54 protein-coding genes are annotated in these 55,841 nt (G+C 73.7%); 14 read left to right on the forward strand and 40 right to left on the reverse strand.

Translation table 11 applies throughout. The features are described from left to right. Positions 1-71: 71 nt before the first annotated feature. Complete coding sequence (gene fdhD / locus ACH4T9_RS27120) at positions 72-926, reverse strand: formate dehydrogenase accessory sulfurtransferase FdhD (protein WP_396671903.1); 855 nt, start codon at positions 924-926, stop codon at positions 72-74. A 156-nt stretch (positions 927-1,082) separates the two neighbouring features. Continuing rightward, positions 1,083-1,670 (reverse strand): flavoprotein, encoded by a 588-nt coding sequence (locus ACH4T9_RS27125; RefSeq protein ID WP_396671904.1) that lies wholly within the window; start codon positions 1,668-1,670, stop codon positions 1,083-1,085. Between the two features lie 323 nt (positions 1,671-1,993). Here ACH4T9_RS27125 and ACH4T9_RS27130 point away from each other — a divergent pair, with 323 nt between their 5' ends. From ACH4T9_RS27130 to ACH4T9_RS27140, 3 genes are all read left to right on the forward strand, one after another. Then, the gene (locus ACH4T9_RS27130) at positions 1,994-3,184 is read left to right on the forward strand and encodes a hypothetical protein (RefSeq protein WP_396671905.1); all 1,191 of its coding nucleotides are present in this window, start codon (positions 1,994-1,996) and stop codon (positions 3,182-3,184) included. A 108-nt stretch (positions 3,185-3,292) separates the two neighbouring features. Further along, positions 3,293-5,413 (forward strand): tetratricopeptide repeat protein, encoded by a 2,121-nt coding sequence (locus tag ACH4T9_RS27135; RefSeq protein ID WP_396671906.1) that lies wholly within the window; start codon positions 3,293-3,295, stop codon positions 5,411-5,413. Next, entirely contained in the window at positions 5,410-6,060 is a 651-nt protein-coding gene (locus tag ACH4T9_RS27140) for a flavin reductase family protein (RefSeq protein WP_396671907.1), read from the forward strand. The genes ACH4T9_RS27135 and ACH4T9_RS27140 overlap by 4 nt, the downstream gene beginning before the upstream one ends. Here the strand turns inward: ACH4T9_RS27140 and ACH4T9_RS27145 are convergent. Further along, a complete protein-coding gene (locus ACH4T9_RS27145) occupies positions 6,047-8,974 on the reverse strand; it encodes an AAA family ATPase (protein ID WP_396671908.1) in 2,928 nt (975 codons plus the stop codon). The two genes, ACH4T9_RS27140 and ACH4T9_RS27145, sit on opposite strands and share 14 nt — an antisense overlap. Positions 8,975-9,153: 179 nt before the next feature. Between ACH4T9_RS27145 and ACH4T9_RS27150 the strand changes: the two genes are divergently transcribed. The 3 genes from ACH4T9_RS27150 (at position 9,154) to ACH4T9_RS27160 (ending at position 11,300) form a co-directional block, all read left to right on the forward strand. Further along, positions 9,154-9,795 (forward strand): molybdenum cofactor guanylyltransferase, encoded by a 642-nt coding sequence (locus ACH4T9_RS27150; protein ID WP_396671909.1) that lies wholly within the window; start codon positions 9,154-9,156, stop codon positions 9,793-9,795. Next, positions 9,792-10,046 (forward strand): DUF6457 domain-containing protein, encoded by a 255-nt coding sequence (locus ACH4T9_RS27155; protein WP_350880136.1) that lies wholly within the window; start codon positions 9,792-9,794, stop codon positions 10,044-10,046. The genes ACH4T9_RS27150 and ACH4T9_RS27155 overlap by 4 nt, the downstream gene beginning before the upstream one ends. A gap of 150 nt (positions 10,047-10,196) precedes the next feature. Next, positions 10,197-11,300, forward strand: a complete 1,104-nt coding sequence (locus ACH4T9_RS27160; RefSeq protein ID WP_396671910.1) for a T3SS (YopN, CesT) and YbjN peptide-binding chaperone 1 — start codon at positions 10,197-10,199, stop codon at positions 11,298-11,300. Between the two features lie 95 nt (positions 11,301-11,395). Here the strand turns inward: ACH4T9_RS27160 and ACH4T9_RS27165 are convergent, their stop codons facing one another. Then, the gene (locus ACH4T9_RS27165) at positions 11,396-13,297 is read right to left on the reverse strand and encodes a beta-propeller domain-containing protein (RefSeq protein ID WP_396671911.1); all 1,902 of its coding nucleotides are present in this window, start codon (positions 13,295-13,297) and stop codon (positions 11,396-11,398) included. A gap of 76 nt (positions 13,298-13,373) precedes the next feature. After that, the gene (locus ACH4T9_RS27170; protein ID WP_350880130.1) at positions 13,374-13,829 is read right to left on the reverse strand and encodes an Lrp/AsnC family transcriptional regulator; all 456 of its coding nucleotides are present in this window, start codon (positions 13,827-13,829) and stop codon (positions 13,374-13,376) included. A 59-nt stretch (positions 13,830-13,888) separates the two neighbouring features. On the opposite strand from ACH4T9_RS27170, the gene ddaH reads away from it, so the two are divergent. After that, complete coding sequence (gene ddaH / locus ACH4T9_RS27175; protein ID WP_396671912.1) at positions 13,889-14,722, forward strand: dimethylargininase; 834 nt, start codon at positions 13,889-13,891, stop codon at positions 14,720-14,722. Positions 14,723-14,870: 148 nt separating this feature from the next. Here ddaH and ACH4T9_RS27180 read toward each other — a convergent pair whose 3' ends face one another. Both ACH4T9_RS27180 and ACH4T9_RS27185 read right to left on the reverse strand, forming a co-directional pair. Continuing rightward, positions 14,871-16,073: an ABC transporter substrate-binding protein gene (locus ACH4T9_RS27180; protein ID WP_396671913.1), complete on the reverse strand. Its 1,203-nt coding sequence runs from the start codon at positions 16,071-16,073 to the stop codon at positions 14,871-14,873. A gap of 78 nt (positions 16,074-16,151) precedes the next feature. Further along, positions 16,152-16,949, reverse strand: coding sequence for an alpha/beta hydrolase family protein (locus tag ACH4T9_RS27185; protein WP_396671914.1), 798 nt, complete (start codon positions 16,947-16,949; stop codon positions 16,152-16,154). Positions 16,950-17,023: 74 nt separating this feature from the next. Here ACH4T9_RS27185 and ACH4T9_RS27190 point away from each other — a divergent pair, with 74 nt between their 5' ends. Then, complete coding sequence (locus ACH4T9_RS27190) at positions 17,024-17,635, forward strand: bacterial proteasome activator family protein (RefSeq protein WP_396671915.1); 612 nt, start codon at positions 17,024-17,026, stop codon at positions 17,633-17,635. A 36-nt stretch (positions 17,636-17,671) separates the two neighbouring features. Here the strand turns inward: ACH4T9_RS27190 and ACH4T9_RS27195 are convergent, their stop codons facing one another. The 3 genes from ACH4T9_RS27195 to ACH4T9_RS27205 form a co-directional block, all read right to left on the reverse strand. After that, entirely contained in the window at positions 17,672-18,484 is an 813-nt protein-coding gene (locus ACH4T9_RS27195) for an HAD family hydrolase (RefSeq protein WP_396671916.1), read from the reverse strand. Next, positions 18,484-19,305: an HAD family hydrolase gene (locus ACH4T9_RS27200; RefSeq protein WP_396671917.1), complete on the reverse strand. Its 822-nt coding sequence runs from the start codon at positions 19,303-19,305 to the stop codon at positions 18,484-18,486. Before ACH4T9_RS27200 ends, ACH4T9_RS27195 begins: the two co-directional genes overlap by 1 nt. Positions 19,306-19,545: 240 nt before the next feature. After that, positions 19,546-20,316 (reverse strand): hypothetical protein, encoded by a 771-nt coding sequence (locus ACH4T9_RS27205; protein WP_396671918.1) that lies wholly within the window; start codon positions 20,314-20,316, stop codon positions 19,546-19,548. A 150-nt stretch (positions 20,317-20,466) separates the two neighbouring features. On the opposite strand from ACH4T9_RS27205, the gene ACH4T9_RS27210 reads away from it, so the two are divergent. The 3 genes from ACH4T9_RS27210 (at position 20,467) to ACH4T9_RS27220 (ending at position 22,213) form a co-directional block, all read left to right on the forward strand. Then, positions 20,467-20,898 carry an OsmC family protein gene (locus ACH4T9_RS27210; RefSeq protein ID WP_396671919.1) on the forward strand — a complete coding sequence of 144 codons (432 nt, stop codon included), beginning with the start codon at positions 20,467-20,469 and terminating at the stop codon, positions 20,896-20,898. A 127-nt stretch (positions 20,899-21,025) separates the two neighbouring features. Next, on the forward strand, positions 21,026-21,373 hold the full coding sequence (locus ACH4T9_RS27215; protein ID WP_396672076.1) for a metallopeptidase family protein: 348 nt from the start codon (positions 21,026-21,028) through the stop codon (positions 21,371-21,373). A gap of 117 nt (positions 21,374-21,490) precedes the next feature. Beyond that, the gene (locus ACH4T9_RS27220) at positions 21,491-22,213 is read left to right on the forward strand and encodes an AIM24 family protein (protein WP_387022512.1); all 723 of its coding nucleotides are present in this window, start codon (positions 21,491-21,493) and stop codon (positions 22,211-22,213) included. Positions 22,214-22,251: 38 nt separating this feature from the next. On the opposite strand, the gene pheA is transcribed toward ACH4T9_RS27220, so the two are convergent. From pheA to ACH4T9_RS27245, 5 genes are all read right to left on the reverse strand, one after another. Continuing rightward, positions 22,252-23,208, reverse strand: coding sequence for a prephenate dehydratase (pheA, locus tag ACH4T9_RS27225; protein ID WP_396671920.1), 957 nt, complete (start codon positions 23,206-23,208; stop codon positions 22,252-22,254). A gap of 10 nt (positions 23,209-23,218) precedes the next feature. After that, complete coding sequence (locus ACH4T9_RS27230) at positions 23,219-23,785, reverse strand: hypothetical protein (protein ID WP_396671921.1); 567 nt, start codon at positions 23,783-23,785, stop codon at positions 23,219-23,221. 97 nt (positions 23,786-23,882) lie between these two features. Then, complete coding sequence (locus ACH4T9_RS27235; protein ID WP_396671922.1) at positions 23,883-24,266, reverse strand: ACT domain-containing protein; 384 nt, start codon at positions 24,264-24,266, stop codon at positions 23,883-23,885. A gap of 93 nt (positions 24,267-24,359) precedes the next feature. Further along, positions 24,360-24,818: a PAS domain-containing protein gene (locus tag ACH4T9_RS27240; RefSeq protein ID WP_396671923.1), complete on the reverse strand. Its 459-nt coding sequence runs from the start codon at positions 24,816-24,818 to the stop codon at positions 24,360-24,362. Positions 24,819-24,987: 169 nt separating this feature from the next. Continuing rightward, the gene (locus tag ACH4T9_RS27245) at positions 24,988-25,728 is read right to left on the reverse strand and encodes a hypothetical protein (protein ID WP_396671924.1); all 741 of its coding nucleotides are present in this window, start codon (positions 25,726-25,728) and stop codon (positions 24,988-24,990) included. A gap of 164 nt (positions 25,729-25,892) precedes the next feature. Between ACH4T9_RS27245 and ACH4T9_RS27250 the strand changes: the two genes are divergently transcribed. Further along, positions 25,893-27,101: an arginine deiminase gene (locus ACH4T9_RS27250; RefSeq protein ID WP_396671925.1), complete on the forward strand. Its 1,209-nt coding sequence runs from the start codon at positions 25,893-25,895 to the stop codon at positions 27,099-27,101. 64 nt (positions 27,102-27,165) lie between these two features. Here the strand turns inward: ACH4T9_RS27250 and ACH4T9_RS27255 are convergent, their stop codons facing one another. The 12 genes from ACH4T9_RS27255 to ACH4T9_RS27310 all read right to left on the reverse strand — a co-directional run bounded on the left by ACH4T9_RS27255 (position 27,166) and on the right by ACH4T9_RS27310 (position 39,198). After that, positions 27,166-28,050: a DUF5926 family protein gene (locus tag ACH4T9_RS27255; RefSeq protein WP_396671926.1), complete on the reverse strand. Its 885-nt coding sequence runs from the start codon at positions 28,048-28,050 to the stop codon at positions 27,166-27,168. Between the two features lie 67 nt (positions 28,051-28,117). Beyond that, complete coding sequence (locus ACH4T9_RS27260) at positions 28,118-28,537, reverse strand: ATP-binding protein (RefSeq protein ID WP_396672077.1); 420 nt, start codon at positions 28,535-28,537, stop codon at positions 28,118-28,120. 29 nt (positions 28,538-28,566) lie between these two features. After that, positions 28,567-30,063, reverse strand: a complete 1,497-nt coding sequence (locus ACH4T9_RS27265) for an ATP-binding protein (RefSeq protein ID WP_396671927.1) — start codon at positions 30,061-30,063, stop codon at positions 28,567-28,569. A 98-nt stretch (positions 30,064-30,161) separates the two neighbouring features. After that, entirely contained in the window at positions 30,162-30,950 is a 789-nt protein-coding gene (locus tag ACH4T9_RS27270) for a glycerophosphodiester phosphodiesterase (protein ID WP_396671928.1), read from the reverse strand. Positions 30,951-30,961: 11 nt separating this feature from the next. Then, positions 30,962-31,297, reverse strand: a complete 336-nt coding sequence (locus ACH4T9_RS27275) for a rhodanese-like domain-containing protein (protein WP_396671929.1) — start codon at positions 31,295-31,297, stop codon at positions 30,962-30,964. A 78-nt stretch (positions 31,298-31,375) separates the two neighbouring features. Beyond that, positions 31,376-32,314, reverse strand: coding sequence for an LCP family protein (locus ACH4T9_RS27280; RefSeq protein ID WP_396672078.1), 939 nt, complete (start codon positions 32,312-32,314; stop codon positions 31,376-31,378). A gap of 230 nt (positions 32,315-32,544) precedes the next feature. Next, positions 32,545-33,735, reverse strand: a complete 1,191-nt coding sequence (locus ACH4T9_RS27285) for an LCP family protein (protein WP_396671930.1) — start codon at positions 33,733-33,735, stop codon at positions 32,545-32,547. Between the two features lie 224 nt (positions 33,736-33,959). Next, entirely contained in the window at positions 33,960-35,204 is a 1,245-nt protein-coding gene (locus ACH4T9_RS27290) for an LCP family protein (RefSeq protein WP_396671931.1), read from the reverse strand. Positions 35,205-35,282: 78 nt separating this feature from the next. Beyond that, positions 35,283-36,260 (reverse strand): NAD-dependent epimerase/dehydratase family protein, encoded by a 978-nt coding sequence (locus ACH4T9_RS27295; protein ID WP_396671932.1) that lies wholly within the window; start codon positions 36,258-36,260, stop codon positions 35,283-35,285. Between the two features lie 102 nt (positions 36,261-36,362). After that, a complete protein-coding gene (locus ACH4T9_RS27300; protein ID WP_396671933.1) occupies positions 36,363-38,036 on the reverse strand; it encodes a cation acetate symporter in 1,674 nt (557 codons plus the stop codon). After that, positions 38,014-38,418 (reverse strand): DUF485 domain-containing protein, encoded by a 405-nt coding sequence (locus ACH4T9_RS27305; protein WP_396671934.1) that lies wholly within the window; start codon positions 38,416-38,418, stop codon positions 38,014-38,016. The genes ACH4T9_RS27300 and ACH4T9_RS27305 overlap by 23 nt, the downstream gene beginning before the upstream one ends. A 165-nt stretch (positions 38,419-38,583) precedes the next feature. Beyond that, a complete protein-coding gene (locus ACH4T9_RS27310) occupies positions 38,584-39,198 on the reverse strand; it encodes a flavin reductase family protein (protein WP_396671935.1) in 615 nt (204 codons plus the stop codon). Between ACH4T9_RS27310 and ACH4T9_RS27315 the strand changes: the two genes are divergently transcribed. Continuing rightward, on the forward strand, positions 39,185-39,280 hold the full coding sequence (locus ACH4T9_RS27315; protein WP_396671936.1) for a DUF397 domain-containing protein: 96 nt from the start codon (positions 39,185-39,187) through the stop codon (positions 39,278-39,280). The two genes, ACH4T9_RS27310 and ACH4T9_RS27315, sit on opposite strands and share 14 nt — an antisense overlap. Positions 39,281-39,346: 66 nt before the next feature. On the opposite strand, the gene ACH4T9_RS27320 is transcribed toward ACH4T9_RS27315, so the two are convergent. Next, positions 39,347-39,841, reverse strand: a complete 495-nt coding sequence (locus ACH4T9_RS27320) for an SRPBCC family protein (protein WP_396671937.1) — start codon at positions 39,839-39,841, stop codon at positions 39,347-39,349. An 80-nt stretch (positions 39,842-39,921) separates the two neighbouring features. Here ACH4T9_RS27320 and ACH4T9_RS27325 point away from each other — a divergent pair, with 80 nt between their 5' ends. After that, positions 39,922-40,179 (forward strand): hypothetical protein, encoded by a 258-nt coding sequence (locus tag ACH4T9_RS27325; protein WP_350880077.1) that lies wholly within the window; start codon positions 39,922-39,924, stop codon positions 40,177-40,179. Between the two features lie 48 nt (positions 40,180-40,227). Here the strand turns inward: ACH4T9_RS27325 and ACH4T9_RS27330 are convergent, their stop codons facing one another. The 12 genes from ACH4T9_RS27330 to ACH4T9_RS27385 form a co-directional block, all read right to left on the reverse strand. Beyond that, positions 40,228-41,916 (reverse strand): ABC transporter permease, encoded by a 1,689-nt coding sequence (locus tag ACH4T9_RS27330; protein ID WP_396671938.1) that lies wholly within the window; start codon positions 41,914-41,916, stop codon positions 40,228-40,230. Next, the gene (locus ACH4T9_RS27335) at positions 41,901-42,665 is read right to left on the reverse strand and encodes an ABC transporter ATP-binding protein (protein WP_396671939.1); all 765 of its coding nucleotides are present in this window, start codon (positions 42,663-42,665) and stop codon (positions 41,901-41,903) included. The genes ACH4T9_RS27330 and ACH4T9_RS27335 overlap by 16 nt, the downstream gene beginning before the upstream one ends. A 130-nt stretch (positions 42,666-42,795) precedes the next feature. Next, on the reverse strand, positions 42,796-44,463 hold the full coding sequence (locus ACH4T9_RS27340) for a cation acetate symporter (protein WP_396671940.1): 1,668 nt from the start codon (positions 44,461-44,463) through the stop codon (positions 42,796-42,798). 1 nt (position 44,464) lies between these two features. Then, entirely contained in the window at positions 44,465-44,836 is a 372-nt protein-coding gene (locus tag ACH4T9_RS27345) for a hypothetical protein (RefSeq protein WP_396672079.1), read from the reverse strand. A 240-nt stretch (positions 44,837-45,076) separates the two neighbouring features. Continuing rightward, on the reverse strand, positions 45,077-46,915 hold the full coding sequence (locus ACH4T9_RS27350) for a DUF4153 domain-containing protein (protein WP_396671941.1): 1,839 nt from the start codon (positions 46,913-46,915) through the stop codon (positions 45,077-45,079). 99 nt (positions 46,916-47,014) lie between these two features. Further along, complete coding sequence (locus tag ACH4T9_RS27355) at positions 47,015-48,073, reverse strand: sensor histidine kinase (protein WP_396671942.1); 1,059 nt, start codon at positions 48,071-48,073, stop codon at positions 47,015-47,017. Then, entirely contained in the window at positions 48,070-48,747 is a 678-nt protein-coding gene (locus ACH4T9_RS27360) for a response regulator transcription factor (protein WP_396671943.1), read from the reverse strand. The genes ACH4T9_RS27355 and ACH4T9_RS27360 overlap by 4 nt, the downstream gene beginning before the upstream one ends. Before the next feature lie 171 nt (positions 48,748-48,918). Next, entirely contained in the window at positions 48,919-51,009 is a 2,091-nt protein-coding gene (locus ACH4T9_RS27365) for a carboxypeptidase regulatory-like domain-containing protein (protein WP_396671944.1), read from the reverse strand. Between the two features lie 183 nt (positions 51,010-51,192). Continuing rightward, entirely contained in the window at positions 51,193-51,927 is a 735-nt protein-coding gene (locus tag ACH4T9_RS27370; RefSeq protein WP_396672080.1) for a DUF5701 family protein, read from the reverse strand. 73 nt (positions 51,928-52,000) lie between these two features. Beyond that, positions 52,001-52,762: a LytR/AlgR family response regulator transcription factor gene (locus ACH4T9_RS27375; protein WP_396672081.1), complete on the reverse strand. Its 762-nt coding sequence runs from the start codon at positions 52,760-52,762 to the stop codon at positions 52,001-52,003. 23 nt (positions 52,763-52,785) lie between these two features. Beyond that, positions 52,786-54,009, reverse strand: coding sequence for a sensor histidine kinase (locus tag ACH4T9_RS27380; protein ID WP_396671945.1), 1,224 nt, complete (start codon positions 54,007-54,009; stop codon positions 52,786-52,788). Positions 54,010-54,049: 40 nt separating this feature from the next. Beyond that, entirely contained in the window at positions 54,050-55,621 is a 1,572-nt protein-coding gene (locus tag ACH4T9_RS27385; protein ID WP_396672082.1) for a sugar transferase, read from the reverse strand. Positions 55,622-55,841: the final 220 nt, after the last annotated feature.

The following is a 55,841-nucleotide window of genomic DNA, read 5'->3' on the forward strand; positions in this document are numbered from 1 at the left end:
GACCGCCCCGTGCGGGGGGGGGGGGGGGGCAGAGCGGCTTGGCTGGGTCCTCGCCCCGATCCCGAGCGGGGTCAGTGGCCGATCCGGTGCGCCCCCGCGTACACGTTCATGGTCCGGCCGCGGAGGAAGCCGACCAGGGTCATCCCTGCCTCCTCGGCCAGCTCCGCGGCCAGGGTGCTCGGGGCGGAGACCGCCGCGAGCAGCGGCACCCCGGCCATCCACGCCTTCTGGGTCAGCTCGAAGCTCGCCCGGCCGGAGACCAGCAGCAGGTGCCCGGCCAGCGGCAGCCGCTCCTGCCGGACCGCCCAGCCGATCACCTTGTCGACGGCGTTGTGCCGGCCGACGTCCTCGCGCAGCACCACCAGATCCCCGCCGCCGGTGAACAGCCCGGCCGCGTGCAGGCCGCCGGTGCGGTCGAAGTTGCGTTGCGCCGCCCGCAGCCGGTCCGGCAGCTCGGCCAGCAGCCCGGCCGGCACGGTGAGCGGGTCGTCCGCGACGGCGAACTGGGAGCGGGTGCGTACGGCGTCGATGCTGGCCTTCCCGCACACCCCGCAGGAGCTGGTGGTGTAGAAGTTCCGCGCCGGGTCGGTGGTCGGCTCCGGCACGCCGGGGGCGAGCACCACGTCCACCACGTTGTACGTGTTCGGCGTGTCCGCGCCCGCGCAGAGCTGGGCGGTGTGCACGTCGGCGGCGGACCGGATCAGCCCCTCGGTCAGCAGGAACCCGATCGCCAGGTCCAGGTCGTCGCCGGGGGTGCGCATGGTCACCGCCAGCGGCCGTCGCCGGCCCGGCCCGCCCGGGCCGACCCGGATCTCCAGCGGTTCCTCCACGGAGACGCTGTCCGGCCGGCGCACCGCGACGCGGTCCGGGTCGGCCGCGTCGAGGTCGATCCGGAGCACGCTCCGCCGATCAGTGGCCCGTCCCATCCCGCCATCCTGCCCGAACGGCCCGGCCGGGGCGAAGCGTCCGGCCGGGAGAGCGGTAAGGCGAGTGTCGTGAGCCGAGCACGGTAAGCCGGCGGGAGCGCCGAGAGCCGAGAGCCGGGGACGCCGAGCGATGCCCGCCGACAGCCGACAGCCGGTTCAGGAGGCGGCGGCCGGGCCGGCGGGCTCCTCGGCCTCGCCGGACAGGCTGCTCTCCAGCCAGCTCGCCACGAGTTCGGCGACCGCGTCGGGCGGGGGCATGGCGATGCCGACGACGTTCTCGCGCTGCCACAGCTCGAAGATCACCCGCTCCTGCGGCTCGACGACGGTGTGGCCCTCGTCGCGCAGCGTCTCCACGTGGCGTTGGGTGGTCCGCTTCGCCCACATCGACTTGTTCATGCTCGGGAAGAAGATCGCCGGCCGGTCGCTGGCCAGCAGGGCGGTCTGCGCGGGGGTGCCGGCCAGGCCGAGTGCCGCCGCGGCGATCGTGCCGGCGGTCGCCGGCAGCACGACGATGCCGAGCGAGCGCTTGGCGAACTCGGTGGGGTTCAGCGCGGGGTCGCCGCTGGCGAACACCTCGTCCGCGTACCAGGCGGCCACCTGGGGCTGCACGAACCGCTCGGCGCTGGCGGTGAGCAGCACCCGCAGCGGCAGGTCGATCTCCTGGCGCAGCCAGGACAGGTAACCGGAGGCAGCCATCGCGGCGCTGGAGCCGCAGATGATGACCGAAAGCGCGTCGTCTCGCATGCGGACAGCGTCCCGGCGCGGGAACGCCGTGGACATGGGGGAACGGCCCCATCTTCGCCGCCGGATCGGCGCGGGAGTTTGGGGGCCGCTCCCCATGCCGCCAGGGGCTTCCGGCTGGCAGGTTCGTCCTCAGCCGGCCGCCCCCACGACCCGCCGGCCTAGGAGGTGAACGGCATGAAGAAGATCACGATCCGCAAGACGGGCTCCATCAAGCTCACCACGTCGGCGCCGCTGTACTGCACGGACTGCTGCTGACCGGTCGGCCGTCCCGGCGCGTCGGCGCGCCGGGACGGCCTTCGCCGGGCTTACGCCCTGGAGGAGCCATGTCAACCACCCGCCTGGAGTTCCATCCGCTCACGTACGTGCCGGAGCGGGACGGCGTCACTGTCGGTCGGATCGATGCCGCGTCCTTCGCCGTGCTGCCCGAGGACGGGGTCGCGCTGCTGCGCCGCCTCGCCGACGGGATGCCGGTCGGCGAGGCGGAGCAGTGGTACCGGAGCACCTTCGGGGAGCCCGTGGACATGGCCGACTTCGTCGACACGCTGCGCGAACTCGGTTTCATCCGGGCCGACGGGGAACCACCGGCCCGGGCGCCCGAGGTCCGCTTCCGGCGGCTCGGCCGCGCCGCCTTCTCCCCGCTGGCCTGGGCGGCGTACGCGCTGATCGTGATCGCCGCCGCCGTGGCCATGGTGAGCCGGCCGGAGCTGCGGCCGCACGCCCAGAACGTCTTCTTCGTCCCGTCACTGCTCGCCGTGCAGCTCGGTCTGGCCCTGTGCCAGTCACCGGGCATCCTGTGGCACGAGTGGTACCACCTGCTCGCCGCCCGACGGCTCGGCCTGCCCACCCGGATGCGGGTCGGCCGCCGGCTCTACTACGCGGTGGTGGAGACCGAGCTGGACGCCCTGCTCACCGTGCCCGCCCGGCAGCGCTACCTGCCGATGCTGGCCGGGCTGCTGGCCGACGCGGTGCTCTTCGGCGCGTTGGTGCTCGTCGCCTGGGTCGGCCTGTCCGACGGGCTGTCCTGGCCGGGACGGCTGGCGCTGGCGGTGGCGTACACCGTCCTGCTGCGGATGTCCTGGCAGTTCTACGTCTTCCTGCGCACCGACCTGTACTACGTGGCGACCACGGCGCTGGGCTGCACCAACCTGCACGAGGTGAGCCGGGCCTGGCTGCGCGACCGGTTCGCGTGGCTGCCCTGGGTGCGCCCGTCCGAAGAGCCCCAGGACGACTGGTCCCCGCGCGACCGGCAGCTCGCACCCTGGTTCGCGCTGATCACCTGCGGCGGGGTCGTGGCGCTGCTGGTGACCGTCACGCTGTGGACCGCGCCGCTGGTGCTGGAGTTCGCCTCCCGGGTCGTCTCCGCCCTGGTGAACGGCTCCCCCACCGGCCCCGGCTTCTGGGACTCGATCGGGTCGCTGCTGCTGGTCACCTTCGAGATCGTGCTGCTGCCGCTGCTCGCCGGCCGTACCCGGCGGCGGGCCGCCCCCGCACCGGACCCGGCGACGGCGGGCTGACGGCGCCCCGCCCGGCCACCCCGACCGGCCACCCCCACCCGGCCACCCCGCCCGGCCGCCCCGACACCCACCGCGACGCAAGGTCCATCCCAACGGAGGAGCAACGGCATGACTGCACACCAATGGCGGATCGGGCCGGCGCCGGTCGACGGCGAGCAGGTCGATATCGCGGTCGACTGTCACCGGGGGCTGCGTGGTCCCTACACCGGCCTGGGTAGCCTGCTGCGGCTGGTCGTACCCGAGGCGTACGGACGCTGGCCGGACCTCGTCCAGCGGCACCTGACCGAGATCCTGTCCGCCGCCCCGGAGCTGCGCGGGGCGATCGACGCGGCACCCGAGACGCTCACCTCCCTGGCGGTGCCCGAGGAGCGGACCCGGATCTACCCCGCCAACCGCACCCGCCGCCTGGCGCACGGCGCGACGGAGTTCCTCGCCGGGTACGCCGCCCGCTCCGGCCGCCGCCCGCTGCGGCTCGCGTTCGACCGGGTGGACCAGGCGGACCCCACCGATCAGGAGTTCCTCTCCATCTTCCTGCGCCGGGTGCGGCCGGACGTGGTGCGGGTGCTGATCGGCACCGGCGGCGGGGAACTGGAGCCCGAGCTGACCGCCGCCCTCGACCGGTACGCGGGGCGGCTGCCGGAGCTGACCCGGGTCGCCGGCCGGCCCGGACGTGACCCGGAGGAACTGCTCCGGGCGTACGTCGACGCGGACGGCACCTCCGCGGACCCGGCCGAACTGGCCGCGTACCGGCAGGCCGACCCGCAGGCGCGGGTGGCGCTGCACGACGCCCGCGCCGCGTTGCTGCGCGGGCGGGGCGACTGGAGCCTGGAGCTCGGCGCGATCCCCTGGCACCTGGAGCGCGGCAGCGACCCCGCCGGGGCCGGCGCGGAGGCGCTGTACGAGGCGGCGCGGCACTGCGGTGCGCTGGGCTACTACCACGCGGTGATCGATTACGGGACCCGTGGCCGGGCGATCGTCGACCCCGACACGCAGATGGAGCGGTTCTGGCTGCTCAGCACGCGGGCGAGTTCGGCGATGGTGGTGCTCGGCCGCACCGTCGAGGCGGAGCCGACCTACCTCGACCTGCGCAGTCGGTACGCGGAGCCGGAGCTGCAGATGTCCACCGGGTACGCGCTGGCCATGCTCTACACCCGCTTCCACCCGGAGGAGCGCAGGGACCACCACCTGGCCCGGGGCTACATCAACAACTCCATCGCGATCGCCTCGCTGCTGCCCGACCCGCAGAAACGTGCCTTCCACTCCGTGTTCCAGAACAACGGGCTGGCGCTGATCGAGATGCGGCTGGGCCGGCTGCCGGCGGCGCTGCGCCTGGTCGACGAGGGGCTCAACCGGCTCGACCGGGAGCTGCCCGGCGACAAGCACCGGCTGCACCGCTCGGTGCTGGTGCACAACCGGGGCAAGGCGTACCTCGCCCTGGGCCGGCTGGACGAGGCGCTGACAGACCTGACCAACGTGATCGAGCTGGACCCGAACTACGCCGACTACTACTTCGACCGGGCCGATGTGCGGCGGCGACTGGGCGACCTCACCGGCGCGGTCGCGGACTGCGACACGGCGATCAGCCTGTCGCCGCCCTTCTTCGAGCTGTACTACAACCGGGCCGACCTCAAGGCCGAGCTGGGCGACCTGGCGGGGGCGATCGCCGACTTCGGCTACGTGGTCGAGCTGGAACCCGACCAGCTCGACGCCCGGGTGAACCTGATCAGCCTGCTGCTCGACGAGGGATCGGTCGACGCCGCCCGGCGGCACGTCGAGGAGGGGCTGCTCCGCCACCCCGGCGAGGCCCGGCTGCTGCACCTGCGCGGCGTGCTGGCGGTGACGGACGGGGCGGAGGCGGACGCCCGGCGGTACTTCGACGACGCGTTGGCAACCGACCCGGCGCTGGTGGCCGCGCTGGCCAGCCGGGCCGCCCTGGCCTTCGACGGCGGGGACCATGAGCGGGCCACGGCCGACCTGACGGCAGCCCTCGCGGTGGACGCGGACAACCCGGACCTGCTGTACAACCGCGGGTTCGTCCACGAGGCGGCGGGCCGGTGGGCCGAGGCGGTCGCGGACTACAGCCGGGCGCTGGACGTGCCCGGTGCGGACCGGGAGGAACTGCTCAGCCGGCGCGCCCGCTGCCATGCCGAACTCGGCGACGTCGACGCCTCCCAGGCCGACCGGGCGGCCGGTGCCGCCGGGCAGTCGAACCTGGCCGGCGCGCGGTGACCACCACGGCCTCCCGGCGCGCCGGGGTGGGGGCCGTCCGGGTTCCACCGGCGGACCCCGCCCCGGACGCGCCGCCGTCCCCCGGGGCCGAGCCGGCCCGGAACGCCGCGTCCGGCGGCTCTGGGGTGGCCCGCTCCGTCCCGGCTGGCAGCCCCGAGCCGGCCCGGCCGACCCCGGTCAGCGGCCCCGAGCTGCGGGAGTTCATGCGCAACTGGGCCACCGGGGTGGCGGTGGTGACCAGCCGGCTGGCCGGTCGGCCGGTCGGCTGCACGGTGAACGCGTTCACCTCGGTGTCCCTGCGCCCGCCGCTGCTGCTCGTCTCGCTGGCCCGCACGAGCCGCACGCTGGCCGCGATCACGGCCGAGGGCGGCTTCGCGGTGAACCTGCTGGGCCGCCGTCAGCGGGAACTGGCCGACCGGTTCGCGACCGCCGCCGGGGACCGTTTCGCCGGCGTGGCGCACCGTACGGTCGACGGGCTGCCCCTGCTCGACGGGGCGATGGCGGTGGCGGTGTGCACGGTGACCCAGCTCATCGGCGTCGCCGACCACACGCTGGTGCTCGGCTCCCCGTACCGGTTCCAGGCCGGGGACGACGCGGACCCGGCCGTCTTCTTCGGCGGCCACTACCGGACGGTCAGTCCGGCGTGACCTCGTCCCGGACCCGGGCGGCGTAGCGGCTGAGCGCCGCCCGGTTCGCCTGTTCGGTCTTGGCGATCAGGCTCGCCACATGCTTCTCCACCGTGCGCGGCGAGATGAACAGCTCGCTGGCGATGCTGCGGTTGTCGGACCAGTCCGCCACGAGCTGGAGCACCTCGTACTCCCGCTCGGTGACCCCGATCATCCGCAGCGGCTGCGGCACCCGGCTCGTGGTGCGGCGGTACGGCACCACCACGCCGAGGCGGCGCAGGTGGGCCCGGCAGGCACGGGCCGGGGCCGGCAGCCCCGTCCGGCAGAAGTGCTCCTCGGCGGCGCGCAGCCAGTCGACCGGGTCGCCCCACCGGTCCGCGTCGGCCGCCGGCGCGACGAGGCGCAGGCCGAGGTGGACCGCCACCGGGTGTGCCTGGGCCCGCCGCACCGCCGTCACCGTCGCGCCGGCCGCCTCCCGCTCGCCCTGCCGGCCGAGCAGCACCGCCTTCGCCAACAGCACGAACTGCCGGTTCCAGTGCAGCCGCCCGGCCGGCGTCGCCCCGACCTCGCAGCACCGTCGCCAGTCGGCGTCGCCGTCCAACACCGCCAACAGCAGGCCCAGCCCCTGGTGGCCGGTGAGCGGGTAGGGCGCGGGTCGCTCGGCGTCGCACGCCACCGCCCGGTCCAGCTCGCGGCGGGCCCGTCCCGGGTCCTCCTCCAGCAGGGCGCACACCGCGCCGGCCATGCCGTGGGCGAGCGCGGCGACCGGTGGGCCCGGGTCGTCGTCCGAGAGGCCGGCCAGCACCGCGTCCAGTTGGTGCCGCCGCCCCCGGTGTCCGGCGCACACCGCGCGGACCAGCGCCAGCAGCGGCGCGCTGTCGCCCAGCCCGAGCCGGTGCGCCTCGGCCGCGCACTCCTCGACGAGCCGCTCGGCCTCGGCGTACTCGGCCCGCAGCGCGTGGTCCCAGGCGAGCAGGACGTCGACCGTGTGCCGCACGGCCGATGCGCCCGTCCGCCGGGCCCGCTCGGCGGCGCTCAGCAGCGCGTCGGTGTCCCCGGTGAGCAGCCAACGCTGCTCGGCGAGCAGCACCGCGGCCCGGTTGCGCCACAGCGGCAGGTGGTGTCGCTCGGCGAGCCGGCGCATCTGGGCGAAGCAGCACTGGGCCTCGTCCGCGCCCTGCCGCCGGGCCAGCATCCCGCGCGCCTGCCAGCCGAGGCAGGCGACGCCCGGCAGCCCGGCCAGCTCGGCCTTCCGCACCGCGTGCGCGGCGAGTCGGGCGGCCCGCTCCGGCGCCTCCGGGCCGAGGCAGGCGGCGGCGACGGCGTCGACCGCTGCGGTCTGCCGGTCGCGGGCGCCGGGGCCGAGCACCGTACGGGCGGCGTCGAGCTGCGTGGCGGCGTCGGTGCGCCGACCGGCGAGGAGGGCAAGCCGGGCGAACAGGACGTGCACCGCCGCCAGCCGCTCGGGCGGGACGGCCGGATGACAGAGGTCGTCGAGGTTGTCGAGCAGCCGTAACCCGCGCCGGGCCTCGCCGCTCTCCACCAGCGCGCAGAGCAGCTCGTGCAGCACGTCGGCGCGGAGCGGGTTGTCGGCCGACGCCTGCGACAGCCGCCACGCCCGGTCGAGGGTCTCCGTCGCCGACCGGAGCCGCCCGGCGTTGAGGTCCCGGCGCCCGGCCAGGGCGAGCAGCCGTACGGCGCCCCGCACGTCGCCCGCGAGCTGGGTGAGCCGGGCGGTGAACCGACACCACTCCCCGGGCAGGCCCGGGTACAGCTCGTTCACCGCGTCGACCGACTGAAGGGCGAGTGCGGCCTGGTCGGTGGGGGTGAGCTGGCCGAGCAGCGCGACGGCGGTCGTCATGGTGCGAAAGGCGTACCAGTCGTGGTCGTCGCCCCCGGCGGCGAGCAGGCCGGCGGTGACGGCGGCGCGCAGGTGCCCGAGCAGGTCGTCCTGTTTCATCCGCAGGGCCCGGCCGAGCACGGAGATCGGGAACCGCTCGCCGATCACGGCCGCGGCGGTGAGCAGGTGCCGGCCGGCGGGACCGAGCCGGTCGGCCTGGTCGATGACGCTGTGCCGCACGGTCGGCGGCACCTCGGTGTGCACCTCGTCGACCAACAGGCACCCGCCGGACTCCACCACCAGGGTGCCGCTGTCCCACATGGCGCTCAGCAGTTCCGTGGCCAGGAACGGGTTGCCGGCGCTGTCGCGGCAGAGCCGGTCCAGGACCGGCTCCGGTATCCGCTCCGGGGCCAGGCCCAGCCGGGACGCCGCGAGCAGGTGCACGGCCCGGCGGCCCAGCGGCTCCAGACGCAGGACGGTGCCGCTGCACCGCCGGCTGAGCGCCTGTGCCAGGTCCCACGCCGGCCCCGGCTCGGGCCGGAGGGTGGCCAGCAGCAGGGTGCCCTGGTCGGCGAGGTTGTCGGCCAGGTACTCGACCACCGCCAGCGTCGCCGGGTCGGTGTCGTGCAGGTCCTCCAGCGCGAGCAGGCAGCCCCGGCCGGCGCCGGTTACCGAGAGCAGCCGCAGCACCGCCTCGGCGAGCAGCACGGGGGACGGCACGGTCTCCGCCGTCTCCGCCGACCGGTACTCCGGGATGAGGCCGCCGAGGGCGGACCGGTAGGGCCGCAGGCTGGCGTGCTCCAGGATCGGCTCGGTGCGGAACAGCAGGGCCAACGCCTCGGTCAGGGGACGCAGGGCCACGGCGCGGACGGCCGAGCCCGCCCGGCCGAGCAGCACGCCCATCCCGGCCCGCCGCCCCCGGTGGGTCGTCTCCAGGGTCAGCCGGGACTTGCCCATGCCGTCGCCGCCGACCAGGAAGATCGTGCCGCCGCAGCCCCGCCGGGCCTGGTCCAGCGCCTCGTGCAGGAGTTCGCGTTCCCGGTCCCGGCCGACCAGGGTGGGCAGTTCCGGACGGTCGTCTGCTGGCATGTGCATCTGTCCTCCGTCCAACGTCGAGGAGCGTGGCGACCCGGCCCGGAAGCGCTGCCGACCGGCTCGGCCCAGGGGCGTCGCGAGGCTTCGGACGGAGTGTTCCTGAGCCGTCACTCTATGAAGGAATTAACAAGATTTACAGACCCGTCCGGACCGTCCGCGCCGCCCTGCCCGTCGGCTCCGTGACATGCGTCCCCGGCGCGGGCAGGCGGTACGGTGACCGTGTGGCGGGCTGGGCGGCGATCGTGTTGGCGGGTGGATCGGCGCGCCGGATGGGGGGCGTGGACAAGCCCGCCCTGCCGGTCGGCGGCCGGCCGATGCGCGACCGGGTGCTGGAAGCCGTGGCCGACGCCGACGTCCGGGTCCTGGTCGGCCCGGCCGGCCCGGTGCCGCCGGGGGTCCGGCTGACCCGGGAGAGCCCGCCGGGCGGCGGCCCGGTCGCCGCCACGGCCGCCGGCATGTCCCTGTTGCCCGCCGATACGCCGACCGTCGCTTTGCTCGCCGCCGATCTGCCTCTGCTCACCCGGGCCGCGGTGCGGGTGCTGCGTGACCAGCTCGTCGCCCCGACGGTGGACGGCGTGTGCCTCGTGGACCCCGACGGGCGGCGGCAGCCGCTGTGCGGGGTGTGGCGGGTCGCGCCGCTGCGGGCCGCCCTCGACCGGCTCGCCGCCGCCCGGGGCGGGACGCTCGACGGCGCGGCCGTGCGGGCGTTGCTCGCCGGCCTGACCGTGCGCGACCTGCCCTGGTCGGGGACGGGCCCGCCGCCCTGGTTCGACTGCGACACTGACGAGGACGTACGCCGGGCGGAGGAGTGGACGCGATGACGGTGATGGACGACTGGGTCACGGCGGCCTGCGCCGAGCTGGGCCTCGACCCGGACCAGGTGCCGGTGCCGGTCGTGCTCGACCTGGCGAGGGACGTCGCCCACCAGGTGCTGCGTCCGGGCGCGCCGGTCGGCGCGTACCTGCTCGGCCTGGCCGTGGGGCGCGGGGCCGACCCGGCCGCGACGGCCGGCCGCCTGAGCGCGCTCGCCGGCACCTGGCCGGTGGAGCTGGGCGACCAGCCTCCCGCCTGACCCCGCCTGGTTTTCCACCCGTCTCCGGCACGGGAACAGCCCGCAGCCGCCGCCTCCGGAGGGGAGCCACGGGCCGGTGTCCGATCCTGGTCGGCCTGATTCGGCTCCGGGGCGTCCTGGGTAGGGTGACCGTGACGGACGGAGGCGATCATGACGGTAGGCCACCCCTCGGCACCGGACGGAGAACCGCCAGGCGGCACGCCCGAGCAGCACGAGTCGATCCTGCTCGACGAGCCGACCACGGCTGACCTGCGGGCGAAGGTGACCGAGGCCTGGCGCGAGTTCGCCCGGGCCCTGGCCGAACGGCTGCGCGAGCTGCCAGCCGGGACACACGTCGAGCTGACCCTCGACCCCACTGCCTCCGGCACCGGGAACGCCGTCTACTCGATCAGCCTGGACTTCACCGCCGATGGCCGGCTCTCGGCGCGGGCCGTCGGCAACGCGACCCTCCCGCAGGGCTACCGGCTGGACCGGTCCGCCGTCGCCGACATGGTCGCGCTCGGCTGGTCCCCGCCCGGGGTGGTCGCCGGCTCCGGCGAGCACTTCGGCCTGGAGGGCGACACCGCCGAGGCGACCCGGCTGGCCGCGCTGCTCTCCCGCACCCTGCGGGACGTCTACGGCGCGCCGCACCCGGCCTTCCTGGTCTACGTCGTGCACGACGCCGAGGGCGAACCTGTGCCGGTGGAGCCGCTGGGCACCGCGCGCAGCGAGTTCGGCCCGGACCAGGACGTCGAGGCCGACCTGGACGAGGCGCTGGCCGCCGCGAGCACCCAGGCCGCCGGGAGCGACGTGCTGGACCTGGCTGAGCGGGTACGCACCGTCGTCTCCACCATGCTCAAGTCCAGCTCCGACCAGTTGCAGATCGACTCGGACGGGGACATCAACATCCGGGCCGGGTCGGCGATGGTCTTCGTCCGGGTGCGCGACAACCCGCCCCTGGTCGACGTCCTCTCGCCGGTGCTCACCGAGGTCGAGCCGACCGAGCGGCTCTACGTCAAGCTCTCCGAGCTGACCAACCGGATGCCGATCGGGCGGCTCTACTGCGCGGACGACACGGTGTGGGCGTCCATCCCGGTCTTCGGCCGTGACTTCCAGGCCACCCACCTGATGCTCGCCGTGCAGGTGATGACCGGCCTCGCCGACGAGCTGGACGACCGGCTGCACGGCGAGTTCGGCGGGAAGCGCTTCTTCGGCGAGGCCGACAAGCCCGGCCGGCGGGACCAGGACGAGCACCGCACCGGCATGTACCTCTGACGGAGGGGCCGGCTACGGCTGCCCCACGATGACGTCAAGGGCGGGTGGGACCCGGGCGGCCCTGTGCCGGGCCCCACCCGCCGGCAATGGGCGGCTCAGGTCGCCGGCAGCCAGGCCAGCGTGGTGCCGCCGGACGGGTCGCTGGCCCGCAGGCCGGCGTCGGAGACGGTCCAGAGGGCACCGCCGACCAGCACCGACCGGGCGACGGGAGCCCGGCCCGGGTGGGCGATCGTGCCGGCCCGCGTGACGGTCCCACCGGTGGCCCTCAGCAGCAGTAGCGAGCCGTCGTGGACCGGGAGCGCCACCAGGCCGGTCCGGGGGTCGTAGAGGAAGGCGTGCGGGTCGAACTCCGCCGTCGAGCCGGCCCTCGGCAGGTGGTACTGGGCCAGCCGGGTGGGCCGGGCCGGGTCGGCCACGTCGAACAGGGAGACCTGGAGGCCCTGCGCCCGCCCGTCGGCGTCGGCCTCCTGGCCCACCCCGATCAGCCGCCCCTCGCCGGCCGGGTGCAGGTACGCCGAGTACCCGGTGATCTTCAGCTCGCCGGTGACCCGGGGCGCCGCCGGGTCGGTCAGGTCGAGCGAGTAGAGCGGGTCGGTGCGTCGGAAGGTCACCACGTACCCGGTCGGGCCGAGGTAGCGCACCGAGTGGATCTGCTCGCCCCGGCCGAGCCCGCTGACCGTCCCGGTGCGGGCCAGGGCACCGTCCCGGCGGGTCAGCACGTACACGGCGGACTCGGTCGCCGGCCGGGCCCTGCGCCCGTCGCCGCTGCTGGTGGTGGCCACCCGCAGGTGACCCTGCCACTCCGACAGGGCGTACTGGTTGATCAAAGTGCCCGGCACCGCGCCGCTGGCCAGGTAGCGGGGCCGGCCCGGGGCGCCGGTGTCGAACTGGTGGATCACGGTGGTCGCGTCGCCCGAGAACCCGGGCCGACCGCGCGGCCGGAGTTGGCCCGGCCGCTGCTGCTGGCCGGCGAGGTAGAGACTCCCGGCGGTGCCGTAGACGGTGTCCGCGTCGCCGGCCACGCTGACCGGGTCCCCGTCGCCGAGCCGGCCCGTGGCCAGGTCGAAGCTGAGCACGGTGAGCACGGCGGTGCCGGTGCTGTCGGTTGTCGCGCTCAGCCGGTCGCAGCCGACCCGGCCGGCATCGCTGCGGCCACCCTCGGTCCGGTCGTACGTCGGCAGCCAGGCGTCCAGGTCAGCGCGGGCGATCACCGCCCGATTCGCCGCCAGCCGCTGCGCGTCGGTGGCGTCCTCGCCCAGTTCGGGGAAGACCAGCCGGGGCTGCGAGCGGACCACTACCCGGGCCGTCGGGCCGGTGAGCCGCGCGTCGAGCAGGCTCCCGTCGATCCGGTACGTCCCGGTCAGCGTGGGCCGTCCGGCCAGGTCCACCAGGAGCAGTCGGGGCCCGGTGGGCGCGTCGGCCGGACGTCGGCCGTCCGACGGCTCGACGGCCGGGCGGACCGTCGCCGATCGCACGAGGACCAGCGCCCGGTCCCCGTGCAGCAGCAGGCTGTCCGGGGACCACCCGGAACGACCGCCGTCGCCGGTCAGGTCGAGCTGCCCGGTGGCCCGCCGGGTCGCCGCGTCCACCACCCGCAGCACGCCGCCGGTGACCGTGACGATCCGCCGGCCGTCAGTCTTCACCAGGTCCGGCTCGTCGGCGCCGGGCTCGTGGTTGTTGGTGCCGGAGTGTTCTGCCGCCGCACCGGTCGCCGCTCGCGCGCCGTCCGCCGTCTTGGGCTCCATCGCCGGCTGGGCGAGCGCGCCCGGCATCATGCCCGTGCGCCAGTTGGGCTGGAGGCCCCAGGGTCCGACCGAGGCGGAGGCTGCGGCGCGCAGCCGGGTCAGCGCCTCCGCGCAGGTGTCGAAGGAGACCAGCCGGAGCGGGCCTGTCGGCGGCGGTTCCGGCTCGTGGCGTGGGAGGGCGGCGGCACTCCCGGCCAGCAGGGTGAGCGCGGCCAGCGTGCCGGCCGCGGCGGCGAGGTGTCCCCGTGTCATGCCCGCTTCGACGCCGCGCGTCCGGCTCCGGTTCCCGGTCCCGTCGCGGTCGGGCCGACGCCGGCTCGTGGGCCGCTCACGCGGAGGGCCCGACGCCGGGGATCTCGACCAGACGGGACAGCACGATGGTGCTCCGGGTCGAGGTGACGAAGGACTCGGCGCGCAGCCGTTCCAGGGCATCCTCCAGGTGGGCGATGTCCGCGGCGCGCAGGTGCACCAGCGCGTCCGCCTCCCCGGAGACGGTGTACGCGCCGACCACCTCGGGGTGCCGGCGGACGGCCACACCGATCTGGGCGGGAGTGGTCCGTCCGGCGCAGAACAGCTCGACGAACGCCTCCGTCGTCCAGCCGACGGCGGCCGGGTCGACGACGGCCGTGAACCCCCGGATGACCCCGGTGGCGCGCATCCGGTCGACCCGGCGTTTGACGGCGGGGGCGGAGAGTGACACCCGGGTGCCGATGTCGGCGTACGACGCGCGGGCGTCTGCCACGAGTAGCGCAATGATTCGCTGGTCTACGGCGTCTATCTGCAACGTTTCGCCTTCGGGAAGCAATGGTTGTGGCTGTTACCAAAGTTGTACGGTACCTACCCTTGGTCACCGTGAACCAGCAGCGAGTCTCGCGAAAGCGGACATACCTCATGTGCTCGCCGGAGCACTTCGCCGTCGAGTACGCGATCAACCCGTGGATGGACGTCACCACTCCCGTCGACGCGGAGCTGGCGGTCAACCAGTGGGACCGTCTGCGGGGGACCCTGGTCGGCCTCGGTCACGAGGTCCACCTGCTCACTCCCGAGCCGGGGCTGCCCGACATGGTGTTCGCCGCCAACGGCGCGTTCATGGTCGACAGGACGGTGTACGGCGCCCGGTACAAGCACGAGCAGCGGGCCGCCGAGGCCGCCCTGCACCGGGCGTTCTACGAGGCCCAGGGGTGGCGGTTCATCGCACCGGGCGAGACCAACGAGGGCGAGGGCGACTTCGTGTACCTGCCGGAGGCGCACGGGGGCCTGATCCTCGCCGGCCACGGCTTCCGCACCGAGTTGCCCGCGCACGCCGAGGCGCAGGAGGCGCTCGGCCGACCGGTGGTGTCGCTGCACCTGGTCGACCCGCGCTTCTACCACCTCGACGTGGCACTGGCCTCGATCGACGACGGGAACATCGCCTACTACCCGGGTGCCTTCTCGGCGGCCAGCCAGCAGGTCCTCGCCCAACTCTTCCCGGACGCGGTGCTCGCCGACGACGCCGACGCCCTGGCCTTCGGGCTGAACCTGGTCAGCGACGGCGCGAACGTCGTGCTCAACGCGGCCGCGACCCGGCTCGCCGGCAGGCTCAAGGCCGCCGGATACACGCCGGTGCCGGTCGAGCTGTCCGAGTTGAAGAAGGGTGGCGGCAGCGTCAAGTGCTGCGTCGCCGAACTGCGTCACTGACCACGACGACGCTCGACAGCCGCACCACGGCACCACCGCACGGCCGGCCGCACGGGCGCGCCGACGGACGATGGGCCGGTCTCACCTGGTGGGGACCGGCCCATCACACGTCCGCTGCCGCTCGACATCTGCCGGCGTCGCGGCCCGTTCAGCCGAGCGTGGCCAGCTCGTTGATCAGCACGTTGGACAGCAGCCGGCCGTCCCGCTGGACCTTGCGCAGGTACCACTTCTGCTGCGGGGTACGCGGCTGGTTGAACTGCCACGCCCCGCGCGGGCTGTCGATCTGGCCGATCTTGCCCATCGCCAGGTTGACCTGCTGCGAGGTCGGGTCCGGCCCGGCCAGCCGGATCGCCTTGTCCAGCACCTGAGCCGCGTCGTACGACGCCATGGCGTAGGTGGTGGGCGACGTGCCGTGGGTCTTGCGGTACGCCGAGGCGAAGGTGCGGTTCGCGGTGTTGTTGAGGTCGGCGGAGTAGTTCAGCGCGGTCACGATGTTGCGCGCCTCCGCCTCCTGCACCTCGCTGAGCACCGTGCCCTCGGTCAGGAAGCCGGTGGCGTAGATCGGGCCGGTGTACCGCTCCCGGTGCAACTGCTTGATGAACTGCACCGCGGCCGGCCCGGCGAAGTGGCAGAAGATCGCGTCCGGCTTCCGGCTCAGCGCTTTGCGGATGTCGGCGGCGTAGGTGGTGCTCCCCGGGGTGGTGGTGGGGTCGGCCCAGATCACCGGGTCGGAGATCCTGGGGTCCGCCGCCCCGGCCGAGCTGAACTGGGCCTGGAGGCCCTGGATCACGTCCCGGGAGCCCAGGTTGTCCGGGGCGATGATGGAGATCCGGCTGCCGGCGGGAAGCCGCTGCGCCATGTACGGGCCGAGCGCCCGGCCCGGCTCGTCCAACACGTACGAGGTGCGCCAGATGTAGACGACGCTCTGCAGGCTCTTGGGGGAGGCGTTGGAGCCGACCAGCGGGACCCGGGCTTTCTCCACGATGTCCCGGATGCCGACCATGACCGCCGAGTTCACCACCCCGGTCAGCGCCAGCGCGCCTTGCTTGAGCAGGTTGTCCACCGCCGCCTTGCCGGTCGTGGCGTTGTCACCCTCGTCGGCGGTCAGCAGGGTCACCGGATGGCCGCCCAGTTGCTGGTCGTGCAAGGTGAGGTAGAGCTGGAAGCCGTTGAGGACCTCGTCGCCGATGGCCTTGTAGCCGCCGGACTGTGGTGCGATGAGGCCGATCTTGACAGGGGCGCCGGTGGGGGCCGAGCCGTCCTCGTCCTCCGCGGCGCAGGCGGCGGTGAGGCCGGTGGTACCGAGAGCGGCCAACAGTTGGAGCGCCCGCCTACGGTTCATCTGGGACACCGAGTTCCTTCCGGGAGCTGAGCAGGGCCGATACCGCCCCCTCGGCGTTCTACCCCCTCCGCGACGCTGCGTCAATGATCAGTGATCAACCTGCAAGGAACGCAGCGCACGGGCCACTTCCGGCCAGGCGGACGACTCCGGATCGATGATCCCGAAATGCTCACATTCGGGAAGCTCGATCAAGCGAACCCGGCTCCCCGCCGTCCGTGCGGCGGCGACGTAGGATCGGCTCAGCGTCACCGGGACCTGCTGGTCCAGGACGCCGTGCACGACTACGGTCGGTGTCGACAGCGGTACCCGAGCCGCCGGGTCCGCGTCCGCGTACCGCTCGGGGTGCTCCGCCGGGCCGCCGCCGAGCAGCGCCGCCACCGCGCCCGAGTCCAGGTCCAGCCGGTACGCCTCGGCGAGGTCGGCCACCGGGGCCAGCGCCAGCACCCCGGCTACCGTGTCCGGGGCGGACGCGGCGGCGTACAGCGCGAGGTGGCCGCCGGCCGAGTGGCCGACCAACAGCGGCGGACCGGGGCGCAGCCGGTCGCCCAGCACCGGCCCGGCCAGCCCCGGCAGCGCCGCCACCCCGGCCAGCACGTCGGTCAGGGTGCCCGGCCAGCCACCCCCCGGCTGTCCGGTCCGCCGATACTCCAACTGGGCCACGGGGTGACCGAGCCCGGCCAGGGCCGCCGCCAGCGGGCCGATGTGGGCCCGGTCGTACTCCGCCCGCCAGAAGCCGCCGTGCACTACCACGACCAGCGGCCGGGGCGGGCCGTTCCCCGCAGGTCGGCGCAGGTCGGCGACCTGGTCCGGATGCCTGCCGTAGGCGACGGTGGCGTCCGGGACGGGGGCGGGGCGGTCGAGCACGGCACGGGGGTCGACGGGCATGCCGGCGACGGTAGCGCGGAAACCCACGGCCGGGATCGGTCCCGCCGAGCCGGCCGCCCGTCGGCTGGGCGAAGATGGGAGGCATGACCGAAGCGCACTTCGCTGGACAGAACGACGAGCCGGATCACGAGGGCGTCGGGGACGCCGGCACGGTGGTGGTGGTCGGCCCGGACGGCCGGCCGGTCGGCACCGTGCAGACCGACGGGGCCGCCGGGGAGGACCCGACGCGCCTGGTGGAGCAGCCGGCCAAGGTGATGCGGATCGGCAGCATGATCAAGCAGTTGCTGGAGGAGGTCAAGGCCGCCCCCCTCGACGACGCGAGCCGGCACCGGATGCGGGAGATCCACGAGCGCTCGATCGTCGAGTTGAAGGAGGGCCTGGCCCCCGAGCTCCGCGAGGAACTGGAGCGGATCTCGCTGCCCTTCGCCGAGGACAAGGCGCCCAGCGAGGGCGAGCTGCGAATCGCCCACGCCCAGCTCGTCGGCTGGCTGGAGGGGCTGTTCCACGGCATCCAGGCGGCCCTGGTGGCCCAGCAGATGGCCGCCCGGGTGCAGCTGGAGCAGATGCGCTCCGGCCGGCAGGCGCTGCCCAGCGGCCCGGCCGGACTGGTGCCGGGCATGCCGGGCATGCCCGGCGTGGGCCAGCCGCAGGGCGGCGAGGGGCACAGCACCGGCCAGTACCTCTGACCGTCGCGCGCCGGGCCGTCCGCGTCCCGGCGCGGCTCACCCCACCCCGAAGACCTTCTCCAGGTACGCGGCCACGCCGTCCTCCGAGTTCGCCGAGGTGACCTCGTCGGCGATCTCCAGGACGGCGGGGTGCGCGTTGGCCACCGCCACCCCCCGACCCGCCCAGGCCAGCATCGGCACGTCGTTGGGCATGTCGCCGAAGGCCAGCACGTCCCGCTGTTCGATGCCCGCCCGGGCGCAGTACCAGGCCAGGCCGGCGGCCTTGGTCACCCCGGCCGCCGATATCTCCACCAGCCCCGTGTACGACGAGTGGGTCGCCTCGGCCAGCCCGCGCAGCGCCCCGGCGACCACCTGGACGAACAGGTCCGGATCCTGCTCCCCGGCCCGGGCCAGCAGCTTCACCGCCGGCACCGAATGCAGCTCCTCGGGCGAGGTGATCGCCCGGATCGCCTCGGCGTCGGCGTCCCAGCGCAGCGGGTAGTCCGCCTCGTGCCGCATCTCCCGGCTGTCGACGATCTCCACGGCGAAGCTCACCCCGGGCACCTCGGCGCGCAGCCGGCGGGCCACCTCGGCGAGCAGTTCGGGGGCGAGCGGGTCGGCCCGCAGCACCTCGTCGGTCAGCGGGTCGTACACCACGGCGCCATTGGCGCAGATCGCCGGCAGCGGCTCGGCGAGCTGCTCGTACACCAGGGAGAGCCAGCGGAGCGGGCGGCCGGTGACCAGCACGACCGGGATGCCCCGCGCGGACATCCGGGCCAGCGCGTCCCGGGTGCGTGGGCTGATCGTGCGGTCGTCGCCGAGCAGCGTGCCGTCGATGTCGGTGGCGACCAGCCGAGGTGTCTCTCCCATCACCGGGAGAGTAGTCGGTCCAGGTAGACCGCGACTCCGTCGTCGTCGTTGCGCAGGGTCACCTCGTCGGAGGCGGCCCGGACCGCCGGGTGGGCGTTGGAGACGGCCACCCGGCCCCACCCGGCCCACGCGAACATCGGCAGGTCGTTGGGCATGTCGCCGAAGACCAGCACCTCGGCCGGGTCCACCCCGAGCCGCTGCGCCACCACGGTCAGCCCGGACGCCTTGTCGACCCCGGGCGGGCTGATCTCGACGAAGCCGAGCCCGGCCTGGGTCAACGAGGCGACCTCCGCCGGGATGATCCGGCGGGCGGTCTCCAACAGCGTGTCCACGTGGTGTCCGGCGGTCCGGGCGAACGCCTTGATCACGTCGCCGGAGAGGCACTCGTCGCGGGTCCGGGCCTCGAACCGGTCCGGGTACGGCCAGCTCGGGTGGTAGTCGCCCCAGAGCGGGGCGTCGTGCTCGTCGGACGCCTCGACCATCACGGTGAGCGGGCCGACCGCGGTCTCCAGGTCGGCGACCAGCCGGGCCAGCACCTCGCCGGAGAGCCGCTCGTCGCGCAGCACCAGCGGGCCGGCCGGGTCGCTCTGGTCGACCACCCGGCCCCCGCCGGCCATCACCAGGAAGTCGGCGGCACGGATGTCGTTGCGGGTCAGCTCGGTCAGCCGTGGTCCCCGACCGGTCGCGCAGACCACGGGGATGCCGGCGGCCCGCACCCGGTCGAGCACCTCGTGCGTGTACGCGGAGACCGTCTCGTCGCTGCGGACCAGAGTCCCGTCGAGGTCGGTGGCGACCAGCTTGGGTAGTCCCGGGCGGGTCATCGTTCCTCCTTCGCCCGCCGCCGTCGCGCCGGCCCGTTCGTTCGGTCGTCGGTGCCTCGACCGGGAGTGACGGCGGGCAGCAACCGTACCTCGCCGCGCAGGTCGCAGCGGGGCTTCCCGGCGAAGCGGCCTGGCACCCCGGTGGACGCCCACCCGGTGTCCCGCCCGCCGTCCGGCGGGGTGCCGGGCGTGGCCGGCGGGGGCGTGCGGGTCACCGGAATTCGGCGGCCGGGACGGTTGTCAGGCGGGCGGTTCGGGACGGGCGAACGGCAGCGTGGTTTCGACGGTGAGGTCCGCCGGCGCGGCCGGCAGGTCGGCGTCGCGGCCCGACCGGGGCGTGCCGCCCCGCCGGCCCCAGCGGCCCGGTTCCGGCTCGGGCTCCGGGCCGGCCGGCTCGGCCCCGTCGACCGGGGCGCTCTCCCGGCCGGGCGGGCCGAGGGCCGGCACCCGACCGGCGAGGTACAGCGCCGCGGCCAGCAGCGCACAGGCCGCGAAGGCCATCACCAGGCCCCGGCCGTACTCGACCCGGAATCCGTCCTCGGCTGCGTAGAAGAAGGTGCGCTGGCCGGAGTCGTCGAGCGAGACTGCCGTGGCGACCAGGACGCCGAGCAGGGCCGCCGCCAGGGCGAGGCCGGCCACCCGCGCGTTGTGCCGCACGGCGGGTGTGCCCCGCAGGGCCAGGGCCACCGCCGCGGCCAGCGCGAAGAGCCCCATCAGGTAGCCCACCCCGAACCCGCCGATGTCGGACACTCCGCCCGGCACCCGCAACATGGTGTTGCCCTCGGGGCCACCGTTCGGCACGGTCAGCACCATCCACTCGCCGACCAGGGAGGCGAAGGCCGCCGCCACGCCGAGACCGGCCGGCAGCAGCGGCAGCCGCCGGTCCCGCCCCAGCCCCGCCAGCGGCCGACCGGCCTGCCGGGGAGGCGTGGGTTCGGGCCCGCCCCACTCCACGACGGCGGTGCCGTCGGACCGGGTGTCCTGCCGAGGGATGGGGAGATTCTGGGACATCGGCCACCTCTCTCTCCACCGCTCGCGGGCCTGAGCCGAATCATGACACAGCCGACACCGCGCGGCCGGGAACCGGGGCCGCCCCCGGGGACCGGGTCCGATCGGACGCAGTCGCTCGCCCACCGCCCGGCTTTCGGTTAGCGTCGGTGCATGCCTATCCGTACCGCATCCGCACGCTGGCAGGGCGATCTCACCGAGGGTTCCGGCACGGTCCGCACCGGCAAGGGCGGGCTCCAGGGGAACTACTCCTTCAAGTCGCGCTTCGAGGAGGGCGAGGGAACCAACCCCGAGGAGCTGATCGGGGCCGCCCACGCCGCCTGCTTCTCGATGGCGTTCTCCAAGCAGCTCGCCGACGCCGGCGTCACCGGCACCTGGGTGGAGACCGCCGCCAAGGTGCACTTCGACAAGACCGACGCGGGGATGACCGTCACCCGGATCGACCTGGAGACGGTCGGCCAGGCGCCGGGCCTCGACGAGGTCCAGTTCACCAAGCTGGCCGAGACGGCCAAGGAGAACTGCCCCATCTCGCGCCTGCTCTCCCCGGGCGCCCAGATCAGCCTCACCGCCAGCCTCGCCTCCTGATCCCTCCGGCGCACCGCGCCCGCCCGTCGCGGAGGTCCCCGTCCGATCAGGATGGGGGCCTCGGCGTCCCGGGCCGGACCTTGGGCTCGGCGGGGCGTGGCGGCTCGGAGAGAATGGGGGCGTGGCGGTGGAGATGAGTCGGGAACGCTTCGAGGAGTTGGTCGGCGACGCCCTCGACGAGGTGCCCGAGGAACTGCTCGGGTTGATGAGCAACGTGGTGATCCTGGTCGAGGACGACCCGCCCCCGGGCGACGATGACCTGCTCGGCCTCTATGAGGGGCACGCGCTCACCGACCGGGGCTGGGACTACTCCGGGGTCCTGCCGGACCGGATCCTCATCTACCGCCGCCCCATCCTGCGGATCTGCGACACTGAGGAGGACGTCGTCGACGAGGTGGCGGTGACCGTGGTGCACGAGATCGCCCACCACTTCGGCATCGACGACGACCGGCTGCACGACCTCGGCTGGGGCTGAGATCCACCCCGGTGCCGCCCCACCGGCGAGCGTCACCGGCCCCGCTCGGCCGATCCCCGCCGGTTGCGCTGGTCACCTACCCTCCGAGCAGAACACCCCGACTCAGGAGGCACTTCCATGCGCAGCGCGCTGTTCTCCGCAGAGAACCTGGAGAAGGAGTCCGCCCAGCCCGGTATGCGGCTGCAGAACTCCAAGATGTTGAAGATCGAGCTCAACGGCGAGGCGATGGCCCGGGTCGGGTCGATGGTCGCCTACCAGGGCCAGGTGCAGTTCCAGGCGCTCGGCTCCGGCGGCCTGGGCAAGTTCCTCAAGCAGAAGCTCACCGGCGAGGGCGTCCCGCTCATGAAGCTCAGCGGCCGGGGCGACGTCTTCCTCGCCGAGCTGGCCAAGGACGTGCACATCGTCGATCTGGAGCCGGGCGACGCGTTGTCCATCAACGGCTCCAGCGTGCTGGCCTTCGACTCCACCCTCCAGTACGACATCAAGATGGTGGGCGGCGCCGGGATGGCCTCCTCGTCCGGTCTGTTCAACTGCGTCTTCACCGGCCACGGCCGGATCGCGATCACCACGAAGGGCACCCCGGTGGTGCTCAACGTCGACGCCCCGACGTACGTCGACCCGCAGGCCGCCGTCTGCTGGTCGGCCAACCTCCAGACCGGCTACCACCGGGCCGAGCAGTTCGGCCTGGGCTCGCTGCTGGGCCGCACCACCGGCGAGGCGTTCACGATGAGCTTCGCCGGGCAGGGCTTCGTGGTGGTGCAGCCCTCCGAGGAGCCGCCGGTCGCCGGCAGCGGTGCCCAGGAGCAGCAGGGCGGCCTGCTCGGTGGCCTGCTGAGCTGACCGGGGCGGGGTGCCCGTCGCAACCGGGCACCCCGGTCTCAATTCAGCTCGCCGGCACGCAGCCGGGCCAGCCAGGCCGCCGCGTCGGCGTAGTCGGCGTCCGAGAGGCCGGCCGGTGCGGGGACCGGCCGTTCGCCCGCCCCGTCGGCCCAGCGGTGCCGGGGGTACGACCCGAGGAAGCGCACGTCCGCGCAGACCCGGCGCAGCCCGCGCAACGCCTCCCCGAGCCGGATGTCGGCCACGTGGCCGGTGCAGTCGAGGAAGAAGACGTACCGGCCCAGCGCCTCGCCGGTCGGTCGGGACTCGATCCGGGTCAGGTTGACCCCGCGCACGGCCAGCTCCATCAGGACCGACAGCAGGGCACCCACCCGGTCGTGGGCGATGTAGACGGCCAACGACGTCACGTCGTCCCCGGTGGGGGGCGGCGGCGGGCCGGGGCGGGACAGCAGGGCGAACCGGGTCACGGCGTCGGCGTGGTCGGCGATCTTGTCGGCCAGCACGGCCAGCCGGTGCCGGGCCGCCCCGATGGGGGCGCAGATCGCCGCGTCGTACCCGCCACCCGCCGCGCCGGCCGCGGCGGCCCCGTTGGAGAGCACGTCGATCACGACGGCGTCCGGCAGGTACGTGCGCAGCCAGTTACGGCACTGGGTGGACGCCTGCGGGTGGGCGGCCACCGACCGGATCGCCGCCAGGGACGTCCCCTGGCGGGCGCCGAGCACGAACTCGACCGGCAGGATCACCTCCCGCGTGATCACCAAGGGCTCGCCCTCGGCCAGCTCGTCCAGGGTCACCCCGACCGCGCCGCCGATCGAGTTCTCCAGCGGAACCAGGGCCGCGTCGGCGTCCCCCGCCCGGACGCCTTCCAACGCCTCGCCGACGCTGCGGGCGGGCGTGCGGGTGCCCCGTTCGGCGGCCGGCACGGTGCGCAGCGCCTGCTCGGCGAAGGTGCCCTCGGGGCCGAGGTAGACGAAGCGGGTGGGTGGTGTTCCGGGCATGTCGCCCAGCCTACGCACCCGGTATGCCCCCCGGGACGGCGTCACAGGCGAGCGTCCGAATGCCGGTCGGCCCGGCCACCCGTACCTCGATGGTGCAGACGTCGGTGCCGGCGGTGACCAGCTCCAGCGCGCCCGGTCGGCCCCGGGTGACCACCTGGAGCTCCTCGTGCCCGGTCACCTGGAGCACCGTGTACTGCCAGTCCCCGGCGCAGAGCGGGCCGGTGCGCACCCGCACCCCGACCGCCCGGGGCAGCACGTCGGCCGAGCCCCGCAGCAGTGTGATCACCCGATCCCCGGACGGGCCCTCGCGGCAGGCGGTGGCGACCAGGTCGGGGCCGGCGGTGGGCGACGGGACGGCCGGCGACGGGGGGACCGGGACCGGTGGGACGGTCGCGGTGGCGGGCGTGGTCGGGCCTGCGGAGGCGCCGGCCGTGGCGGTCGGCGCCGGGGCCGGCCGGCGCAGCTCCGGTGGCGTGCCGCAGCCCGCGGACGCGAGGGCGAGGGACACGACGGCGAGCAGCACGGCCGGGCGGGGCGGCCGGCGGGGTGCGGTACGGGGCGGTGCGGTGGGCGGCACGAGCCGATCCTTGCATCGAAGAGCGTCGTGACGGCCGGGTGGCCGAGCCCATCGTAGGAGCCGCAGGCGCGCGGGTGAAGGGCGGCGGCGCGGATCGTCAGTCGAGGAGGCGGTGGCCGGCCCGGCGCAACGTGGCGATCGCCTCGTCCAGCCGCACGGCCGGGACCAGCACGTGGTCCGTGTCGTAGGTCGAGAACGCCACCACGTTGACCCGGGCCTCGGCCAGCGGGGCGACCAGCGCGGCCAGGGTGCCGGTCACCGGCTTGCCGAGGGGCCCGACGACCCGCAGGCACCGCCAGTCGGTCTCGGCCTCGGCCGGGGCGCGGGACGCGGGGCAGATCACCGAGACCCCATCGGCGGACCAGCTCACGCTGATCACCTCGCCGTCGCCCAGGTCGCCCCACAGGTCGGGCCGGATGGCGGAACCGGCGGTCAGTCGGCACACCGCGTATTCCCCCGGCAGCAGAGCGACATCGAGCATGAGGGCACCCTACGGCCTGGGTGCCGGTCCGACCCAGCGACGAAGGGTGCGGCGAGCGCCACATTCGTGCAGTTCAGGACGGCAATGGGCGGATCAGATCTCGGAGAAGAAGGTGAGCGACCCGGCCACCTCGCCGTGGGTCAGTACCGGCGTGGAGATGGCGTCCACTGTCGCGTCCGACCGCCCCGCCGTCGAGGCCTGGACCCGGAGCAGCCCTCGGGCGAGGCGCCCCGAGTGCAGGGCGAGCAGCGGCGGAATCTTGTCGGTATCCTGCTCGGTCAGTTCGCCCCGGTTCGCGGTGAAGTCGAGCAGGCGCAGGCACCCTTCGAGCAGCGGGAGGCCGATCACGTCCTCGGGGCAGCACAGGCAGAGCAGCTCGCAGCCGGCTGAGGAGACCGCGACGACACGGGTGTCGGCGTCGATCAGCAGGCAGGGCTCGGCGGCGTGGGACACGGTGGCGGACCACTGGCCGAAATTGTCGGACTCCTGCTCAGGCGGTGTCCGAGCGGCGGGCACGAACACTTCCGAGATCGAGAGTTCGACGTGGGCCACCGCGCCTCCAATTTACACCGACGGTCTGTCCACGCTGACCGGTTGTCGCGGGGACCGTCGACCACGCTTCAGCCACCAGGCCGCCGGTGATCGGTTGCCCTGACCCGGCCGGCGACGGCGCGGCCGGTGCTCCGGGTGGTGACCGGACCGCGTGGCGTCGCCGGAGACGTTACCGGCGGTTGGCCGGCTTGTCAGCCGCCGTTCGGCCGTCGTCGTACCACCGGTAGTCGGCGGCGGGGCGGTACGTGCCGTTCATCCAGGTGCCGGGGTGCTGCGCGACCCGGGCCAGCTTGTCGGCGGTGGCGGGGCTGATCCGGTTCCCCCCGGCGACGAGCAGGCGGTCCAGCTCGCGGTGGGTGGCCATCAGGCAGTCCTTCGGCAGGCCGTACACGCTGATGACGCCGGAACCGACGAAGGTCAGCACCGGCGTCACCGGGATCGTCAGCCCGACGGCTGCGGAGAGCGCCTTGCTCGCCCGCTTGGCGTCCCGGCGGCTCTCGGCCACATAGGGCGGGCGCTTGCCGTTGATCTGGACGACGTCCCCCGCCACCAGTACCCGGGCCCGGCCGTGGTCGGCGATGGTCACCGCGAACAGGCCGCTCGGGCCGATCGCGAGGAACCCGGCCCGTTCGTCCTGCCCCTGGTCGAGGAGAAGGTCTGAGTTGTCCGAGCGAGGCCACTCGATGACGTGCCAGGCCGGCCCGAGGTGGTCGAGCCGGCCGAGGGCCCGCGCCCCGGCTGCCTCCAACCGGCGGGCACCTCGCTCGGCGCGCCGACGTCGAGCCCACTCCAGGGGGCTCGGACGGATCGGCTCGAGCGCCCCCGGCGCCTCGGCGCGGGGGTGTGGCACCGACACGGGCGGCAGTGCCCGCGAGGTGGGTGCGGCTCGGCGTGCGGGAAAGACAGTCATCGCGACCTCCGGCAAAAGGTCCCTCGAAGTTATGTCCTCACTACCCTACGTCGACATACCGGGTACCCGGCAAGTCGGAGCGCCGGAGTGAGTGTGGATGAATGCCATATTCATCCCCAGATGTTTTATCGGATGCCGCCAAACCCTGCCCTACCCTTGGCCGTGTGACCCACTACGTGGACAGCGAAGTCGGCCGCCTCGGCACGGTGCTGCTGCACCGACCCGGGCCGGAGCTGGCCCGACTCACCCCGCGCAACAACGACTCTCTCCTCTTCGACGCTATCCCATGGGTGGGAAGGGCGCAGGAGGAGCATGACGCCTTCGCCTCCGCCCTGCGCGAACGTGGGGTGGAGGTGCTCCACCTCGCCACCCTACTGGCCGAGACGTTGGCCGTCGGCGAGGCCCGCGCCGAACTGACCGAGCAGGTGCTCAGCTCGCCCCGGCTCGGCGACACCCTGCGCCGCCGGGTCGCCGACCATCTCGCCTACCTCGACCCGGCCGCCCTCGCCGACGTGCTCATCGCCGGGCTCGCCCACGAGGAGCTGCGGATCAGCCAGGAGCGGCCGGGCGGGCTGGTCTACGCCCTGATGGACCGGCACGAGTTCGTCATCGACCCGCTGCCCAACCTGCTGTTCACCCGGGACTCCTCACTGTGGATCGGGGACCGCGTCGGGGTGACCAGCCTGGCCATGCCGGCCCGTCGCCGGGAGACCACCATCACCGACGCGATCTACCGGCACCACCCGCGCTTCGTCGGCACGGAGTTCGTCTACGAGTCAGGGCTGGAGCACCTGGAGGGCGGCGACGTGCTGCTGCTGGCCCCCGGGGTGCTGGCGGTCGGGGTGGGCGAGCGGACCACTCCCGCCGGGGCGGAACGGCTCGGCCGGCGGGTCTTCGCCGCCGGGCTGGCGCATACCATCCTGGTCGTCCCGATCGCCCAGGAACGGGCCACCATGCACCTGGACACGATCTGCACGATGGTCGACGTCGACGCCGTGCTGATGTACGCGAACGTGGCGAGCACCCTGGCCGCGTACACGGTGGTGGCCGGGCCGGACGGCGAGCTGCGGGTGGACGGGCCCGCGCCGTTCCTGCGTGCCGCCGCCGACGCGATGGACCTCGACCAGCTCCGGGTCATCGACACCGGCCTCGACCCGGTCGCCGCCGAGCGGGAACAGTGGGACGACGGCAACAACACCCTCGCGCTGGCCCCGCGGCTGTGCGTCGGCTACGAACGCAACACCGGCACCAACGCCCAGCTCGAACGGGCCGGCATCGAGGTCATCCCGATCGCCGGATCCGAGCTGGGCTCCGGCCGGGGCGGCCCGAGGTGCATGTCCTGCCCCCTGGTCCGCGAACCCCTCAACCGGTAGGGCAGGGGGCCCCTGCCCACGCCAGGCGTCGACAGGGGCCCTTCCGACGCCCGGCGTGGGCGACTCAGCGGAGGGTGAGCTGGCGGCCGAGCAGGCCGTGCCGGGCCCGGCGGCCCGCCGCGTCCAGCGGCTCGCCGGTCGCCAGGGCCTCGGCGTAACGCTTGGCGAACTCGGTCACCGGCTCCTCCCACTCGACGGCCGGGACGTCCTCGGGCAGGTCCCAGACGGGCACGAGGCGGCCGTGGGCGCGGAACATGCCGGCGAACTTCGTGTTCCCGGCGAGGGGCAGCGTGCCCGCAGCGCTCAGCCGGGCCAGCGCGTCCAGGGCGGCGTCCTCGTCGTCCGGGAGCACCCAACGCACGTGCGCCTTCTCCGGCACCTGGCACCAGTACGCGGCCCGCGCCGCGGCGAGCCGTACGGTCGGGTAGATCGCCGCGTTGGCCCGCTCCAGCGAGGCCTGGACGGTCGGGTCGTCGGTGGCCCCCGGGTCGAGCCAGAACTCGAAGCCCTCGTGCATGGCGATGTCCAGCGGCCCGTCGACCAGGATGTCCTGGAGCCGGGGGCCGAGGCCCGGCAGCGGCGGCACCGTGACCGGCTTGCCGGGCTCGGCGCGCAGCGCGCAGAGCAGCGCCTCGGCCAGGTCCCGGGAGACGTCGCCGGACTGCTGGTGGCGCTGGAGACCGACGAAGACCCGGCCGTCGTCCTTCGTCATCGCCGGGGCCGCCATCGGCAGCACGGTGGCCAGGGTCACGGTTCGGTTGCCGTGCTCCTCGACCAGTTCGGGGACGAGCCGCAGGGGCGCGGACGCGGCCGGAACCAGCTCGCGCAGCGCGATCCACTCCGGCTCGTCGGTCAGCCCTTCGAACGGTCGGGGGACGAAGACGTCCCGTACCTTTTCCCGCTTGGGGGTGGCTTCGGCGGCCCGCTGGCTCTTTCGACGCTTGCTCACGGCGAATCAGCCTAGAGGCCCCACCGGAGGCGGCGGACCCGACCCGCCCCGCTCGGCGGGACGGGGGTCAGCCGGCGGCGACGAGGCCCGGGCTGGGGGTGCCGGCGGGGTCGAACTGGGCCCAGACGCTCTGCCCGAGGCCGTCCCGGTCGACGCCCCAGCTGCTGGCCAGGCCGGAGACGATGTGCAGGCCCCGGCCGTCCACGGCGTCCTGGCTGGCGGCCCGTATCCGGGGCCCGGTGCCCGCCCCGCCGTCGGTGACCCGGAGCTCGACGAGGTGCCCGTCGCCGGGGGCCGGGCTCAGCCGCCAGGCCACCCGGACCACCCCGCCGGGGAGCGGCTCCGCATGCCGGATCGCGTTGCCGACCAGCTCGGCCAGGACGGCCACCAGGTCGGCCAGCAGCACCGCGGGGACGAGGCCGGCCAGCTCGTCGGCGAACCGGTGCCGGGCCAGGCGCGCGCCGGTGGGATGGTGCGGCACCACCACGCACCACGACCGCTGGACCGGCCCTGAGGTCACCGCGCTCCTTCACGCCTTTCGGGCGGCGGCCCGGCCGCGCTTACGCGCGGCAGCCGCACCTCTGCGACCGTACCGCCACCTGCCCTCGGCCGGAGGGATACCCATCCGTTCTGTTGTTCGACGATCCGGCGGACGAGGTACAGGCCGAGCCCGGCGCCCGGGTAGCCCCGGCGGTCGCCGGACTCGCCCTGCCAGAACCGGTCGAAGGCCCGCTCCACATGCTCCGGCCGGATGCCGATGCCCCGGTCGCTGACCCGGAACGACACGGTCTGCTCGTTGCCGGTGGCGGCGATCTCGATCGGGGAGTCGGGCGGGGAGTACTTGTCGGCGTTGGTGCACAGCTCGGTCAGCACCGTGGTCAGGCTCTGCCGCTCGCCGACCGCCCTCGGCAGGCCGGCCGGCACGTCCAGCACGACCCGGCGGCGCAGGTCGGCGGGCAGGTCCGCCACCGCCGACGGGAGCGCGTCGCCGAGGTCGAACGGGGCCAGCGACTCGCCGGGGCGTCCCTCGGTGGCGGAGGTGAGCAGCCGGTCGACCAGCCGGGCCAGTTCGTTGGCCCGCTGCCCGATGACCCGGGCGGCGTGCCGCCGGTCGACGTCGGTCAGCGAGTCCCAGTGGTCGGTGAGGGTGTCCGCGTACCCCTTGATGACGGTGACCGGGGTGCGCAGCTCGTGGCTGGTGACCGCGACGAAGAGGTCCCGGTCCTGATCGCGTAGCTGCTGGTCGGTGATGTCCCGGAAGGTGACCACCCACAGCGCGCCCGGGCCGGGCAGCTCCCCCGAGGTGATCTTCAGCCAGCGGCCGTCCGGCAGGCGGTGGTCGAGGACCTGACCGGACGGGGGGAGCGGGAACGGCAGCGGACGGTTCAGCGCCTCGGCGGCCGAGAGGCCGGTCACCTCGGCGGCGGCCGGGTTCCACAGCCGGACGTGGCCGCCCCGGTCGACCACGGCCAGCCCGTCGGCAAGCGCCGCCACCACCGGGCCGTCGCCGTGCACCGGCAGGCCGGTCTGGTCGCCGTACATGTGGGCGATGCAGGCGGCGATGTACGCCATCACCTCGTGTTGCCCGGCGGCCGTCGACTCGTCGTGGTCGAGGTAGAAGGCGTGCAGGGTGCCGACGGTGAGCCCGCCGATCTCGGCCCGCGCGACCACCATCCGGCGCAGCCCCCGGTCGACAAGCTCCTGGCCGACCGGGCCGGGGATCCGGTCCACCCGGATGTCGCGGACGCGGGTGCCGGAGAGCAGGCAGACGGTGGCGGGGTCGGTGGGCGACACCGGGCGGCCGACCGCCCACTCGGCGCCCTCGGTCGCGGCGATCACCCGGCCGCCCTTGGGCGCGAACTCCACGAACGCTGTGCTGGCCGCCCCGACGGCCGGCCGCACCAACTGGAGCAGCCGGTTCAGGACCGGCAGTCCGGCCTCCCCAGAGTTGATCATTTCGATCACCCTGCCATGGCCGGCGATGAGAGTGGCGAGGTCGGTGCGCTCCGGCATGTCCCGAGTGTGCCGCGCTGACCCTTCCATCGACACCCCTGGCTGTTCAGGCGTCCGCGCCGCGCCGCTGAGCCAGCGGGTCATCCCGCCCCGGGGACTCATCGCCCCAGCCGGGCCAGCGCGTGGGCCGGCCGGTCGGTGATGATCCCGTCGACTCCGGCGTCGAGCACCAGCTCCAGGTCGGCCGGCTCGTTGACCGTCCAGACGTACACCTGGTTGCCGGCGGCACGCAGCGTGGTCAACAGCCGAGGGCGGGACCGCACCAGCCCGATCCCCGGCCCGGCGATCCGGGTGCCGGCCGGCATCCGGCCGGGTGGCAGCCAGCGCGGCAGCACGTCCAGCAGCAGCACGGTGGGCAGGCCGGGGGCCAAATCGTGGACGCGGCGTACGGCGAGTGGGGAGAAGGACATCACGGTGACCCGGACCGGGCTGTCCGCCCCGGGCTCGGCCAGGCCGTACCGGCGCAGCAGGGCCACCAGGCGGCGCTCGACGTCCCGGCCGTACCGGGAGGGGTGTTTTGTCTCGATCAGCAGCCGGACCGGCCGGCCGGCGTCCAGCACGGCGTCCAGCAGCCGTTCCAGGGTGAGCAGCCGGGTGTGCGACTCGTCGGGCGGCTCGTCGCCGTCCGACGGGGCGCAGCCCGGGTGCCAGGAGCCGAAGTCCAGCGCCTCCAACTCGGCGAGCGTGCGGGCGCTGACCAGACCGGTGCCGTTGCTGGTCCGGTCCAGCCGCCGGTCGTGCACGCAGACCAGGTGGCCGTCCCGGGTCAGCCGGACGTCGCACTCCAGCCCGTCGGCGCCCTCGTCGAGGGCCCGCAGATACGCGGCGAGGGTGTGCTCCGGCAGGTCGGCCGAGGAGCCACGGTGGGCGAAGACGAGGGGATCCATGCCCGTCGCTCTCAGATGACCTGGCCCGGCCGCCCGTCCGCATCGACCACGGGTCGCCCGACGGCGGCCCACTGGCGCATCCCGCCGTCGGCGTTGCGCACCTGGTCCCAGCCGTTGTCCATCAGGTAGGCCACCACCTGCGCCGACCGGCCGCCGGAGCGGCAGATCACCGCCACCTCGCGATCGGTCGGGACCTCGGCCATGCGGGCCTGCAGCTCCGTCATCGGCAGGTGGTGGGCGTCGGGCGCGTGCCCGGCGGTCCACTCGTCGTCCTCGCGTACGTCGAGCAGGTAGGTGTCGTCGGCGATCTCGGTCACGGGCACGGTGGGAACCTGGGGTCCGAACACGGTCACCAAGCCTAGATCCTCGCCGGACCGAACCGGCGGGCGACGTGCGGAAGAGATGCGACCCGGCCCGTGACGCGGTCAGAGCCGGGTGATCCACCGGGGGTTGGCCTGGGCCCAGTCGGGCATCCGCTCGCCGCGAACGGCGTCGAACAGGGCGCTCCCCCCGCCGTCGAGCACCACGTAGGAGACCTCGTCGATGGTCTCCGGGTGGGAGGGGACCTGCACGCCGGTCAGCGCTTCCGGGGGCAGGTCCCGCAGGGTGAGCGCCAAATCCTCCAGGGGCACCCCGTTGGTGTCGACGGTCAGCGACGCGCCGACCGCCCGGATCAGCCGGTCCAGCCGCACCGGGTCGCGTCGCAGGTTCGTCTCGCCGGCCCGGGCCAGCATCGCCCGCAGGAGTTGCTGCTGGTGGCGCTGCCGGTCGTAGTCGCCGCCGGGCAGGTCGTACCGCTGGCGGACGTAGTCCAGCGCCCGGGCGCCGTCCATCTGCTGGCAGCCGACGGGGAACAGGGTCCTGGTGTGGATCGAGCGGACCTCGGTGTCGACGCACATCCGGATCCCGCCGAGCAGGTCGATTACCTGCCGCAGCCCGGCGAAGTCGATCAGCGCGGCCCCGTCGAAGCGCAGGCCGGTGAGCCGGGTGAGGGTGGCCGAGAGCAGTCGGACCCCGGCCTCGCCGCCGCCGCCGTGCTCGTACGCGGCGTTGATCTTGTCGCTGCCGCCGCCCCAACCGTTCGGCGCGGGCGGAATGGCCACCCGCAGGTCGCGCGGGATGGAGATCAGGTACGCCCGTTTCGTGCCGGCCGGCACGTGCACCACGAGGACGGTGTCCGACCGCTGGTCGTCCCCGGTGGCGCCGGGCCGCCGGTCCGAGCCGACCAGCAGGTAGTTCAGCGCGTCGTCGAGGTCGGTCCGGTCGCGCCGGGCATCCGGGTCGAGCAGCTGCTCCCGGGTCACCGTGCGCTCGTACCGGTGACTCAGGATCTTGAGCCCGGCCACCGCGGCGGCGGCCAGCAGGGTGAGGGCCAGGCCGGCCCCGAGGAGCACCCGGCTCCACCGGGGTACGCGCCGACGGGCCGGCTCGCGCCGCCCCCGCCCGGCTTCCCCTGACCTGGTCGTGACGCCCCCCGCCGCCGAACGTGAAACCTTCTCGCGTCAGACTATGGGGGCGATTGGACCGACGGGCGGCTTTCGCGCAGTTCGGACGGCTTACCCGTAGGTGGGACGGCTAACTGCGGGCCGGACGGTTACTTGCGGGTGGAGAGCACGCCCGGGTTGGCGTACACGAACTCGGCGAGCTTGTCGTTCTTGATCGCCTGGAACATCTCCAGGGTCTGCGGGCTCAGCATCTCCTTCGAGCGGTCGGCGGTGGAGAAGTACTTCCCGCCGTTGGTGCGCAGCATCGTCAGGTCGTTGCCGGTGACCCCGCGCATCGTGAAGATCATGTCGATCATCGACACCCCGCCGGTGTCCAGCACGAGGGCCCCGCCGGCCGCCTTCATCAGCGCGTTGAGCTTCACCGGGTTGGTCAGCGTGCCGTTCTCGGTCGCCTTCTTCGCCATTGCCTTGATCAGCTGCTGCTGGTTCTGCTGGCGGTCGTAGTCGCCGCCGTCCAGGCCGTAGCGCTGGCGGGAGTAGTCCAGCGCCGCCCAGCCCGCCATCTCCCGGCAGCCCTTCTTGTGCAGCACCGGGGTCATCTTCTTGCCGGTCTTCTTGGCGTCGGCGTTCCACATCGGCTTGCCGTCGACGTACGACATGTGGTGCGACTTGACCTCCTGGGAGACGCAGATCCGCACGCTGCCGAGGGTGTCGATGATCTTCTTGAAGCCGCCGAAGTTGATGATCCCCGCGCCGTCGAAGCTGACCCCGGTCATCTTCCTGATCGTCTTCGCCATGAGCTGCGCGCCGCCCTCCCAGCCGCCCCCGTTCTGGGCGCCGTACTGGAACGCGGCGTTGATCTTCTCGACGCCGTGGCCCGGGATCTCCGCTTCGGTGTCTCGCGGGATCGAGATCAGGTACGCCTGGTCGTGCGAGGCGGGGATGTGCAGCACGATGATGCTGTCCGCCCGGACGTCGTCGGCGGCCCAGCGCTCGCGCGCGTCCACGCCGAGCAGCAGCATGTCGATCGGGCCGTCCAGGTTCGCGCCGCCCTCGGCGTTGGACTTGCCGGCGTCGCCGAGCAGGTTGCCCTGGGCGATGTTGCCGGTGGCCTGGCTGATCAGTGCCTTGCTGCCCACGATGGCGATGCCGCTGGTCAGCATCAGCACCGCGCCGAAGACCACGGTGAGACGCGCCCAGAGGGGGTCCTTGCGGCGGGCCCGCTTCTTGGCGGGGCCGCGGCTGGGACGCTTGCCGCCGCGGCGGGGCTGCGACGTGACCCGTGCGGCTGCGCCGACGGGCTCCGGCGACGGGGGGCGACGGCTGGCTTGAACCGGCATGCGTGCTCCAGCTCGCGTTTTCGGGGGGCGGGGGAGGGACCACTGTACGTACCGCTTCCCGTCAAGGCGAGTTCGTCACGCAATTACTTGCCGTTCTCCCGGCGGTCGCCTGCGGGAATTGCCCGAACGTCCAGGTCGATGCGACCGGTCGGCGGTTCGCCCCCCGAGATGGGGTTCTACCGCCGACCGGCGATGACGTCCGTCGAAGTAACGGGTGCCGTGGGTCAGTTCCCGTTACCCGTGCCGCCGGCTGGCTGGTTGGTCTTCACCCAGTCGGCCATCGTGTCCGCCGTCATGGCCTTGTACATCCTCAGGGCCTTTTCCCGGTCGGAGACCACCACCGACTCACCGTTGATCGTGTCGCTGCCCGAGTTCGGGCTGGTGACGAAGATCAGGTTCTCCCCACGCAGGCTGCGGAACTGCAATGCCATGTCCACCAGCGAGAATCCCTGGTCCACCGTGACCGCGTCGGTCACCGACTGGAGGAAGGCGTTCAGCTTCTTCGGACTGGTGAGCGTCCCCGTGCTGGCCGCCTTGTCCATCAGCGCCTTCAGGAACTCCTGCTGGTGGCGCATCCGCGCGAAGTCGCCGTCGGGGAACTGCTTGCGCTGCCGGATCCAGTCCAGCGCCTCGGCGCCGTTCATGTGCATGGTGCCCTTGGTGAACTTCCGGAACGGCTTGTGAATCGACGTGACCGACCGCTCCACCTTCAGGTCGACCCCGCCGAGGGCGTCGGTGACCTGCTTGAAGCCGGCGAAGTCGATCGCCAGCACGTGGTCGATCCGCACGTCGGTGAAGCACTCCACCGTCTTCACGGCCAGCGGCAGGCCGCCGAACGCGAACGCCGCGTTGATCTTTGCCCGCTGGCCCGAGCCGCACTCCGCCTGGGCGTTCTCGGGGATCGGCACGTACAGGTCGCGGGGGACGGAGACCAGGTAGGCGGACTTGTGGTCGGCCGGGATGTGCATGACGATGATCGTGTCCGCCCGCCACTGGCTCTGCTGGTCCACCGGGGCGTCCGGGTCCCGCGAGTCGCTGCCGACCAGCAGGATGTTCAGCGCGCCGTTCACCGCCTTGGCCGGGCGACCGCCCGTCAGCTCGGAGAACGGGTCGGTGCGGGCCAGGTCGTCGTTGAGGTTGCTGGTGTAGAGCCAGGCGCCCGCCCCGCCGAGCAGCGCGAGCACCAGCACCGCCACGCCGGCCACCAGGCCGATCCGGCGCCACCGCGGCCCCTGCCCGCCCGGTCGCCGCCTTGGCCCGCCGGGACCGGTGGGCCCGCCCGGGCCGGTAGGCCCGCCGGGGCCGCCGAAGCCGCCGCCCGGTGACCGGTCGCCGGGCGAGGGGTACGGCTGGGCGTCGGACACGCGGGCGCGTCCCGGGGAGCCCTGGCCGGGGCCGGGGACCGAGGCGCGTCCGGCGCTGCGACTCAGGTGCGGTAGCGGGACGCCGGCGGGAGTGGTCGCTGACATGTACTCGAGCGTACGTAGCCCCGTCGAGTGTCGCCCCGAAGCGCAGGTCGCCCGGCGGGGCGTGGCCCCGCCGGCCGGCTACCCTAGCCGCTCGCGGAAGTGCTCGATGGTGCGTCGGAGGCCGTCCTCGGGCGCCACCGACGGCTCGTATCCGAGCAGCTCACGGGCGAGGGTGAGGTCCGGCCGGCGCATCTCCGGGTCGTCGGAGGCCCGGGTGACGTACGTCACCTGTGACTCGCTTCCGGAGAGTGACACGATCAACTCGGCGAGTTGCCGCATGGTCAGCTCGTGCTCGGTGCCGCAGTTGACCGGGCCGGTCTCGGTCGAGTCGAGCAGCAGCAGGATGCCGCGCACCAGATCCTCGACGTAGCAGATCGACCGGGTCTGGTTGCCCGTGCCGTGCACCGTGATCGGCTCGCCGCGCAGCGCCTGCGAGATGAACGTCGGGATGGCCCGGCCGTCGTCCGGCCGCATCCGCGGGCCGTACGTGTTGAAGATCCGCACGATCGCGGCGTCCAGCCCCCGGTACCGGTGGTACGCCATCGTGGCCGCCTCGGAGAACCGCTTCGCCTCGTCGTAGACGCTGCGCACGCCGATCGGGTTGACGTTGCCCCAGTACGTCTCGCGCTGCGGGTGCTCCTTCGGGTCCCCGTACGCCTCGGAGGTGGAGGCCATCAGGAACCGGGCCCCGTCGGCGACCGCGCGGTCCAGCAGGTGCAGGGTGCCCACCGAGCCGACCCGGAGGATCTCCACCGGCAGGGTGGCGAAGTCCGTGGGGCTGGCCGGGGAGGCCATGTGCAGGATCGCGTCGAACCGCTCGGCCAGGGCCGGGTGGTGGGTCGGCAGGCCGTCGGAGATGTCCGCCTCGACGAGCGTGAAGGTCGGCTTCTCCAGCAGGTGGGCGACGTTGTCCTTGGAGCCGGTGACGAAGTTGTCCAGCACCACCACTGTGCAGCCGCGGGCGACGAGGGAGTCCACCAGGTGTGACGGCACGAAGCCGGCGCCGCCGGTGACGAGGACACGGTGACCGGGGCCGAAGCGCGGAGCAACCTTCATACGGCCAGCCTACAGAGGTGAGGAGGGGCCCCCTGCCAATGCCTCGCGGGCGCGGCGGGGGCCCCTCGACAGCTCGGCCGGTGCAGTGCCGAGCGGGTCGACTCAGTGCGCGCCGGCGCCGGTGAGCGAGCGCACCTCAAGTTCCGCGTACTTCTCCTCGTCGTGCTCCTTGGAGATGACCGTGCCGATCCAACCGCAGAGGAAGCCGAACGGGATGGAGAGGATGCCCGGGTTGGACAGCGGGAACCAGTGCCAGTCGTGGTCCGGGAACATCGAGGTCGGCGCCCCGGAGACCACCGGCGAGAAGAACACCAGCACCACCGCGGCGAGCAGGCCGCCGTAGATCGACCAGACCGCGCCGGAGGTGTTGAACCGCCTCCAGAACAGGCTGTAGAGGATCGCCGGGAGGTTGCCCGAGGCGGCCACCGCGAACGCCAGCGCCACCAGGAACGCCACGTTCAGGCTCTGCGCGTAGATCGACAGGGCGATCGACACCGCGCCGATGACCAGGGCCGCGAGTCGGGCGACCCGGACCTCCTGGCGCTCCGACGCCTGCCCCTTCTTGACCACGTTGGCGTAGAAGTCGTGCGCGAGGCTGGACGACGAGGCCAGGGTGAGCCCGGCGACCACCGCCAGGATGGTGGCGAAGGCAACCGCCGCGATGATCGCCAGCAGAGTCGCCCCGCCGAGGTCGCCGCCGAAGAACTCCTTACCCAGCGCCTCGGCGAGCTGCGGCGCGGCGGTGTTGCCGGCCTTGTCCTGCGCGACGATGTCCTTGCCGCCGACCAGCGCCGCAGCGCCGAAGCCCAGGGCGAGGGTGAGCAGGTAGAACGCGCCGATGATGCCGATCGCCCAGAGCACGCTCTTGCGGGCCGTCTTGGCGGTCGGGACGGTGTAGAAGCGGATCAGGATGTGCGGCAGGCCGGCCGTGCCGAGCACCAGCGCGATGCCGAGCGAGAGCAGGTCGACCTTGTTGTAGAACGTCTGCGTCGCGTTGCCGGCCACCTCGACGCCGTACCGCAGGCCCGGTTCCAGGAAGGCGCTGCCCTTGCCGGAGGACGCGGCGGCGTCGCCGAGCAGCTCCGACAGGTTGAAGTTGTACTTCGCCAGCACCAGCAGGGTCATCACCAGCGCGCCGGTCATCAGCAGGAACGCCTTGACGATCTGGACGTACGTGGTGCCCTTCATGCCGCCCACGGTGACGTAGATGATCATCAGGGCGCCGACCATGATGATCGTGGCGATCTTGGCGGTGTCGGCGTCCATGCCGAGGAACGTGGTGCCCGGCCGGATGCCGAGCAGCAGCGCCACCAGCGCGCCCGCGCCGACCATCTGGGCCAGCAGGTAGAAGATCGACACGGTGATCGTGGAGACCGCCGCCGCCGTGCGGACCGGGCGCTGGCGCATCCGGAACGCCAGCACGTCCGCCATCGTGTACCGGCCGGAGTTGCGCAGCAGTTCGGCGACGAGCAGCAGCGCCACCAGCCAGGCGACCAGGAAGCCGATCGAGTACAGGAAGCCGTCGTACCCGTAGAGGGCGATGATGCCGGCGATGCCGAGGAAGGACGCCGCCGACATGTAGTCGCCGCCGATCGCCATGCCGTTCTGGAAGCCGGAGAAGGACCGGCCGCCGGCGTAGAAGTCGGTGGCCGTCTTGGTCTGCCGGCTCGCCCACACGGTGATGGCGAGCGTGATCGCCACGAAGACGAGGAACAGGGTGATGGTCAGGTTGCGGGCGGTGCCGCCGCCCGCCTCAGCCGCGAGGACCGTGTTCATGGGTCACCTCCCCCATTTCGGCGCGGATCCGGTCGGCCACCGGGTCGAGCCGCCGGTCGGCGAACCGCGAGTACAGCCAGGCGATGAGGAACGTCGAGACGAACTGGAGCAGCCCGAAGACCAGGGCCACGTTGATGTTGCTGCCGAACAGCCGCGTGCCCATGAAGTCCCGCGCGTACGCGGACAGGATCACGTAGAGCGCGTACCACAGGAAGAACGCGACGGTCATCGGGAAGACGAAGCCGCGCAGCGCGCGACGCAACCCGACGAACTCGTCCGACCGTTGCATGGCGAGGTACCGGTCAGCGTCGGACGCGGCCGAGGCCGCCGTCTCCGGCGCGGCCGGCGACGGCGCGCCCGGCGCGGGTGTGTCCGTGGACATCTGTGGATCACCACCTTCACAGGCGTGGGGAGTTTCGCGCACGGTAGGAACCGCGCTCCTCGCCTGGGAAGACGTGGGCCGACCCCGGTCGCCCACTGCGCCGAACGGTCGCTTGTCTGCGCTGAGTGACCCACATCACTCCGGTGACCGGCGGCCGGTGGCGGCTCAGGTCAGCTCGTGGTACCGGCCCCGGTAGTGCAGGAGGGGGGTGGTCTCCTCGGTCAGGGTGACGGCCTCGATGGTGGCCTCGACCAGCAGCGCCCAGCCGTACTCGCGGGCGGTGTCGAGCCGGCAGCCGGTCCAGCCGCCGGCGTCGGCGGGGATCGGGCCGTACTCCGTGTCGGTCCACCCGCCGGTGGCGAAGAGGCCGCCCGGCGACGGGAACAGGCCGGCGAACCGGTCAGCGAGCTGCCGGTGTGCCGGGCCCAGCGGTGCGACCGCGAACCGTCCCGTCTCCTCGACCGCCGCCCACAGGTCCGACTCCGGGTCGACCAGGCCGAGCAGCCGATCCGGCTCGCCCTCGGCGACCAGCGTGGACGACACCGTCAGGCCGGCCGGTCCGGGCGCGGTCCAGAGCGTCACCGGAGCCGCGAGGCGGCCCCGCAGGCGACGGGCCGGGGACTTCTGCCCGGAGGGCACGGCGAACGGATCGGTGTGGTGGATCTCGGCACCCGGCTGATGATTCACGTGAAACATTGTGCCGCCCCGGGCGCGCGCCCAGCCAAGGAACCGCTCGTGCAGGCCGGCCGGGCGCGCGTGGCCGCTGGTGCGGGACAGCAAGGACCGGCCGGGCCCGGTGCTGACCTTCCGCCCCGATGCCTGGCGCACCTTCATCCACCGGGCGAAGTCCGGGCACTCATGATCGTTTGCACCTGACCGAACTCGACACGCCGTCGGGGTGCCGGTTTTCGACAGACGATCAAGGAACTCACCCGTCGGTGGTGAGGGAGCGGCGGGCGGCGGTGAGGACCTCCGGGTCGGTGCAGCCGGTGGCGTACCCGGCGATCCGGCGGCGGATGTCCCGGCCCAGCAGCCACACCCCGACCCGGTCGGCAACCGGGCGCAGGAACGCCGGCCGGCAGCGGAAGCTGTACCGCCAGGTGGCGACTGCCGTGCCCGGCTCCGGGCCGGGCGCGAACCGCCAGCCGCCCGCGAACATCTCGAAGAACCACGGGCCCCGGACCATCTTCATCCCGACGTGGCTCGGCGGCGCGAAGGAGACGTACTCGCTGACCATGACCAGGCCGTGCCGGGACCGGGTGAAGGTGCGCACGCCCTTGCCGGGGCGGGTCGCCCCGTCGGTGAAGTGCTGCTCCCGGACGAACGGGTCCCAGCGGTAGCGCACCGGCGCGACCGTCTGCGACACCGCGAAGGCCAGCTCGGGCGGCACCGGGACGGTGACCAGCGACTCGACGACGGGCATCGGCCCATTGTGCCGCCGCCCGCCAATCCACGCATGAGGACGGCCGGCGGCGCGTGCGCGGGGGCCTTATCGTGCCGGACATGGCCCCCGTGACGCCGCAGAAGCTCGCCCAGACCCGCATCCTCGACGTCGACGCCCTGGCCCGCAACGAGGTGGACCTGCGGACCTACCCGCACCGGCATCTCGCCCTGCTCGCCCGCCCCGGCCTTGACCGGCCAAGCGCCGTCACCCTGCTGATGGAGGGCGTCGAGTACCTGTCCCAGTTCGGGTGGGAACTGGTCAACGTCACCGACACGAACCGGAACGTGTTCCTCTACGCGTTCCTGCGCCGCCGCTGACCCGCGTTCCCGCGCCGCCGCTGCCCGGTCACCGCCGAGCGAGGGGTGTCAGCGGCGCGGGGTGACGGCCGTCAGTAGCTCCGGGGCCCGCCGGTCCAGCACGTCCCCGGCCAGGTACGTCCCGAGCAGCGCCGCGCCCAGGCCGTACGCGAGGCCCAGCGGCAGGGCCAGCCAGAGCCAGGCATCGCCGAGCAGCGCCGCCGCGACCACCATCGGCACCGCGGCGACCGCCGACCCGATCATCGACACCACGGTGAGGAGGCCCTTCGCCAGCCCGGCCCCGCTGTTCATCGCGAACGGGTTGCTCGTCTCCGGCAGCGAGTACGCCCCGAGCACCGAGATGAGCGCGTTGATCGCCAGCCCCACCCCGTACGAGGCGAGCAGGGTGCCGGCCAGCAGGCCCAGCCACGCCGGCCGGCCCAGCACCACCGCCAGGACGACGGTGACGACGGCCAGGATCGGCAGCACGTACACCGAGAACGCCGCCGCCCGGGCACGCAGCTCCAGCCGGCCAGGCACCCCGGCGACGACGTTCGCCGCGTACGCGCTGCCGTCGAAGCCGAACTGGTTGGCCAGGGTGACCGAGGCGAGCACCCCGACGAAGAGGACCGAGAGGCTGGCCAGCACCGGGGAGGAGTTCGGGGCGGCGAACTCCATCCCGCTCTCCGCCGAGAAGCTCGTCCCGCCGAAGTTGACCATCACCGGCACGAAGATCCCGATCACCGCGAGCGTGATCAGGTTGGCCCGCCGCCGGGCGTCCCGCCACCAGTAGCGGCACTCCCGCGCGACCAGCGCGCCGAACCGGTCCCGCCGGGCCCAGCCGAGAGCCCGGGGGAAGAGTTGCGCCACCGCGCCGCCGACCGGGCCGCCGCGGGCCTTCGCCGTGCCCCCGCCGGCCGCCCCCACCATCGCCGACTCCAGCGACCGGGACCACCACCACAGCAGCGCCCCGATAGCCGCCGCCGTGATCAGCAGCTTCAGCGGGGCCGCCCACGCCCGCCCCTCGGCGACGTCGATGCCGACCGTCCACGGGGCGCCGAACGGGGTCCAGCCGACGACGCGGGCCACCCCGGTCAGCCGGTCCCAGTCGGCCTGTCGCATGGCGGCCAGCACCACGAGCTGCAACGGGCCCAGCAGCGCGGCGAGCACCGCGAGCAGTACGGCCGCCAGGTCACGTACCCTCCGTGACCGCAGCATCGTGGCGAACGCGCTGGTCACCGCCCGGCTCGCGGCGACGCAGAGGATCAGCCCGGCGGCCACCCCGACGGCAGCGACCAGCGCCGCCGCCCATCCGCCCAGCATGCCGGCGGTGAGCACCAGCCCGAGGGTCGCGATCAGCACCGCCACCGTCGGGACGCTGACCAGCGCGGCGGCGAGCAGCCCGGTGACCAGGGTGCGCCGGGTCAGCGGCAGCAGGGCGAACCGGGCCGGGTCGAGCGTCTCGTCCACGCCGAAGAAGACCAACGGCAGCAGCAGCCAGCCGAGCACCAGCAGGCCACCGCCGAACGCGGCGACCATCAGCGCGTACTTCGGCTCGCCGGCCAGCCCGGGGGCGGCCAGCAGGAAGAACCCGGTGGAGGCGAACCAGAGCCCGGCGACCACCCCGCCCACGAACATGGCGATCCGCCAGCCCTGGCCGCGGAAGTTGTTGCCCATCACCCGCAGCTTGAGCCGCACGAAGTGCCGGGCCGAGACCGGTCGGGCCCGCTCGGCGGGCGCGGTCACCGCGACAGCCACGCCAGCTCCTCGCCCGTCGCGGTGCGCCCGCCGACCACCTCGACGAACACGTCTTCCAGCGACCGGTCGCCGCGCACCTCGGAGAGGGTGCCGACCTGCTTGATCGTCCCCTCGGCGAGGATCGCCACGTGTGAGCAGAGCCGCTCCACGACCTCCATCACGTGACTGGAGAAGACCACCGTCCCGCCACCGACGACGTACCGGTGCAGGATGTCCCGGATCAGCGCCGCGGACACCGGGTCGACCGCCTCGAACGGCTCGTCGAGCACCAGCAGCCGGGGCCCGTGCAGCAGCGCGCAGGCCAGGCCGATCTTCTTCTTCATGCCGGCGGAGTAGTCCACCACCAGGGTCCGGCCGGCGTCGCCGAGGGCGAGCACGTCGAGCAGCTCCGCCGCCCGCTGGTCGACCACCGCCGGGTCCATGCCGCGCAACAGACCGTGGTACGCCAGCAGCTCCGCCCCGCTGAGCCGGTCGAACAGCCGCACGCCGTCCGGCATCACGCCGAGGAGCTGCTTGGCCCGGACCGGGTCCGCCCACACGTCGTGCCCGAGCACCCACGCCCCGCCCGCGTCCGGGCGGAGCAGCCCGACCGCCATGGACAGGGTGGTGGTCTTGCCGGCGCCGTTCGGGCCGAGCAGCCCGTAGAACGAGCCGGCCGGGACGTCGAGGTCGACGCCGGCCACCGCCACCTTGCCGTCGAACCGCTTGGCGAGGCCACGCAGCGCGAGCGCGGGGTGCTCATCAGTCATGGTCCGACGGTATCCGGCCGGGACGAGTGATCGCTCCCGCCACGGGACGAGCCTGGCCTCCTCCTGTGGCAGGAGGCGGGTCCGGCGCACGGCTGACCGGGCCGTCCAGGGAAAACACGCCCGGCGGGCGTCAGGAAGGGGACCTTCCCTCGGCGCGGAGCGCCTCGGGGGAGTGCAGGCGGAGCATGGTGCCGGCGATGTCGGCGGGGAGCCGGCGACGGGTCGCCGTCGACACCGCGACCATGACCGTGAAGGCGAGCGGGACGGTCCAGGCGGCCGGTTGGGTGGTGAGCGTGGCCGGCCAGCCGGACAGCGGCGGCCCGAGCACCGTCAGCAGCACCGCCCCGACGGCCGCGCCGCCGCCCACCAGCACCCCGGCGGCGGCGCCCACGTCGGTCAGGCCACGCCACCAGATGCCCAGCACCAGCAGCGGGCAGAAGCTGGACGCGGCGACCGCGAAGGCCAGCCCCACCACCTGGGAGACGTCCAACCCCGAGACGTTCAGCGCGAGCACCGTCGGCACCCCGCCCGCGATCACCGTGGCCAGCCGGAAACCGCGTACCGAGCCGCGCCCCAGCACGTCCGTGGAGATCACCCCGGCCACGCTGGTGAGCAGCCCGGACGAGGTGGACAGGAACGCGGCGAACGCCCCGGCGGCGACCAGCGCGGCGAGCAGCCGGCCGGTCGTGCCGTCCCCGAGCGCCGCCCCGGGCAGCAGCACCACCACCGCGTCGGTCTGCCCGGTGACCAGCAGTTGCGGGGTGTAGATCCGGCCCAGCACCCCGTACAGGGTGGGCAGCAGGTAGAACGCGCCCACCAGGGCCAGCACCACCAGGGTCGTGCGTCGGGCCGCCGCGCCGTCCGGGTTGGTGTAGAACCGGACGAGCACGTGCGGCAGCCCCATGGTGCCCAGGAACGTGGCCAGGATCAGCGAGTACGTGGCGAACAGCCCCCGGTCGTCGTCCCCGGCGGTGTCCGGGAGCAGCCAGTCGGCGGCTTCGGTGGCGGTGCCGGAGACCTGCGGCACCGGGTCTCCGGCCGCGAAGTCGAGACGGTCGCCGGGGCGTACCTCCCGGGCCTCCCGGGCGTCGCCGTCGGGGAAGGTGAGGGTCGCCCGGTGCTCGACCACGACGGTGGTCGCGGTCCGGAACGCCGGCCCGTCGGGCGGGGTCACCGCCGGGCGGGCGTCGGCCTGCCACTGCAACACCAGGAAGATCGCGGGTACGGCGAGCGCGGTGAGCTTCAGCCAGTACTGGAACGCCTGGACGAAGGTGATCGCCCGCATCCCGCCCAGCGCCACGTTCGCGGTGACCACCACCGCCACCAGCACCGCACCGACCGGGTACGCCGCTCCGGTCAGCGTGGCCAGGGTCAGCCCCGCCCCCTGTAGCTGCGGCACCAGGTACAGCCAGCCGATGAAGATCACGAACACGGTGGCCAGGGTGCGCAGCCGGCGCGAGCCGAGCCGCAGCTCGCAGAAGTCCGGCAGGGTGAACGCGCCGGACCGGCGCAGCGGCGCGGCCACGAACAGCAGCAGCGCAAGATAGCCGGCGGCGAAGCCGACCGGGTACCAGAGCACGTCCACGCCGTACTTGAGGATCAGCCCGGCCACGCCGAGGAAGCTCGCCGCCGACAGGTACTCCCCGCCGATCGCGGCGGCGTTCCAGGTCGGGCTGACCGAGCGGGAGGCGACCAGGAAGTCGGAGGTGGTGCGGGCCAGCCGCAGCCCGTAGAAGCCGATCCCGAGGGTGACCAGGGTGACCGCGACGATCGCCGGGACGACGTACCCGTTGCCCATCTCAGCGCTCCGGCCGCTGGACCAGGTCGGTGAAGTCCTGCTCGTTGCGCTCCGCCAGCCGCACGTACGCCCACCCGACCGCGATCAGGAACGGGAAGGACGCCACCCCCAGCAGCAGCCAGGGCAGGTTCACCCCGAACACGGTGACCCGGCCGACCGCCGGCGCGATGGCGAACAGCCAGGGCAGGCCGCCCAGCCCGATCAGCACCACCAGGCTCAGCCGCAGCGCCAACGCGAGCTGGGCCCGGACCAGCCCCCGGACCAGGGCCTCCCCCACCCGGGTCTGCTGGGCCAGCTCGGCCCGGGCCCGGTCCGCGTCGGGCTCCCGGCGGGACACCTCGGCCAGCACGACCCGGGTCCGGCCCGGCGCCACCGACGTCCGGCCCGAGGTCTCGGTCGGGGCGACCGGTGACCCGGCCGGGCCCGGGGCCCGGGGTGGCGGTACGGGATCGTCAGGTGCGGCCACCCCGGCAGTCTCGCCCGATCGGCGGGATTGTCAAGGGCGTTCGTGCGGGACGCTCAGGGCCACGGTCTTCTCATGTCGTGGCTCGTCCTTGGGGTGGCCGTCCGCCGTACGGGGCCGCTGTCCATCGGGCCGTCCGCGTGTCGGTCCTCACCTCAGCCGCGGCGGAAGGGTGGGGCAGCTCAGGGCCGTCGCCCCGGTCGGCGACAGGTCCAGCAGGTCACGGGCCGCAGCCCGGCCCAGGTTGGCCGTCCGGACGTGGTCGACCGGCAGATCGAGGGCGATGTTCCACAACGCGCAGGAGCGCAGCGGCTCGGGCAGCCGGTCCAGCGCCGGCACCGCGTCGGCGGAGAGCCGGGAGGCGTACTGCACGTCGATCATTCCGGTCAGCCGGTACCGGTCGACGTTGCGCTCGGCGATCAGCCGGTCCGGGTTGACGGCCGCCAACCCGAGCAGGGCGAGCACCGCCGTACCCACCACCAGCGGCGGCAGCCAGTTGGCCCGCAGGCGTACCACGGCCACGCCGACCAGGATGAACAGCACCCCGAGCCACAGCTCGACGGCGGCCACCATCAGCCGCAGCCGGGTCGCCCCGTAGGCGTCGGCGTACACCTGCATCCGGTGCAGCGCCGAGACGACCACGACCAGGCTGAGTGCGGTGAGCGTGCCGAGCAGGAGCCGGAACAGGAGCCGGTCGGCCCGGGTGGTCCGGGGTGCCCAACGGGTGGCCCCGGCGATCACCAGCAGGGTGAGGGCGGCGACCGCCAGCAACTGCCAGAAGCCGCCGCGGCCGTACTGGGCGTAGCTGAGGCCGGCGGTGCGCAGCACGTGGGCGGAGCCGCCGAACAGCACGGTGAGCTGCACCAGTACGAACGCGGCGAACAGCGCGTCGAGCAGGGCCAGCGGCACCACCCACTCCAGTCGGCGCACGGGCTGGGCCGGGGCGGCCCGCAGCCCGTCCAGGTCGGCGGGCGCCGCCAGCAGGTACGCCGCGCCGAGCAGGCCGGCGCCGATCAGCGCGCAGCGGAACAGCCAGCCGATCGTCGCGCCCACCGACACCTCGGGCAGCAGGCCCGTCACCAGGTCGGCGAAGACCGCGTCGGCCGAGGAGAAGAGCAGGCCGAAGACGAGCAGCAGCGCCACCGAGGCGGCGACGGTGGCGAGGCCGCGCCCGACCGTCGACCCGCCGGGGCCGGACCGGGGCAGCCCGCGTCCCGCCCAGGGGAGCGCCCGGAAGGGGGCCGCCGGGGTGATCCAGGCGGCCGTGAGCATGCCCAGTGGCGTCCGGCCACCCACCACGGCGAGGACGCCGGTGACCACGGCGGCGAGCAGGCAGAGCACGAAGAGCCAGCCGGCCGCCCGGACGTACCCGACCGAGACGAGCGCGATGGTGGCGACGGCCCAGACCAGCCGGTCCGGTGCCAGCCTCGGTGCCCGGCCTTCCGCCCGGTCCGGTGCCTGATCCGCCGCCCGCCCCGGCGCCCCCGTGGCGTCGGGACGGTCGGCGGACCCGGCAGCCGCCCCGGGCCGGGCGGTCGTCTCGGGGGAGATGCCGGTGCCGGCAGTCGCCTCCGGAAGGACCATCGTGCCGGGCGGTGGACCGGACGCCGGGCCGGGCGTCGAGCCGTCCGGTGCGGGGTCCCGGCGTCCCGTGCCGGCCGTGACGAGCGCGGCGGTCGCGGCGAGCACCGCCACCAGCCAGCCGAGCCCGGGTCGGTCGAAGGGGACGAAGAACGCCGCCACCCCGGCGGCCACGGCCACCGCGCCGAGCACCACGGGCCGGGCCGGGCCGTTCGGCCCGGGCCACCGCCGCTCTAGAAAGGACGGCGGCCGGGGCGGCACCCCGGTCTGGTGCGGCACCCCGGTCTGGGGCCGTACTCCTGGCTGTGGCGGCATTCCTGGCTGTGGCGTCCCGGGGGCGACCTGGCCCCCGCCGCCCGCCACCACGACCTGCTGCCCGGTTCCGGCCGCCGCTTTCCCATCGATCATGGACTCGTGCTGAGGTACGTCTGCTGATTTGTCGCTCATGTCGGGCACCGCAACTCCTTGATCGACGCCGAGGGGAGAGGAGGGAGGGGGAAGGGAGGGTCAGGGGTGCGCGGGGTGGGGGAGGGACACCCGGATGCGGCAGCCGGGGTGGGAGCCCGGGTGGGGCGGATCGGGGTCCAGGACGGCGATGGCACCGCCGTGCAGCTCCACCACCCAGCGCGCGATCGCCAGGCCCAGCCCGGTCCCGCCGCCCCGCGACCGGTCGCCCCGGGTGAACCGCTCGAACACCCGGGACCGCTCGGCGACCGGGATGCCCTCGCCCTCGTCGGTGACCTCGAAGTGCAGGTGGCCGTCCCGCTCCTCCGCGCTGACCAGCACCGTCCCGCCCGTCGGGCTGTGCTGGGCGGCGTTGTCCAGCAGGTTGGCGAAGACCTGGTGCAGCCGCGCCGGGTCCGCGTACACGGTCAGCGGGGCCGGCAGCGGGTCGAGCCGGAAGCGGACGTCCCGCCCCACCCCGGCGGCGGTCGCCGCCGCGTGTTCCACGGCCTCGTCGAGGAAGTCGGCGACGTCGATCTGCGTCCGGCGCAGCGGCACCACCCCGGCGTCCAGCCGGGACAGGTCGAGCAGGTCGGCGACGAGGTAACTGAGCCGCTCGGTCTGGGCCAGCGCGGTGCGCAGCGCCGCCGGTTCGGTCGGGGCGACGCCGTCGACCAGGTTCTCCAGCACCCCCCGCAGCGCGGTGATCGGCGTACGCAGCTCGTGCGAGACGTTCGCGATCAGCTCCCGCCGGCGCTGGTCGGCCGCGGCGAGGTCGGCGGCCATCTTGTTGAACGCGTGGGCCAGCTCGCCGACCTCGTCGCGGGAGGTGGCCCGGACCCGCCGGGAGTAGTCGCCCCGCGCCATCGCACCGGCCGCCGTCGTCATCTCCCGCAGCGGGGAGGTCATCCCGTGCGCGAGCACCTGCGAGGTGATCAGGGCCAGGCCGATCGCCGTCGCCGAGGTCATCGGGGGCAGCCAGCCGATGGCGTACCAGAAGTAGGACAGGCCGGCGGCACCCGAGGTGACCAGCAGGACGCCCAGCTTCACCTTGATCGAGCGGACCGGGTCGAGCGGCCGGGGCAGCACCCGGTTCAGCCACGTCACGAGGCGCTCGGTCACGACTGTGTCTCCAGCGCGTAGCCGACGCCGTGCACGGTGCGGATCAGGTCCGCGCCGAGCTTGCGGCGCAGTGCCTTCACGTGGCTGTCGACCGTCCGGGTGCCGCCGCCTTCCGCCCAACCCCACACGTCGGCGAGCAGTTGCTCCCGGGGCAGCACCGCGCGCGGCCGGCCGGCGAGATGCACCAGCAGGTCGAACTCGGTGGGGGTCAGGTGCACCTCGGCGCCGTTGCGCAGCACCCGGCGCTCGGCCTGGTTGACCTCGATGTCGCCGATCGTCAGCGTCGAGGGCCCGGCGGCAGCCGCCCGCTCGACCCGGCGCAGCAGCACGTGCACCCGGGCGGCCAACTCCCGCATCGAGAACGGCTTGGTGAGGTAGTCGTCCGCCCCCACGGCCAGCCCCACGAGCAGGTCGGTCTCGTCGTCGCGGGCGGTCAGCATGAGGACGGGCACCGGCCGGTCGCCCTGGATCCGCCGGCACACCTCCAGGCCGTCGAAGCCCGGCAGCATGACGTCGAGGACGACGAGATCGGGCCGCCACGTCCGGAACCGGTCCACGGCGGTGGGCCCGTCCCCGGCGATCTCCACCGTGAAGCCCTCGGCCCGCAGCCGGGTGGCGACCGACTCGGCGATCGTCCGCTCGTCCTCGACCACCAGCACCCTGCGTTCCCTCATGGGAGGTGACTGTAGGCAGGGGCCGTGGAGAACGGTGGGGCGCGTTGTGAACAACCTGTGGAGAACTCTCCACACCCTGTGGATAACCCGGTGGACAACGCGGTGGGTGATGCGTTGGTGACGCGGAACGGGGCCGGTGGCAGCGCGCCACCGGCCCCGCGACGTGCCCGCTCAGCTCGTCGGGACGACCAGGTTCGCGGAGAGCGTGCCGGTGGCCGGCACGGTGAACAGCGCCAGCCTGCGGGTACCGTCCTCCCCCGTCACCAGGTACCGGCCGGAGTGTTCCTGCCCGTCCGCGGAGGTCACGTCGTAGGTGAAGTAGATCCGCTGCCGGCCGCTCACCTGAATGGTGAACCGGCCGTTGGAGAGCCAGCCCGGGCCCGCCACGTCCCCGGTGTCCGCGCTGCGGGCGATCACCCAGCCGTCGCGGAACGGCACGCCGTCCTGGTTGGTGAACGTGCCCTCCACCGTGCTGCCCCGACGCATGGTGGTGTCATGGGTGGCGGTGTCCCCGGCGGTCACCGTCACCGGGGTGGCGGCGAACCTGCTGACCGCGTTCCCCGACCAGTGGGTGGCGTACGGGTTCTTGCTGAACACCAGCGGCCAGGCGTACGGGCCGAGCCGGCCGAGGGTGTACCGGCCGTTCTCGTCCGTCGTCACGTCGCTGACGCCCACCCCGGGGTGACCGGTCAGCACGGACACGTCGACGTCCTGGACGGGTTCGCCGGTCACCGAGTCGGTCACCGTGCCGCTGACCCTGCCCGCCCGGTCCAGCTGGACCTGCGGCCCGGCGCTCACCGCGCCCACGGCCGCGCTGACCGTCGCAGCCTGCCGTTCGTCGCCGGTGCCGCCCGTGGCTCCCACCCACTGCCGGCCGTACTCCGAGTCGCCGCCCGGGTCGGCGAAGAGCCGGTACGTCCCGCCCGTGAGCGGTCCGACCCGGATGCTGCCGGTGTGGTCGCTGCACCTGTCGTGCCCGTCGGTCAGGGCGGCCTGCTTGTTCAGGAAGGCGTTGACGCAGACCCCGGCCAGCGGTGCGCCGGTGGCCCGGTCGACGACGGTGGTGGTGATGGTGGCCCCCGGGCGCAGCTTCGGGGCGAGCGCGGTGGTCTGGTTGGCGATCACCCGGACGGCGAGTTCCCGGGAGAAGTGCGATTTGTTCGGGGCGTACAGGAAGAGGTCGTGCCGGCCCTGCGGCAGGCCGGTGAGGGTGGCCTGACCGGTGCTGCTGCAAATATCGTTGGAGTTGGAGCTGACGCAGAACCTGGACACGGGCGCGCCGGTGACCGAGTCCACGGCGGAGATCCGCACCGACCCGGTGCCGAGGAGGCTGTCCTCGATGCTGGTCTGCTTACCGCCCCGCACCACCACCACGGCTGCGCTCTCGTGGTTGAGCTTGCCCCGGTGGTACTGCTCCCGGTCACCCTTGGTGAAGCGCACCTTGTACGAGCCGGCGAGCAGCGTCGGGACCGTGAAGGCGCCCGTCGCGTCGGTCTGCGTGTCGGCCCCGCCGTACTGGTTGACTGTGGTCACCGAGACCTCGGCGGAGGTCAGCGGCGCTCCGGACGCGGTGGTGAACCGGCCGGAGAGGCTGCCGGTCGGCAGCACCGTTTCGTCGACCACGGTGTCCGCGCCGGAGGTGACCTCGAACTGGCCGGCGTCTTCCCGGTCGATCTTCCCCGGCACGTACTGCGTCTGGTAGACGCCCTCGATCGGATCGAAGGAGATCAGGTACCGGCCGGGCAGGGCGGCGAACCGGTACCGGCCGTCGGCGTCGGTCCGCCCGCCGGCCCACTTGTAGGTGTCGACCTCGTTGGCGTTGACGAGGAAGTCGGCGACCGGTTGGCCCGCCGTGTCGGTGATCCGCCCGGTCAGGAAGCCGGTCGGCAGGAGCTGGTCGTCGGCGGTGGCCGTCTCCCCGGCGGTGACGGTCACCTCGTCGGCGTCCCGCCGATCCGACTTCTGCCGGTAGTACTGCTCCGGGTGCTCCTGCGGGGTGAAGCCGACGACGTACCGGCCGGCGTCCAGGCCGGTGACGGTCCAGTTGCCGTCGCTGTCGGTGTAGGTCCAGTCGGCTGGCTCGTAGCTGCCGCTGGGGTACACCTGGACCGGAACCTCGGCGGCCCCGGCTCCGCTGCTGGTGGTCAGCCGCCCGCTGACCGTGCCGGTCTCCGCCGCCAGCGCCGGGGTCGCCCCGGACAGCACGACAGCACCGACGACGACGCCCACGAGGGCGGCGCGACGTGTGAGGGGAAGGCGCATCTGCGTCCAAACGTGAGGGGGTGGGGGCGTCCACGGCAGGCTCCGCCCGCACCGACCCTGCCCCCGTGCCGGAATCGGTAGCAGCAGGATAGGCGAGCGATCATCGATGCGTCATCGGGAAAAAGGCGTCGCCGGTGGTGTGGCTGCGCCGCGTGGCGGGGAACGTCGCCCGCTTCCGGCACCTCAGTCCAGGCCGATCCGTTCGGGGCGGGCGGAGGCGGAGCCGAGCCAGGTGTGCGGGTTGCCGTGCCAGCACCAGCCCAGCTTCGGCGCACCCTGGCTGATCCACAGCGCCGGCACCCGCCGGTCGCCGCAGCGGGACCCGACCAGCGAGAAGCACCGGTTGCTCGCCAGCGCGGCCGGGAACTGCGTGACGAGGGCGATCCCCTCGTCGATGGTGATCGGCAACCGGTCGACGGCCGCCATCGCGTCCACGGCGGCGGCGGGGGTCACGTTGCGGAACTCCTCCCCCCGGTCGACGTCGAAGAGCAGGTACGCCGGCCCGGCCGGCAGCCCCAGCTCCTTGACCGGCTCGAACCTCGGCAGGTCTGCCAGGGGGAAGTTCTTGTCGAGGAAGCCGGGCCTGCGCTTGCCGGCGAGGGTGGTCAGCGCGAGGCGGTCCGGCACGGGCACGAGGTCGCGGGTGACCACGAGCAGGAACGGCACCCGCGCCTCGGTGGGCGGGGGCAGCGTGGCTGCGCCGGCCACGGCGGCGACCCGCAGCGGCGTGACCAGCTCGGTGAACCGGTCGACGGTCCAGCCGGCGAGGGCCGGGTAGCCGAGGCGGACGAGATTGGCGACCTGCCGGTCGAACTCGGCGCCGGGGTCGAAGCCGCCGGGTTCGATGAGGACGGTGCGGTCCAGGTCGGAGCTGCGGCCCGCGTCGGCGGTGCGGTGGGTGTCGGCGGTGTGGTCCATGGCGGTCACGGTGGCCTCCCGGGAGTCGTACGTCTACCGTACAACGTACGGCAGCGTTCCGGTTGTTCCCGGCTCAGCGGTTCCAGTCCTGCTTGGCGGCGCGGACCAGCTTGTCCTTCAGCTCCCTGGTGTGCCGTCGGCTCACCGGCAGCTCCGTGCCGTCGAGCACCACGACGTAGCCGGAGTTGACCAGGCGCAGCTCGGCGATCAGCTTCAACTGCACCAGGTACGACCGGTGGATGCGCACGAACCCCGCGTCCGCCCAGCGCTCGGCGAGGGTGGCCAGCGAGACCCGGACCAGGTGCGAACCGTCGGCGGTGTGCAGCCGGGCGTAGTCGCCCTGCGCCTCCACCCAGCGCACCGCCGAGCGGGGCAGCATCCGGGTGGTGCCGGCCAGCTCGACCGGGATCGTCGGGTCATCCTCCGCCCGGGCCAGCGCCGCCGGGTGCGCCGGCACCACGCGGGAGCCGACCACCCGGCGCAGCGACTCGGCCAGCCGCTCGGCCAGCACCGGCTTGCGTACGTAGTCCGTCGCGCCGAGGTCGAAGGCGTCCACCGCGCCGTCGTCGTACGCGGTGACGAAGACGATCGCCGGGGGCCGGGCGAAGCGGCGCAGCACCCGGGCCAGCTCCATGCCGTCCAGCCCGGGCATCCGGATGTCCAGGAAGACCACGTCCACGTCGGCGTCGCGGAGCACCCGCAGCGCCTCCGTGGCGTCCCCGGCCGTGTGCAGCCGGGCCACCCTGGGGTCCGCCCGCAGGTGGTACGCCAGCTCGTCCAGCGCCGGCGGCTCGTCGTCGACCGCCAGCACCCGGAGGAAGGCGCCGGTGGCCAGGCCTGCGGGGCCGGGCCGGTCGCTCACGAGCCCGCCCGCACGCCGGGGTGGAACTTCGGCACCCGCATGCTCACCTTCGTACCGGAGCCGAGGCCGGTCTCGACGACCAGGCCGAACCGGTCCCCGAAGGCCGAACGGAGCCGCTCGTCGACGTTGGAGAGGCCGACGTGCTGGCCCGGGTCGTCGGTCGGGTCGCTGCCGGCCCCGGCCAGCTCGGCGATCCCGGCGGTCAGCGTCGTCGGGTCCATGCCCACTCCGTCGTCCTCCACCGTGATGTGGCACTCGGCACCCGCGTCCCGGGCCTCGATGCTCACCATGCCGGTGCCGGGCTTGCGGGACAACCCGTGACGGACGGCGTTCTCCACCAGCGGCTGGAGGCAGAGGAACGGCAGCGTCACCGGCAGCACCTCCGGGGCGATCTGCAACCGCACCTGGAGCCGATCGCCGAACCGGGCCCGCTCGATGGTCAGGTACCGGTCGATCGAGCGCAGCTCCTCGGCCAGGGTCGTGAACTCGCCGTGCGCGCGGAACGAGTACCGGGTGAACTCGGCGAACTCCAGGATCAGCTCCCGGGCCCGCTCCGGGTCGGTCCGGACGAACGAGCCGATCGCGGTCAGCGCGTTGTAGATGAAGTGCGGGCTGATCTGGGCGCGCAGCGCGCGCACCTCGGCCCGGGCCAGCCGCTCCCGGGAGGCGTCCAGCTCGGCCAGGGCGAGCTGGTTGCCGGCCCAGTGGGCGGTCTCCAGGGTGGCCTGCACCAGCCCCGGCGCGGGCGGGCCGTCGGCGACCGCGACCAGTGCCCCGACCACCCGGCCGTCGGCGCGCAACGGGGCGACCACCGCGCCCCGGACCGGGCAGTCGACCCGGTCGCAGTGCAGCTCCGGCTCCCCCAGCACGGTCGACCGCCCGCCGGACACCGCCCGCCGGGCCGCCGCGACGAGCTGGTCGGTGTGGTGCGTCCCGCGTCCGTCGAGGGCGAGCAGGGTCTCCCGGTCCGTGAGGGCCAGCCCGGCCGCCCCGACCAGGGCACGCAGGTGGCGTACGGCCTTCGCCGCGCCCGCCGCGCTCAGGCCGGCCCGCAGCGGCTCGGCGGCCAGCCCGGCAGTGTGCAGCACCTCGTAGGTGGCCCGCTGGGTGGCGGTGGCGATGCCCCGCCGGGCGCGCAGCCGGACCACCGCGTACAGCGCCGCGGCCAGCGCGGTGCCGAGCGAGACCACGCCGACGACGGCGGATATGTTGCCAGCCACGCAGCGATCCTGGCCTGTCCCGCCCGCTACGCCAAGCCCGTCAGTACGCGCCCCTGCTCGCCAGCACGACGCCCACCGTGCGCCACAGGATGCTCAGGTCGTACGCCAGGGACCAGTTGTCGACGTAGTAGAGGTCCAGCCGGACCGATTCGTCCCAGGACAGGTCGGATCGGCCGGAGACCTGCCACAGCCCGGTCATGCCCGGCCGGACCAGCAGCCGGCGGCGTACGTCGCCGAGGAAGTCGCCGTCGTCGGCGGGCAACGGACGCGGCCCGACCAGCGACATCTCGCCCCAGAGCACGTTGATCAGTTGGGGCAGCTCGTCCAGCGAGGAGGCCCGCAGGAAGCGGCCCACCGGGAAGACCCGGGGATCCTGCTTCATCTTGAACAGCATGCCGTCGGTTTCGTTCTGGTCGACCAGGCCGGCCAGCCGGTCCTCGGCGTCGACGTACATGGTGCGGAACTTCCACACCCGGAACGTGCGGCCCTCGTGGCCGACCCGGGGCTGGCGGAAGAAGACCGGGCCGGGGTCGGAGAGCCGGATCGCGGCCCCGACGGCCAGGAAGACCGGGACGAGCAGGAGCAGGCCGAGCCCGGCGGCGACCCGGTCCATCAGGTTCTTGACCAGCAGCGCCGGGCCCGACAGGGTCGGCTCCTCGACGTGCAGCAGCGGCAGCCCCTCGATCGGGCGGATGTGCACCCGGGGGCCGGCGATGTCGGTGAGCTGCGGGGCCACCACCAGGTCGACGCCGGAGCCCTCCAACTGCCAGGCCAGCCGGCGCAGCTCGCCCGGCTCGGCGCTGGCCGAGCCGCAGACCGCGATCGTGTCGCCGCCGACCTCCCGGACCAGGGCGAGGATGTCCCGGCCGGCGTACACCGGGACCGGGGTCTGCATGCCCCGGGCGGCGGCGTACCCGTCGGTGATGTAGATGGCCACCGGCACGAGCCCGGCGCTCGGGTTGCGGGTGACCGCCGTGTAGACCTCCAGGCACTCGGGGAGCGTCCCCACCAGCACCATCCGGTGCCCGGCCTGGCCGACCCGGCGGCGGATCGCGTGCAGCGTGGAACGGGCCAGGATGCGGCCGAACAGGATCAGCACCAGGGCGCCGAGCAGCGCGAAGCCGACTGTCCACCGGGAGAGCTGCGTCACAGTGGCGAAGGCGAGGAAGGAGACGGTCGCGGCGACCGCCACGCCGCCCCGGATCACCCGCTTGAACTCGTCCGGGCCCAGGCCCAGGTAGCGCCGGTCGTACGCCCGATTGCCCCACAGGAGCACCACCCAGCCGAGCGGCAGCAGGCCGAAGGCGACCGTGTAGAACCAGGTGGGGTTTTCCTTCACGCCGTAGAAGCCGGAGGCGGCCTGGTCGAAGATCTGGATGGCGAGGAAGCTCGCCAGCGCCGCCGCCCCGAAGTCGAGCAGGAGCAGGGCGGCCGTGTAGGGGCGGTGCCAGCGGGATACTCGTCGGCGGGCCCGGGCCCAGGCCGACCGGGGCACGCCGTTGTGTGACGGCGGTGTCGGCGGCTGGATCTCGAAGCTGTCGACGTGCCGCACGAGTTCGCTCCGGCCTTCGTTGGTTACCGGGCGCTGGAGGCTTGTCGTCACCTCACCCATGTCCTCCCGCATGACACGCGCCACTCACTCGCAGTGAGGGCTCGGGTCGCCCACCGTTCAGTTTCCCACGCGGGGTCCGCACCGGATGTAGACCCGAGGGACTTCTCGCCCGGTGTGCCGCGCAGGATCCGGCCGGCTCCACCTCAGGTGCGAAAGCCGGGGACCGAGCCACTATACCGATGGATGGCGGCCCCGGTAGAGGCGCGGACCGGGAGGATCG

The sequence above is a fragment of the Micromonospora sp. NPDC020750 genome, from assembly GCF_044334565.1.
Classification (GTDB): domain Bacteria; phylum Actinomycetota; class Actinomycetes; order Mycobacteriales; family Micromonosporaceae; genus Micromonospora.

What these genes read in the sequence shown, in the direction of transcription:
- ACH4T9_RS27290 (WP_396671931.1), bottom strand. Translation starts at nt 35,204, where the DNA reads ATGTCAGCGACCACTCCCGCCGGCGTCCCGCTACCGCACCTGAGTCGC.
- ACH4T9_RS27385 (WP_396672082.1), bottom strand. Translation starts at nt 55,621, where the DNA reads ATGGGTGAGGTGACGACAAGCCTCCAGCGCCCGGTAACCAACGAAGGC.
- ACH4T9_RS27350 (WP_396671941.1), bottom strand. Translation starts at nt 46,915, where the DNA reads ATGATCGATGGGAAAGCGGCGGCCGGAACCGGGCAGCAGGTCGTGGTG.
- ACH4T9_RS27165 (WP_396671911.1), bottom strand. Translation starts at nt 13,297, where the DNA reads ATGACACGGGGACACCTCGCCGCCGCGGCCGGCACGCTGGCCGCGCTC.
- ACH4T9_RS27160 (WP_396671910.1), top strand. Translation starts at nt 10,197, where the DNA reads ATGACGGTAGGCCACCCCTCGGCACCGGACGGAGAACCGCCAGGCGGC.
- ACH4T9_RS27200 (WP_396671917.1), bottom strand. Translation starts at nt 19,305, where the DNA reads ATGACCCGCCCGGGACTACCCAAGCTGGTCGCCACCGACCTCGACGGG.
- ACH4T9_RS27145 (WP_396671908.1), bottom strand. Translation starts at nt 8,974, where the DNA reads ATGCACATGCCAGCAGACGACCGTCCGGAACTGCCCACCCTGGTCGGC.
- ACH4T9_RS27185 (WP_396671914.1), bottom strand. Translation starts at nt 16,949, where the DNA reads ATGCCCGTCGACCCCCGTGCCGTGCTCGACCGCCCCGCCCCCGTCCCG.
- ACH4T9_RS27295 (WP_396671932.1), bottom strand. Translation starts at nt 36,260, where the DNA reads ATGAAGGTTGCTCCGCGCTTCGGCCCCGGTCACCGTGTCCTCGTCACC.
- ACH4T9_RS27210 (WP_396671919.1), top strand. Translation starts at nt 20,467, where the DNA reads ATGCCTATCCGTACCGCATCCGCACGCTGGCAGGGCGATCTCACCGAG.
- ACH4T9_RS27155 (WP_350880136.1), top strand. Translation starts at nt 9,792, where the DNA reads ATGACGGTGATGGACGACTGGGTCACGGCGGCCTGCGCCGAGCTGGGC.
- ACH4T9_RS27135 (WP_396671906.1), top strand. Translation starts at nt 3,293, where the DNA reads ATGACTGCACACCAATGGCGGATCGGGCCGGCGCCGGTCGACGGCGAG.
- ACH4T9_RS27340 (WP_396671940.1), bottom strand. Translation starts at nt 44,463, where the DNA reads ATGGGCAACGGGTACGTCGTCCCGGCGATCGTCGCGGTCACCCTGGTC.
- ACH4T9_RS27245 (WP_396671924.1), bottom strand. Translation starts at nt 25,728, where the DNA reads ATGACTGTCTTTCCCGCACGCCGAGCCGCACCCACCTCGCGGGCACTG.
- ACH4T9_RS27320 (WP_396671937.1), bottom strand. Translation starts at nt 39,841, where the DNA reads ATGCCCGTCGTCGAGTCGCTGGTCACCGTCCCGGTGCCGCCCGAGCTG.
- ACH4T9_RS27285 (WP_396671930.1), bottom strand. Translation starts at nt 33,735, where the DNA reads ATGCCGGTTCAAGCCAGCCGTCGCCCCCCGTCGCCGGAGCCCGTCGGC.
- pheA (WP_396671920.1), bottom strand. Translation starts at nt 23,208, where the DNA reads ATGCCCGGAACACCACCCACCCGCTTCGTCTACCTCGGCCCCGAGGGC.
- ACH4T9_RS27125 (WP_396671904.1), bottom strand. Translation starts at nt 1,670, where the DNA reads ATGCGAGACGACGCGCTTTCGGTCATCATCTGCGGCTCCAGCGCCGCG.
- ACH4T9_RS27360 (WP_396671943.1), bottom strand. Translation starts at nt 48,747, where the DNA reads ATGAGGGAACGCAGGGTGCTGGTGGTCGAGGACGAGCGGACGATCGCC.
- ACH4T9_RS27205 (WP_396671918.1), bottom strand. Translation starts at nt 20,316, where the DNA reads ATGTCCCAGAATCTCCCCATCCCTCGGCAGGACACCCGGTCCGACGGC.
- ACH4T9_RS27265 (WP_396671927.1), bottom strand. Translation starts at nt 30,063, where the DNA reads ATGCCGGAGCGCACCGACCTCGCCACTCTCATCGCCGGCCATGGCAGG.
- ACH4T9_RS27325 (WP_350880077.1), top strand. Translation starts at nt 39,922, where the DNA reads ATGGCCCCCGTGACGCCGCAGAAGCTCGCCCAGACCCGCATCCTCGAC.
- ACH4T9_RS27335 (WP_396671939.1), bottom strand. Translation starts at nt 42,665, where the DNA reads ATGACTGATGAGCACCCCGCGCTCGCGCTGCGTGGCCTCGCCAAGCGG.
- ACH4T9_RS27270 (WP_396671928.1), bottom strand. Translation starts at nt 30,950, where the DNA reads ATGGATCCCCTCGTCTTCGCCCACCGTGGCTCCTCGGCCGACCTGCCG.
- ACH4T9_RS27305 (WP_396671934.1), bottom strand. Translation starts at nt 38,418, where the DNA reads ATGTCCACGGACACACCCGCGCCGGGCGCGCCGTCGCCGGCCGCGCCG.
- ACH4T9_RS27220 (WP_387022512.1), top strand. Translation starts at nt 21,491, where the DNA reads ATGCGCAGCGCGCTGTTCTCCGCAGAGAACCTGGAGAAGGAGTCCGCC.
- ACH4T9_RS27195 (WP_396671916.1), bottom strand. Translation starts at nt 18,484, where the DNA reads ATGGGAGAGACACCTCGGCTGGTCGCCACCGACATCGACGGCACGCTG.
- ACH4T9_RS27365 (WP_396671944.1), bottom strand. Translation starts at nt 51,009, where the DNA reads ATGCGCCTTCCCCTCACACGTCGCGCCGCCCTCGTGGGCGTCGTCGTC.
- ACH4T9_RS27300 (WP_396671933.1), bottom strand. Translation starts at nt 38,036, where the DNA reads ATGAACACGGTCCTCGCGGCTGAGGCGGGCGGCGGCACCGCCCGCAAC.
- ACH4T9_RS27190 (WP_396671915.1), top strand. Translation starts at nt 17,024, where the DNA reads ATGGGAGGCATGACCGAAGCGCACTTCGCTGGACAGAACGACGAGCCG.
- ACH4T9_RS27370 (WP_396672080.1), bottom strand. Translation starts at nt 51,927, where the DNA reads ATGGACCACACCGCCGACACCCACCGCACCGCCGACGCGGGCCGCAGC.
- ACH4T9_RS27235 (WP_396671922.1), bottom strand. Translation starts at nt 24,266, where the DNA reads ATGCTCGATGTCGCTCTGCTGCCGGGGGAATACGCGGTGTGCCGACTG.
- ACH4T9_RS27130 (WP_396671905.1), top strand. Translation starts at nt 1,994, where the DNA reads ATGTCAACCACCCGCCTGGAGTTCCATCCGCTCACGTACGTGCCGGAG.
- fdhD (WP_396671903.1), bottom strand. Translation starts at nt 926, where the DNA reads ATGGGACGGGCCACTGATCGGCGGAGCGTGCTCCGGATCGACCTCGAC.